This window comes from Rhizobium sp. CF080 (assembly GCF_000282095.2).
Lineage (GTDB): Bacteria > Pseudomonadota > Alphaproteobacteria > Rhizobiales > Rhizobiaceae > Neorhizobium.
Genome location: NZ_AKKC02000003.1, coordinates 57672 through 112938, shown reverse-complemented (window position 1 = coordinate 112938; position 55267 = coordinate 57672). Strand labels below are relative to the sequence as shown.

Sequence of the window (55267 nt, the reverse complement as noted above, 5' to 3'; positions counted from 1 at the left end):
CCGGACGCGGCTCGGAAGATCGGGGACGAGGCGGTTCAGCCGCGGATCGGTAAACAGCGGATCGACATCGGCATGGAAATGATGCTGCACGGCGAGGAACAGTGCGTAACGCTCGCGGCTGGCGAAGGGACCGGCTGCCATGATGCGCGTGTCGAGGCGCTCATGGGTGGCATCCGTGAGAGCCTTCAGGCGCTGGATCCGGGTCGGCGCGGCGGGGGTTTCGAGTTCGATCTGCATATGTCTTCCGTTTCGAATATTTTTAGAATTTGGCGGTCAACGAGGCCCGGATCGTCCGTCCCGGCGCAGGGTTCCAGCCATCGAGGGCATCAATGTAGAAACGATCGGTCAAGTTTTCGGCCTGGAGGTCGAATGTCAAGTTTTCCGTGATCTTATAGGTCGCGAAGGCATCGACGGTCGTATAGGGGACCCACATGCCGGTATACATGCGGGCCGACTGCGTGACCGGCGAAAGGCGCGCACCGGCCTGGGTGATGCGGATGCCGGCGGTCAGCTTGTCCTCAAAGAGCTTCGTGCCGATCGTCAGCCGCTTCATGATTTCGGGCGGCATATGGTTGGCGGCATAGTCCATATCGACTGTCGTGCCCGAGCAGGTGGAGAGCGTGCGGCAGAATTCATAGTCGGTGTAATAGGTCAGCGATCCCTCGGCAAAGAGAAAGCCGAGATCGTAGGAGGCGGAAACCTCCACGCCCGAGAAACGCGCTTTTTTCAGGTTGTCGAACGTGAAGGCCGGCGTACCGGGAGGTACCGGCGACGGGACAACGAGAGGCACGCGGGAGATATAATCGGTGTAGTTATTATTGAAGTAGGAGAACTTCAGCCGCGCCGAGTCGTCTGCGGTGATCAGCCCTTCCTTGCTCAAATTTATGCCGACTTCCCAGTTCTTCGCAACTTCTGGCTTGAGATAGGGATTGGGCCTGACGTTCCCGTCGTTTCCCATGGTCTCGCGCATGGTCGGCGGCCGCACGCCTTCCGCATAAAGCGCATAGAGCTGAAGGCCGTCGATCGGCTCGATCGTGGCGCTGATCGATGGATTGAGACGCCCGCCATCCTTTTCGCGAACGCCCGTGTCCGAGGTGGCGCCTTTGTCCTCAAGGCGGTAATAGTCGTAGCGCAGGCCCGCATTGAGCTTGAGCCAGTCGGTCGCCTCCCATTCGCCCTGGGTGAAGGCGCTGGCGATCGAACGGCTGCCGACGCTTGGCACCATCGACGCACCGATGGAACTCGCGGTGGTACGGCTCTGGTAGGGCCGGGAGTCGATGTCTTCGAACAGGTACGAGATGCCGTAGTTGAGGCTGGCATTGCCGTAGTCCGTATCGAACTTGCTCGTGTTCGAAATGTCGCCGCCATAGGTGTGGGTCATCGCATACCGCGGATCGTCACCCGGCGGCTGGTTGATTGGCGTGATGACCGGCGGAAGGTAGAAGGCAAGACCGGTCGACATGTCCATCTGGTCGACGATGCTCATCCATGCATTGACCTTGAGATCGACCATGTCGTCCGGATTATAGCGGTAGCGGCTGGTGAACGTATCCGTGGTCACGTTGGAGAGTGGCGCCTGACGGAATGTTCCGTCCTGCGTGAACAGCAGGGACGACATGGCCTCGCCGTATTCGGCTTCGTAGTGGACGTAACCGAGCTCGAGGCTCTGGTCGTCGTCCATATGGATCGTCCCCTTGGCAAGGAAGGAGGTCGATTCACTCGACGTATTCCAGACCTCCTCGCCCGGTTTGGTATAAGACAGGAGGTAGTCGCGATTGTTGAAATTGTAGGTCGTCGGGCCTTTCGAGCCGGCGAAATAATTGCCGCGATACCGGCGCGCCGCGGCGATCACCAGATCGAAATTGTCCTGCACAGTCGCCAGCGCGACGCTGCCGTTGCCGTTCGTGAAGTCGAAGAAATCGGCAGAATCGGTCTGCTGGACGATCGAGTTGATGGTAAAATCGGACGTCGTATTGTCCTGCGCCCCTATCTTGATGCGGCCGCCATATTGCTTGCCATCCTCGACGATATCCTTCGCGTTGATCGTGCGAATGCCGACGACGCCGCCGTTGACGCCGGCACCAGCAGCGCCGCCAGACGGGCCTTTGGAGATGCTGACGCCGCCGATCAGGTCCGGGTCGATATAGGTGCGGTCGTCGACGCCGGCGTAACCGCGCCAGGTCGTGGTCGTTTGCTGCGTTCCGTCGATCGCAACGCGGACGCGGTTCTGGCCCTGCAGGCCGCGGATATTGACGTTGACGGCACCACCATTGTGGTTGTTGGCGGAGATGACGCCGGGCGTGTTCTTGAAGATGTCACCGGCTGTCGAGCCGCGGAACCGTTCGATCTGCTCGGAGGAGATATAGCTGGTGGAACCCGCCGTCTCGTAAGGCGCGTCCGCCGGCCGGCCCTCGCCGCCGCGAAGCACGATCGGCTTGAGCGTCGTATCGCCTGTCGGGTCCGGCAGGCCCGCCGCCGACGAAGCTCCCGCCTCCAGCGTCACCGTATTGCCGCCGCTTGATCGGAAGGAAACGCCGGTGCCGGAAAGCAGTCGCGACAGGGCGGCCGACGGAGTCAGCGAACCGGTCACGCCGGCAGTTGTCTTGCCGGCGGTGATTTCGCTGCGATAGACGAGACGCAGGTCGGTCTGGCGGCCAAGCGCAAGAAGCGCGTTTTCCAGCGGCCCGGCCGGAATGGAAATGGCGACCTGCTGCGACTGGACGCCCTGCGCCGGCTGTTGCGCCATCGCCGGAGCGATACCGCCCAGCAAGGATACGCAGCCAAGCGCGATCCGGACATGCCGCGAAAGAAGCGGTCCCGTCAAACTCATTTCGACCCCCTGTACTCAAACGTCATGGCCGCTCTCGTCGCGGCCCCTGATGGCTATGAGTGAAAGAGGGCCCCACCTCCTGACGTCAGTTTTGGAAAAAAGATGATCATTATACTCAAATTTTCCGATCGGGCATGTCCTCAGCGGGAACGGACCAGGGTAACCCAGTCGGAAAGCCGGATGATGCGGATCGGCAGGCTCTCCTGCAGGGCCGCGAAAGTCTGATCGGCGTCATTGGCGGCAAAGACGCCGCTGACCCGCAGCTGCGCCGCCTGATCGTCGAGCACCATGATGCGGCCATGCTGGTAACGGCCGATCTGGTCGAGCACCTCGCCGAGCGGCCGGCCGGAGAAGACCAGCTTGCCGCTGCGCCAGCTGGTCAGATTGGCGACATCGCCGGTGCCGGTCATCAATTGGCCATCGGCATCGAGCTGCGCCGTGCCGCCGGCATCGAGCACCGCGCGCTGCGAGCCGGAGGTCACCGCCACATGCCCCTCCTCGACCATCACCTCGTCGCGATCGCCGACCCGCACCGCATAATGGGTGCCGAGCGCGATCGCCTGCGTTTCATCGCCGCTGACGACGAAAGGACGAGCCGGGTTCGGCGCTACGTCGAAGAAGGCCTCGCCGCGCAGAAGCACGATCCGGCGCTCCGTCTGGCCGTATCTTACCTGGATGGCGCTATCGGTATTGAGCGTCACCACCGACCCGTCGTCGAGGTCGATGCGCTTGATGACGCCAACCGGCGTGTAGAAATCCGAACGATACCAGGCGATGAGGCCGGTATCGCTGGCGATAATGCCAAGACAGCCCATCAGAAGCAGGGCGGCGATGCCGCCGCCGACCACCCGGCGCCGGCGTGGCGCGACCGTTTTCGGCACCGCGGCGAGATCGCCCCAGAGAGCACTCATCTCCTCGAAGGCCGCGGCATGCGCCGGATCCTGCATTTTCCAGAATTCGAAACGGCGGCGGTCCGCGTCCGTCGCGTCGCGGGATCCGAGACGCGCCACCCAGCCTGCCGCTTCTTCCGCAATGGCGTCTTCGCGCGCCTTATCCGAGACATTAGTCATGTGTGTTTCCCCCGGCCGGAGGCAATGCCGCAAGGCGAGCCTGACGGCAAGCCATGAGTGCACGGATGATGTGTTTTTCAACCATGTTCCGGGAGATTCCGAGCTTGGTCGCGATCTCTCCGTTGGAAAGCCCTTCGAGCCGGCTGAGCACGAAGACGACCCGGCATTTCGGCGGCAGGGCGGAAATCGTTTCGATCAGGAGCCCGAGCTGCTGGCGCGCCGCCACCACCCGTTCCGGGCTCGGCGCGTCGTCGGCGACCTGCGTCCCCTCCATCTCGTCCGCGAAGAGCGCGCTGTCGCGCATCAGCCGCGAGGTAATGCCATGGGCGACGGACCGGGCGACCTGGAAGAGATAGGCATGCGGATTGCGCAGATCCTCCTTCGGCGATGCCGTCAGCAGCCGCAGAAAAGTCTCCTGTGTCGCGTCCGCCGCATCCTCCCTGTTGCGCAGACGCCGAAGAAAGAACCGCTGCAGCTTCCCCTCCTCGGTCTGCTGCAACTGCTCGATAAGGCTGATGTCCAAGTCCGTAACCCCAAGGCCGGGACCTGCCCGACCAACCGGCCCGCGTTTAGCGCCGCCTAAAAAATGATTCAACATCAATGATTTGGAATGAATCCAAGGAGTATTAAAAAACATGATTATGATAATCATGTTTTTATGCAAAATCAGCACGTTGGACAGGCACCCGCCTTGCGGCGGCAGATGCTGAAATATTCGTAGATCCGGGCCATTTGTCGCGTTTCCGCAACAGTTCCCCAAGGTTCAGACGGAAATCGCCGGGACCTCGAAGACTTCGCCGGGCCGCATCGGCCGGAAACGGTCGCGGGAAATGCGGCGTGCATCGAGAGCGGCATGAAGCGCCGCCAGCGGCTGCTCGATCCCCTCGTCGGTCAGGTTGAAAGTACCCCAATGATGGCCGGCGACGAAAGCCGCGTCGCAGAGAAGCATGCCCTCGACCGCCTCGTCCGGGTTCTGGTGCTGCGCCTGCATGAACCAGCGCGGTTCATAGGCGCCGAACGGCAGGTTGGCGAGCCGGAAGGGCCCGTGCTTTTCCCGCGCGGCGCGATAATTGATGCCCCGGTGGAAGCCGGTATCGCCGATATGGTAGATCTTGCCAGCCGGAGTTTCGAACACGAAGGCGGCCCACAGAGCCATACGCCGGTCGCCAACTCCGCGCGCCGACCAGTGATGGCAGGGCTCGCAATGCAGGACGACGCCAGGGGCGATATTTGCGGCGATCTCCTCGCGGCCGCCCCAATCCATCACCGTGATCCTCGCATCCTTGACGCGTGAACGGATGAGCGCGTCGTTGCCGAGCGGCGTGATGAAGTGCGGCTTGTCGCGGCTCTGCAGAACCCGGAGGGTTTCAAGGTCCATATGGTCGTAATGGTTATGGGTGACGAGCACGACGTCGATCGGCGGCAGGTCGCCGATGCGCACGCCCGGTGGATTGACCCGCTTCGGTCCTGCGAAACGCACCGGGCTGGCGCGATCGTCCCAGACCGGATCGGTCAGGATGTTGAGGCCGGCGACCTGGATCAGCATCGCGGCATGGCCGACCATGGTGACGGTCAGCCGATCGCCCGAGACACGGGTTTCCGGCACCGCCTGCGGAAACGGGCTCGGAAAACTGTCGGGCCAGGCGATATTGTTGCCGGCAAGCTTCCAGCGCAGCAGGTCGAGACCGCCGCGCGGCTCCTCGCCACCCGGATTGAAGAAATACGTTCCGTCGAAATGATCGGAGACCGGACCGGAGTAATATTTGTTGGCAGCCATGGCTCCCCTTGCCGCGAACCCGCCCACGAGGGCGGCGATCGCACCGATACCGGACCATTTCAGGAATTTTCGACGGTTCATGATGGCTATCTAACAGCGTCAGGCTGCATCTGAAAACTCAAATCGAGACCCGGCGGACACGATCATGCGACCTCTATGTCCGTTTTGGAGAAATCGTTGCCCACGAAGAGGAGCGGTGACCGAAGCGTTCTTGCGGCGGCATAAGAGAAGCAATCGCCAAAGTTCAATTTTGCGGGATGGCCGACAAAGCGGCCATAAATTTTTGCAGCAGCCAGTGCCGAGTCATGAAGCCCAGATGGAAGCGCGACTTCGACAGCACCAATCTGTTGGAAGAAATCAGCGACAACCGCCTGCACCTCTTCGATCAGATATTTCGGCGTCGGTGCATGCTCGCCATAGGCGGCGACCTTTCTCTGACGGGCCAAAGCGATGACCGCCTCAAACACCACCATCGAGGAATAATAAACCGGGACTTCAGCACCTTTGATTTTGCCAAGCAAGGACGCCCCTACCGATTCTCCGCCTAAAATCGCGACGATCGCGGACGCATCGAGGAACATCAGATTTCCCACATCTCGTCCATGAAGGCCTTTTCATCGAAGTTCGGATCTTTTGGTCCGAGCGCCGCAATACGATCTTGCAACCGCCTGACACGCTCCTCCAGCGACAGCTCCTCGCCGGCCCGTTTCAGCTCGTTCTCCAGCGCCACGCGCACGGCTTCCGTCTTGGTTTTCGTGCCAAGCCGGCGCATGACCTCGTTTGCCAGTTCATCGACCTTGTCGTCACGGATATAGAGAGACACGGCTATCCACTCCCATGGAGCGCTGCAGGAATATTCAATATAGCCGAAATGAATATCCCCGCAAGCGCGCAGCACAGTGGACTTGCCAGCCTTGACTTTCCCGCCTGTTTCCTGTTTAAGCCCGCCCATCTGCTGACAAGTTACGACTTGGAGCCGCCGACCGGGGCCGACATAGTGAGCCCGGAGGTCAACACCCGACAGCGCGTTGCGCCCTCGGGTGCTTTTTGGCTTTGTCTCTTGTTTTCCGCAGACAAGAACCCGACGTTTCGGTGATCCCGAAACGCGAGAAGGAAGAAACGATGTTCGAAAGCCTCCAGGACCGTCTTGGCTCCATCTTGAGTGGACTGACCGGCCGTGGCGCATTGAGCGAAGCGGATGTGTCCGCCGCTCTGCGCGAGGTTCGCCGTGCGCTGCTCGAAGCGGACGTGGCGCTGGAAGTCGTGCGCTCCTTTACCGACAAGGTGCGTGAAAAGGCCGTCGGCGCCGAAGTCCTGAAGTCGATCAAGCCCGGCCAGATGGTCGTCAAGATCGTCCATGACGAGCTGATCGAAATGCTCGGCTCCGAAGGGGTTGGCATCGACCTGCATGCGGTTGCCCCGGTCGTGATCATGATGGTCGGCCTCCAAGGCTCCGGCAAAACGACAACGACGGGCAAGATCGCCAAGCGGCTGACCGAACGCGAGCGCAAGAAGGTGCTGATGGCATCGCTCGATACGCGCCGCCCGGCCGCCCAGGAACAGCTTCGTCAGCTCGGCGTCCAGACCGGCGTCGACACGCTGCCAATCATTGCCGGCCAGTCGCCGACCGAGATCGCCGCACGCGCCGTGCAGGCCGCCAAGCTCGGCGGCCATGACGTCGTCATCCTCGACACAGCCGGCCGCACCCATATCGACGAGCCGCTGATGGCGGAGATGGCGGAGATCAAGCGCCGCTCCAACCCGCATGAAATCCTGCTGGTCGCCGACTCGCTCACCGGCCAGGACGCCGTCAACCTCGCCCGCAATTTCGACGAGCGCGTCGGCATTACCGGCCTCGTGCTGACCCGCATGGACGGCGACGGACGCGGCGGTGCCGCCCTTTCGATGCGCGCCGTCACCGGCAAGCCGATCAAGCTGATCGGTACCGGCGAAAAGATGACGGAGATGGAGGAATTCCATCCCCGCCGCATCGCCGACCGCATTCTCGGCATGGGCGACATCGTCTCGCTGGTCGAGAAGGCTGCGGAAAATATCGACGCCGACAAGGCGCGCGCCATGGCCGAGAAGATGGCCAAGGGCAAGTTCGACCTGAACGACCTAGCCGAACAGCTGAAGCAGATGCAGTCGCTCGGCGGAATGGGCGGCATCATGGGTCTGATGCCCGGCATGAGCGGCATGAAGGACAAGCTCTCGGCTGCCGGCATGAGCGACAAGACATTCGCCCGCCATATCGCCATCATCCAGTCGATGACCAGGGCCGAGCGTGCCAACCCGGACATGCTGAAGCACAGCCGCAAGAAGCGCATCGCCGCCGGCTCGGGCACGGATGCCGCCGAAATCAACAAGCTTCTGAAAATGCACCGCCAGATGGCCGACATGATGAAAATGATGGGCGGCAAGGGCAAGGGCGGGATGATGAAGCAGATGATGGGCGGCCTTGCCTCGAAGATGGGTCTTGGTGGCATGGGCGGCGGAATGGGTGGAATGGGCGGCATGCCCGACCTCTCCAAGCTCGATCCGAAACAGCTCGAAGCGCTGCAGAAGCAGGCCGAGGCCGCGGGCATCAAGCCGGGCTCGATGCCCGGTCTTCCAGGGGGAGGCCTTCCGGGCGGTGGCATGCCGGGTCTCGGCGGGGCCAAGCTGCCCGGCCTCGGCGGCGGTTTCCCCGGCCTTCCGGGCCTGCCCAAGAAGAAGTAAGGGAGGACACGCCGATGGTTGACCCAGAGGTCAAAGCGAAACTTGCAAGCTACCGCCAATCGATCGACAACATCGACGCGGCGCTCGTGCATATGCTGGCGGAACGTTTCCGCTGCACCAAGGAAGTGGGCGTCCTGAAAGCCCAGTACGATTTGCCGCCGGCCGACCCGGCGCGCGAAGAATTCCAGATCGAGCGTCTTCGCCGCCTGGCGAAGGAAGCGCATCTGGACCCGGATTTCGCCGAGAAGTTCCTGAACTTCGTCATCAAGGAAGTCATCCGGCACCATGAAGCCATCGCCGCCGAACACGTCGGCATGAAATAGCCTGAACCAGCCCGCCTGATGGCGGCCTCAAGAAGAACCCCGGCCCGCCTGACGGCAGCCAGAAAAAACCTAGGAGTAATTGAAATGGCCCTGAAAATTCGTCTCGCCCGCGGCGGCTCCAAGAAGCGTCCGTACTACACCGTCGTCGTTGCCGACGCCCGTTCGCCCCGCGACGGCCGCTTCCTCGAAAAGCTCGGTTCCTGGAACCCGATGCTCGCCAAGGACGATGCCAAGCGCGTTGAACTGAACGCCGAGCGCATCCAGCATTGGATCGACAACGGCGCCCAGCCGACCGACCGCGTTCTGCGCTTCCTCGCTGAAGCCGGCATTGCCCAGCGCGAAGCCAAGAACAACCCGGGCAAGGGTCAGCCGGGCAAGAAGGCCCAGGAACGCGCCAAGGAACGCGCCCAGAAGGCTGAAGAAGCAGCTGCTGCCGCCGCCGAAGCATAAGCTTCGCGACCAGCCTTTCCCAAACGACGGGCGGCGCGGCAACGCGCTGCCCGTTTTGCTGTTTGCTTTTGATCGTGCAAAGCTTAAATGAGCGCACGACAACCGAGATGACGACCCTCATGACCAAGCTCGAAAATCCCATTCTGATGGCGACCATCGGCGCCGCCCAGGGTCTCCGGGGCGAGGTACGGGTGCGCACGTATACGGCCGATGCGACCGCGCTCGGCGATTACGGCAACCTGCACAGCGAAGACGGCCGGGTTTTCGAGATTCTCGAAATCCGCGAGGCCAAGAACGTCGCGATCGTCCGTTTCCGCGGCATCAACGACCGCAATGCGGCCGAGGCGCTGGCCGGGCTCGAACTGTTCATCGAGCGCGACAACCTGCCCGACGACGAGCTCGAGGAAGATGAGTTCTATTACGCCGATCTCGAAGGCCTCGAAGCGGTCGACGAAGAAGGCAAGAGCTACGGCACGGTGAGCGCGGTCTACGATTTCGGCGCCGGCGATCTGCTGGAGCTGAAAGGTCCCGGCCGCCGCCCTACCCTCATCCCCTTCTCCGAAGCTGCGGTACTGGAAATCGACCTCGAAGGAGGGAAGATCCTGATCGACCCGCAGGCGGCCGGCCTTGCCGAGAACCCGGAAGACGACGGTCCGGCACCGGGTTTCCCAAAAAAGGGCAAGTAGGCGCGATGACCTTTCGCGCCACCATCCTGACGCTCTACCCGGAGATGTTTCCGGGCCACCTGGCCGTTTCGCTCGCCGGCAAGGCGCTGGAGCGCGGACAATGGTCGCTCGACACGGTACAGATCCGCGATTTTGCGCAGGACAGGCATCGCACGGTCGACGACACGCCGGCCGGCGGAGGCGCCGGAATGGTGCTGAAGCCGGATATTCTCGCCAAGGCGATCGACAAAGTCTCCGAAGGCGACAACCGCCCTCGTCTGCTGATGAGCCCGCGCGGAAAGCCGCTGACCCAGGAGAAGGTGCGCGAGCTGGCGGCCGGCGACGGCGTGGTGATTGTCTGCGGCCGGTTCGAGGGTGTCGACCAGCGGGTGATCGATGCCCGCAATCTCGAAGAGGTGTCGATCGGCGACTATGTTCTGTCCGGCGGCGAGCCGGCGGCGCTGACCCTGCTCGACGCGGTGGTGCGCATCCTGCCGGGCGTGATGGGCAATGCGCTGTCCGGCACCCATGAAAGTTTCGAGAACGGGCTGCTCGAACATCCGCAATATACCAGGCCGCAAGTGTTCGAAGGTCTGGAAATCCCCGCCGTTCTGACCTCCGGCAACCATGCGGCGATCGAGAAATGGCGGTTGGAAGAGGCGCGGAAACTGACCGCGGAGCGCCGACCGGATTTGCTGCCGAACAAGGCGAAGTAACCCCCTCATCCGACCCTTCGGGCCACCTTCTCCCCGCTGGGGAGAAGAAGGGTATGCCGCGACGCCTCCATACCTCCTCTCCCCTCGGGGAGAGGGTGGCCGAGCGAAGCGGAGGCCGGGTGAGGGGGGCGCCACTCAGCCGGTCGCAAAATAGTCGCCACTCACCCCGTCACGAAATAATAGATCGTCAGAGCGAACCCGACGGCCACCACGCACCAGCGCAGCACCGCCTGCGGCACCCGCCGCGCCATCCACACGCCGGCATAACCGCCGAGCGCGCCGGCCGGGATCATCACGATCGCCTCCGGCCAGGCGATGACGCCGCCGCCGACGAAGACGATGATGGCAACGGCCGCGATCAGGATCGCCAGCATGTTCTTCAGCGCGTTGAGATGGTGGTAGCTGCCGCCGGTCGTCAACCCGAGGACGGCGAGCATCATGATCCCCATGCCGGCGCCGAAGAACCCGCCATAGATCGCCGTCAGGAACTGGGCGATGACGGAGCCGGGAGAATTGGCCGACCGCTCCGCAGACACCTTCGGTTTCAGCCACGGTCCCGCGGCAAACACCGCCGTCGCGGCTGCCAGCAGCCAGGGCACGAGGGCGCGAAAGGACGGATTGTCGAGCGACAGCAGCAGAAAGGCGCCGGCGAAAGCGCCGACGACCGAAACCAGCGCCAGCACCAGCGCGCTGCGCCAGCGGCTGGAAATCTCGTCCCAATAGGCGATCGTCGAAGTAACATAGCCCGGGAACTGCACGATCGAGGACGTGGCATTGGCCAGGATCGGCGGAACGCCGGCAAGCGTCATCGCCCCGAAGGTCAGAAAGGTCCCGCCGCCGGCGATCGCGTTGACCGCACCGGACAGGAAGCCCGCCACGGCGAGCAGGGCTATCATTGTGATTGTCATTGGTGTTTCCTCATCCTTGGCCTTCAGATAGCGGCTTGAGCGAAAGGCAGCAATAGCGGGCTTTTTCGTCACAAAATCGCAATCAACGGGATGACAAACCCCTGTCTTTCGTGTATTGGCGCACCCGGAAATGGGAAATATCCCGTCGACCAGCAACAAAGAATGGTGAATTCGCTCTGCCGAAAAGGCAAATCCCCGAGGCTTTGACCAAAGGGATATACTCGAGCGCTCTGGCTGTTTCAGAAGAACCAAAGGTTTGAGACGATGAATATCATCCAGGAATTGGAAGCCGAACAGGCCGCCAAGATTGCAGCCAAGCGCACGCTTCCGGAATTTTCCGCCGGCGACACGCTCCGCGTCAACGTGAAGGTTACCGAAGGCAACCGCACCCGCGTGCAGGCCTATGAAGGCGTCTGCATCGGCCGCTCCGGCGGTGGCATCAACGAGAGCTTCACTGTTCGCAAGATCTCCTACGGCGAAGGCGTCGAGCGCGTATTCCCGGTCTATTCGCCGATGGTCGAAAGCGTCGAAGTCGTTCGCCGCGGCAAGGTCCGTCGCGCCAAGCTCTACTACCTGCGCGATCGTCGCGGCAAGTCGGCTCGTATCGTTGAAGACACCGGCGTTCGCGCCCGCAAGCTGAACGACGCCGAGCGTCAGGCCGTTGCCGACGAAAAGGCACGGATCGAAGCCGAGAAGGTTGCAGCAGCACAGGCTCTCGCTGCCGAAGCAAAGGCCGCAGCAGAAGCTGCTGAAGCCGCAGAAGCCGCCAAGGCTGCTGAAGCTTCTGCCGAATAAGCTTCGGACATCGATTACGGAAAAGGCGGTCCTCGGGCCGCCTTTTTTCGTTTCAGACTGTCGGCGGGCAACGATGCGCCTTGCCATCCGCTTTGGACATGTGAGAATTTTCCGACCGACCGTTTGCTTGAGGAGTTTCCCGATGCCAGCCCGCCGCACCGTCCTCGCCGGCCTTGCCGCGCTTCTCCTCTCGCCGATGGCGGCGTTTGCCGCCGAGCTTCCCAATCTCAACGGAAGGACCGTCGTGGTGGTGACGGAAAACGCCTATCCGCCGCTGCAATTCGTCGATCCGAAGAGTGGCAAGGCGGTCGGCTGGGAATATGACGCGATGAACGAGATCGCCGGGCGGCTGAATTTCAAGCTCGAATACCAGAACACCAGCTGGGACGCGATGATCCAGGCGGTTTCCGATGGCCAGTACGACATCGGCATGACCGGCATCACCATCAAGAACGACCGCAAGGAGAAGGTCGACTTCTCCGATCCCTACATGCGCTCGCAGCAGCTGATGCTGGTGCGTGGCGACGAGAAGCGCTTTGCCGACGCCAGGAGTTTTGGCGCCCTGACGACCGGGCTGATCGGCGCGCAACCGGGGACGAGCCCGTTCTACACGGCGGTCTACGAGATCCTAGACGGCAACGAGCAGAACCCGCGGATCAAACTGTTCGAGACTTTTGGTGCGACCGTGCAGGCGCTGAAAGCGGGAGACGTTGATCTGGTCTTGACGGACAGCACCGCCGGCGACGGCTATGTGAAAGCCTCCGGCGGCTCCCTGAAGCTGATCGGTGAACCTCTTGGCACCGAGGATTTCGGCTTCATCTTCAAGAAGGGCTCCGATCTCGTCGCCCCGGTCAATGCGGCGATCGCGGCACTGAAGGCCGACGGCACGCTCGACAAGCTGAACAAGAAGTGGTTCCTCGACTACAAGATGGGCCAGTAAAGGCATGGCGCCTCAGCGCCGCAGGACATCGCAGCCGCAGGACTTTCCCTGGTGGCTGGTCGCCTTCGGGATCCTTTGTTTCGGCCTCGCGGCGGTCATCGCCCTCAACGGCCTCTATTCCCAGGTCTTCAATGTCGTCGCCAAGGGCATCGGCATCACCATCGGCGTGACGCTCACCGCCTTCCTCCTGGCAACGTTGCTCGGGCTCGGCATCGCGCTTGCGGGTCTGTCCGGCAGTGTGATGCTCCGGCAGGCGGCGCGTTTCTATATCGAGTTGATCCGCGGCATCCCGATCCTCGTGCTGCTCTTCTATATCGCTTTCGTCGGCGCGCCGGCCTTCGTGACCTTCTACAATTGGATGCTGGCGCCGCTGATCGAAAGCGGCTGGAGCCAGGCGCTTCTGGTACGCGACGTCTCGCTCCTGTGGCGGGCGATCATCGCCCTGACGATCGGTTATGCGGCCTTCATCGCCGAGATCTTTCGCGCCGGGTTCCAGGCCGTCGACATCGGCCAGATCGAGGCGGCGAAGGCGCTGGGCCTCAGTCGCTGGCAGCGTTTCCGGCTGATCGTCTTCCCGCAGGCGATGCGGGTCATCCTGCCGCCGCTGTCCAACGACTTCGTCTCGATGGTGAAGGATTCGTCGCTGGTCTCGGTACTCGGCGTCGCCGACATCACCCAGATGGCCAAGGTCTATGCCGCAGGCTCCTTTCGCTTCTTCGAGACCTATTCGATCGTCACCTATATCTATCTACTGCTGACGATCGGCCTGTCGCTGGCCCTGCGCGGTGTCGAGAGCCGGTTGCGCAGGCGGACGGAGCGGTGAGGGAAAAGGCGGTCAGCTGATCACCAGCCGGGATATCCGGTCGTCATCGAGCGTGAAGGCCATGTTGCCTTCGCCGTTGTACCCGTTGCCGCGAACCGAGATCCGGGCACGCCATGTGCCGCCGGCCTCCTCGACGCGCAGGATCGTCAGATGCGACTGCACGCCGATATTGTCGGTCTCGTCCCAGCGGGCGATCTCGGCCCTTCCGTTGAAATGCCGGCCCCAGTCGGTGAGCGAGCCGGTCTCGGTGAAGGCGGCGAGCAACGCCGCCCTGTCGCCTGAATTGGTTGCGTCGATGAAGCGCTGGATGGCCTGCGGAACAGCATTGGTCATGATCGTTCTCCTTCGGTCAGGGATTCAGCGAACCGGGCGCGGCAAACGGGCAACGAACCAGCCGAGATATTTCTGGATGTTCGGACCGACCACGAAAACGATCGACGAGACCATGATCGGCGCGATCACCAGCGTGCGCTGCCAGGTGGACCAGCCTTCGGTGAGCGGTGCCAGAGCATAAAGCAGCGCGGTGATGATCGGATAGACGGCGACGACCATCAAGACGGCGAGGCGGACCTTGGAAGGGTTCGGCTTGCGAACGGCCGGAGCGGAAACCGGAGCGGCGGTCTGAATGGCAACGGGAGCGAAAGTCTGGGTGGCTTGAAGAGCGGACATTGTGGGGACCTTTCCTTGTATCGGGCGGCTCGACCACCGGGCCGCCTCTGTCTGTGAGGACAGGTATAGGGGATGGACGGGATGAAGAAAAATTCATAAGATACAGACTAAGAATGACTGAAAGTCAGTCTCGATGAGTTTCGACAGCCGATTGCTGAGTGGGGTGGGGGTGCTGGCCGCCGTCGTGGAGGCCGGCAGTTTCGTGCGCGCCGGCGAGGCGCTGGGGATCACCCAGTCCGGTGTCAGCCGGGCGATCGCGAGACTCGAACAGCGGGTCGGCATCCGCATCTTCCACCGCACCGCCCGCTCGATCACGCTGACCGAGGAAGGCCGGCAGTTCTATGAGGAGGTGAGCCCGCACCTCTCCGGCATCGAGGACGCGGCGATCAAGGCCGGCGGCAGCACGGCGACGGTGCGCGGCAGGCTGCGGGTCAATGTCGATGCCGCCTTCGGCATCCATGTGCTGGCGCCGGCGATCGAGCCTTTCCTTGCCCGCTATCCGGATCTGCACGTCGAGCTCGCGGTGCGCGACCGGATGGGTGATCTGGTGGCGGAAGGGTTCGACGTGGCGATCCGTTTCGGTGAACCGGAACCGTCCTCGCTGATCGCCCGGCTGCTGCTGCGCACCCGTGTGCTGACCTGCGCCACGCCCACCTATTTGGCCCGGCACGGGACGCCGCAACGGCCGGAAGACCTGGAAGCCGGTCATCAATGCGTGCTGATGCGCGACCCGACCACCGGCCGCGGCTTTCTGTGGGAATTCCAGAAGGGCAAGGAGATCGTCTCGGTCACCGCCCATGGCAGCCTGATGGTCAACGAAACCGGCGCGCTGCTTGGCGCCTGCCTCGGCGGCCAGGGCATCGCCCAGCCCCTGGCGCTCTATGCGGAGGATTATCTGCGCGACGGACGGCTGGTGCAGGTCCTGCCAGACTGGGCAGACGAAACCTTCCCGCTCTACATTTACCATCGATCGCAGAACCTGATGTCCGCGCGGGTGCGTGCCTTCCTGGATTTCGTCATCGAACTGACGAAACGACGGGCATGAGAAAGGCGGCCCGAAGGCCGCCTCCCCGTTTCACGCCCTGCCGAGCGCCAGGCGCAGGGCGATCTCGACCGGCGAATAATCGCCGTCCTCCCGCTCCAGCCGGTATGGCTCGGCAAGCCCGAGCGGTGGCTGCGCCATGAAGCGCGGCTCCGTACCGCGATGCTTCTGAGCCGCGTGGATGAGCAGCGGGTGGCAGAGATAGACGGTGCCCGCCTCGCCCGTCGCCAGCGCCTCCTCGCAATCCGCCCCGACCGCCTCCAGCATCATCGGCCCCATGCCGGCCTCTCCCGCCGGTTCCAGCAGCCGCGCCATCTCCATGTGCGAGCCCGGGCGGATGCGGGTCGGTGCGTCGTTTTCGCCGACATCCGAGAACAGGAAGAGCATCAACAAGGCCCGATCCCGCGAGGTATAGTTGGCCCGCCAATTGGAGAAGTCGTACTGCTCGTTGGGATTGGACGACGGCCCGGGGAAACTGAGGTCCACGTGCCAGCCGTCGTCACCGGCGCTGTCGGGATGCGGGAAGCGGATCGGAAAGCTGCCGAGCCCGCTGCGCGGCAGCCAGCGGCCCTTGCCGACCAGCTGGTCGAAGGCCCTGTGCAGCGCCGGCATGTTGACGGCGGCCTCGAAAGGCCCGCCGCCATAACCCGGCAGGCGGATGACGGGCTGCGTCCAGGTGGTCGGGTCGTAGCGGTCGAAGGGAATGTCGCGCCACATAATGTCGCGGCCTTCTGCTGCGACTTGCCTGGGGAAGGCGTTGTCGATCCGCACGAACCCGTCGCGGATGAAAGCCTCGATTTCGGCAGGCTCAAGCGCCCGCGCTTCGGCAGGATGATGATCGGTCATAGGGAAATCTCTCGTTCGCTCTCCACCGGACGGCACGCATGCGCTCGGGCTATGGGCGCTCGGGGCGGAGTGTTTCGGCCATGAGCCATCGTCAGCCGCAGGGGCTGCGATCAGGGCTCGTTGTCTTCATTGCCGCTGGCAAATGCTCAGGCGGTTATGAAGAAGACCGAAGCGATATTGAGAGTGTTCATCATCATGGCGGATCCAGGTTAGCGTCGGCGCCCCGCAGCGTCAACGACGGCGGGGCGCAGGGCATCAGTAGACTTCCGGAACATACATGTCCGCCGGCACCGGATGGCGGATATAGTCGTCGTGGCGGACGCGGCCGGGCAGGTCGATCGATTCCTTCGGCACGGTCTCGTAAGGCACCTGGGCAAGAAGATGCGCGATGCAGTTCAGCCGCGCCTTCTTCTTGTCGACGGCCTGCACCACCCACCACGGCGCTTCCGGAATGTGGGTGCGCTGGAGCATCTCTTCCTTGGCCTTGGTATATTCTTCCCAGTGGACACGGCTTTCGAGGTCCATCGGCGACAGCTTCCACTGCTTCAGCGGATCGTGGATGCGCATCTTGAAGCGGAATTCCTGCTCCTCGTCGGTAATCGAGAACCAGTATTTGACGAGGATGATGCCGGAGCGGACCAGCATGCGCTCGAATTCCGGCACCGAGCGGAAGAACTCTTCCAGCTCGTCCTTGGTGCAGAAGCCCATGACGCGCTCGACGCCGGCGCGGTTGTACCAGGAGCGGTCGAACAGTACCATTTCGCCGGCGGTCGGCAGATGCGGCACGTAGCGCTGGAAATACCACTGGCTGCGTTCGCGCTCGGTCGGCGCCGGAAGGGCGACGGTGCGGCAGACGCGCGGGTTGAGCCGCTGGGTGACGCGCTTGATGGCGCCGCCCTTGCCGGCCGAGTCGCGGCCTTCGAACAACACGACCATCTTCAGCTTCTTGTACTGAACCCAGTCCTGCAGGCGCACCAACTCGTGCTGGAGGCGGAAGAGTTCGCGGAAATAGATTTTCCGGTCGATCGTCGGCTCGGCCGGCTCCGACATGCCCTCGGCGACCAGCTCGTCGAGCCGGTCCTCTTCCATCTGCATTTCCAGCTCTTCATCGAAGCTGTCGGCGATTTCATCCTTGATGCGGCTGAGCTGGTCTTGCATGGGTTCGGACATCGGGCATTCCTCCGTTCTGGAAACCGAGATCAACCACGTTTCCGCGAAAGCTTTATGACAATCATGCGACAGGTTTCCCACGAAGCAATTTGATTGCCGATTTCTCCGGAAACTGCTATTGCAGCCGCCATGGGATCGAAATTTGGATGCCTCGCGAACCATATCGTCGTGCTGCAGGACCACAAGCGTCTGCCGGCACGCTTTTTCGCGCGGGTATCCGGGGCGCTTTGCGACCGACTTAGCTGACCTTCCTCAGCTTGAGGCAGCCCCGTGCTGCCGGATACCCATTTCCTGTTTCAGTCAGCTTTACGGATAGCAGCCATGAGCGCACCCCGCACCCTTTACGACAAGATCTGGGACGACCACGTCGTTTCCGAGGATGAAAACCACACCTGTCTTCTCTACATCGACCGTCACCTCGTTCACGAAGTGACGTCGCCGCAGGCGTTCGAAGGCCTGCGCATCGCCGGCCGCAAGGTCCGCGCGCCGGAAAAGACGCTCGCCGTCGTCGACCACAACGTGCCGACCACCGCCGACCGCCACGAAGGCATCAAGAACGAGGAAAGCCGCATCCAGGTGGAGGCGCTTGCCCAGAACGCCCATGACTTCGGCGTCGAATATTATTCGGAGAAGGACGTCCGCCAGGGGATCGTCCATATCGTCGGTCCGGAACAGGGTTTTACCCTGCCGGGCATGACCATCGTCTGTGGTGACAGCCACACCTCGACGCACGGCGCCTTCGGCGCCCTGGCGCACGGTATCGGCACGTCAGAAGTCGAGCACGTGCTCGCCACCCAGACGCTGGTGCAGAAGAAGGCGAAGAACATGCTGGTGCGCGTCGACGGCCAGCTGCCGCCGGGCGTCACCGCCAAGGACATCATCCTTGCCATCATCGGCGAAATCGGCACCGCCGGGGGCACCGGCCACGTCATCGAATTCGCCGGCGAAGCGATCCGGGCACTCTCCATGGAAGGCCGCATGACGGTCTGCAACATGACGATCGAAGGCGGCGCCCGCGCCGGCCTGATCGCGCCGGACGAAAAGACCTTCGAATACATCAAGGGCAAGCCCCGCGCCCCGCAGGGCAAGGCCTGGGACATGGCGCTCGACTACTGGAAGACGCTGCAGAGCGACGAAGGCGCGCATTTCGACAAGGTCGTCGTGCTCGATGCCGCCAACCTGCCGCCGATCGTCTCCTGGGGTTCCTCGCCGGAAGACGTGATCTCGGTTGAAGGCTCCGTTCCGAACCCCGACGACATTCCGGACGAAACCAAGCGCACCTCCAAGTGGCGTGCGCTGGACTATATGGGTCTGAAGCCGGGCACCAAGATCACCGACATCGCGATCGACCGCGTCTTCATCGGTTCCTGCACCAACGGCCGCATCGAGGACCTGCGCGCCGCCGCCAAGGTGGTCGAAGGCCGCACCGTCGCGTCGACCGTGTCCGCCATGGTCGTCCCGGGCTCCGGCATCGTCAAGGAACAGGCCGAAGCCGAAGGCCTCGACAAGATCTTCAAGGACGCAGGTTTCGAATGGCGTGAACCGGGCTGCTCGATGTGCCTGGCGATGAACGACGACCGCCTGAAGCCGGGCGAGCGCTGCGCCTCCACCTCGAACCGCAATTTCGAGGGCCGCCAGGGCTACAAGGGCCGCACCCACCTCGTCTCGCCGGCCATGGCAGCGGCTGCCGCGATCGCCGGACATTTCGTCGATATCCGCGAGTGGAAGTAAGCGTCTTTCAGCTTTGAATTCGAGATGCCCGGCCTTCACGCCGGGCATTTTTGTTTCGGGCGGCCTTAGCCCAGCACCCTCACCACCGTTCCCTTGCGCATGAAGCGGATGAGCCGTTTCATGTCGGCAAGGCTGACGGCAACGCATCCCGCAGTCGGCTGGTACCCTGGCTTGATGAGGTGGAAAAAGATCGCCGAACCGCGGTTGCGGGCGCGCGACGTGATGTTCCAGTCGAGCACCAGGCAGATGTCGTAAAGCCCATCGGCCCGCATCATCTCCTCATGGCTTGGCCGAAACGGCGCCTTCACCGGGCGATTGTACGACGGATGCTCCGGCTGGTCGCACCACAACAAGTCTTTGCCGATGCGCGTGATCGGAAGCGCCGTCGGGGGCAGGCGCGCGTGGTCCCCACGTACATAGCCATGAAGAAGACGCATCGCCGCAATCGGCGTTGCGCCGTCCCCTTCCCGCTTGAAGGGAGTGGTGCCGGAACGCCCGAGCGCTGCCGGTACGGTGATGCCGGCGAAGGAGACGATCGCCCGGCGCCGGTCACGTGGCGCGGTCCGGACCGTGACGACAGCCGTCTTTTTGTGATTTCCCTCGCGAAAACGTTGCATTTCTCTCACAAGGTTTTGCTTTGAATATGATTTCGTTTGAATTCATAGCACGTTGGGATTTAGATCGAGGAGCCCTAAATGCGCTTCGATTGACTGGCAATGACAGTCAGGACGCAACGGTGAGACGAAAGGCAAGAACGCATGGCAGCGCGCACGATACTCCTGGTGGACGACGACGACGATCTGCGTGAAACGCTCGTCGAGCAGTTGTCGTTTTACGAAGAGTTCGCAATTCTGCAGGAGGCGAATGCCGCCAAGGCGTTGCAGACCGCCAAGAATGCCCAGATCGATCTCCTGATCATGGACGTCGGCCTGCCGGACATGGACGGCCGCGAGGCGGTGAAACTGCTGCGCAAGAACGGCTTCAAGGCGCCGATCATCATGCTGACCGGCCACGACACCGATTCCGATACCATTCTCGGCCTCGAAGCCGGCGCCAACGACTATGTCACGAAGCCCTTCCGCTTCGCCGTGCTGCTCGCCCGCATCCGCGCCCAGCTTCGCCAGTACGAGCAGAGTGAGGACGCCACCTTCACGGTCGGTCCCTATCTCTTCAAGCCGAGCCAGAAGCTGCTGACCACCGAAGACGGCAAGAAGATCCGTCTGACCGAAAAGGAAGCGGCGATCATCCGCTACCTCTATCGCGCCGGCCAGAAGGTAGTGACCCGCGACGTCCTCCTGGAGGAAGTCTGGGGCTATAATTCCGGCGTCACAACGCATACGCTGGAAACCCATGTCTACCGTCTTCGCCAGAAGATCGAGCGCGATCCGTCGAGCGCCGAAATCCTGGTCACTGAAAACGGCGGCTACAAGATCGTACCGTAAAGAGCCCCGATGTCGCTGACCGAAGATATCCGCCTGCTGTCGCAGGTCCCGCTGTTCCGGGACATGAACGAAGACCAGCTGCGCCTCGTCGCCTTCGGCGCCGAGCGGCGGCAGGTGACGACCGGCCAGCAGCTTTTTCGGGAAAGATCCCCGGCCGAATCGGCCTTCATCGTCGCAAGGGGCCGCTTCGAGCTGTTGATGGCGGACCGCAACGGCGAGCTGAAGGTCGAAGCGACCGTAGGCCCCGGCACCCTGCTGTCGGAACTGGCGCTCGTCACCATGGTCGAGCGCAAGTTCACCGCCATTGCGATCGAAGACTCCGAAGCCCTGAAGATCAGCCGCTCACTGTTCCACCGCTTGCTGGAGGAATATCCGCAGGTCGGCCGGGTGATCGAAAGCCGCATCCGCGACAATATCGCCAGCCTCGCCAAGGCGGCGGCAGCGATGCAGGACCGGTTCGCCTGAGGCTTCGAAGGAGCTTCGCCCTCGATCGTCGAGCCTCGTATCTGGATCCTCGGGTCAAGCGCAAGGATGACGAAGGCATAGGGCGTGCCTTGCCGTCAGATCCGTTTGAAGAGCATCAAGGTCGTCATCCTCGGGCTTGACCCGAGGATCCAGACGCAACCTCCGACGTCACCTCAGAACTTGAACACCGCCGTCACCGGCACGTGGTCCGAAGGCTGGTTCCAGCCGCGGGCTTCCTTGAGCACGTCGATGCGATCGAGGAACGGGCCGAGGTCGGGCGAGGACCAGATATGGTCGAGACGGCGGCCCTTGTTCGCCGCTTCCCAGTCCTTGGCGCGGTAGCTCCACCACGTATAGATCTTCTCCGGCTCCGGCGTGTGCTGGCGCATCAGGTCGAGCCAGCCGCCGCGGGCGATGATCTCCTTCATGCCCTCGGTCTCGACAGGCGTGTGGCTGACGATCTTCAGGAGCTGCTTGTGCGACCAGACGTCGTGTTCCAGCGGCGCGATATTGAGGTCGCCGACGAGGATCGAGGAAATGCCAGGCATGGCATCCGCCTTCAGCGCCTTCATCTCCTCGATGAAATCGAGCTTGTGGCCGAATTTCGGATTGATCGTCCGGTCCGGCTCGTCGCCGCCGGCGGGCACGTAGAAATTATGCAGGCGGATGCGCCGCGAGCCGCGCTCGAAGAGCGCCGAAATATGCCGGGCATCGCCGACATCGCAGTAGTTCTGGCGATGGTCTTCGAGAAGCGGCACTTTCGAGGCGATGGCGACGCCGTGATAGCCCTTCTGGCCGTGGATGATGATGTGCTGGTAGCCGAGATCCTTCAGCGGCTGCAGCGGAAACTCCGGCTCCTGGCACTTGATTTCCTGCAGGCAGAGAATGTCCGGCTTGTGGCGGACGAGGAACTGCTGGACGATGGGCATGCGCAGCCGCACGGAGTTGATATTCCAGGTCGTGATCGAAAATGTCATGATATCCCTCGGGCTCTGCCGCGAGCTTTAGGAAATTTTGGGGTCGCTGAGAAGCAAAAAGGGCCGCGCAATCAAGCGCAGCCCTTCATTGATTTCAGGCCCAGCAGAGATCAACCCTTGCGGACGTCCTCATAGGGGATGGTGAAGACCTTTTCGTCGAGATTGACGCCGTTCTGGACGTTGTAGATCATCACCGACGTATCCTTGTTCTGAGCATCGGTGATCGTCCACTGGCGCAGGTCGTAGGTCTTGGAATCGAACATCATGGTGATGGTCGAATCGCCGAAGACGGTCTTGTTGCCAAGCACGATCGTGGTGAGGTCGGACTCCTGCTTGACGTCGCGGACCATCTGGTTGCCGAGGTCGATGCGGCTGGCGAGCAGCAGGCTGAGCGGCGTCTTTGAGAGCGGGTAGATATCCCAGGTCTTGAGCTTCATATTGCCGATGACGACGTTGTTGCCGTCGGCGATGACGCGGATCGGCGACGGATCCTCGAAGTTGAAGCGCAGCTTGCCCGGGCGCTCGATGAAGAATTTTCCGCCAGTCTGCTCGCCGCGCGGGCCGAACTGCACGAATTCGCCCATCATGGTTTTGACCGAGGAGAAATGGTCGGCGATCTTCTGGGCTGCCGCACTGCTGGCGCTCTGGGCAAAGCCGAGATTCGGCGCAAACACCGCCGCCGCCAGACCCGCAAGCCCGAGCGAAAACTGCCGGCGGCCGAGCGCGCCAGCACTAATGTTTGAAAGGATAGTCTTTTCTTGTCTCATTCTGGTCTCCTTTCGTTACTCCTCCGCACCAAAGGCGGCGGCTTGATGGCCGTCCCCTGGCGATCACGAAAGCCTTACCGTTCGAGAATGTCGCCCTCGGTCGGCACCAGGATCTCGCGTTTGCCGGCATGGTTGGCCGGCCCGATCAACCCCTCCTGCTCCATCCGCTCGATGAGCGAAGCGGCACGGTTGTAGCCGATGCCGAGACGGCGCTGGACATAGGACGTCGACGCCTTGCCGTCTCGCAGCACGATCGCCACCGCCTGATCATAGGGGTCGTCCGACTCTGCGAGATTGGACATGCCGGCGGGGCCGGCACCATCACCATCCTCGTCGTCATCGGCCGTGATCGCATCGAGATATTGGGGTTGGCCCTGAGTTTTCAAGTAGGCGACGATGTCTTCCACTTCGGTATCGGAGACGAACGGCCCGTGGACGCGTTGGATGCGTCCGCCGCCGGCCATGTAGAGCATGTCGCCCATGCCGAGCAGCTGTTCGGCGCCCTGCTCGCCGAGAATGGTGCGGCTGTCGATCTTCGAGGTGACCTGGAAGGAAATGCGGGTCGGGAAGTTGGCCTTGATCGTGCCGGTGATAACGTCGACCGAGGGGCGCTGCGTCGCCATGATCACGTGGATGCCGGCGGCACGCGCCATCTGCGCCAGCCGCTGCACGGCGCCTTCGATGTCCTTGCCGGCGACCATCATCAGGTCGGCCATTTCGTCGATGATCACGACGATATAGGGGATCGGCGCGAGGTCGAATTCCTCCGTCTCGTACATGGCCTCGCCGGTGTGGCGGTCGAAACCGGTCTGCACGGTGCGGGTCAGCACCTCGCCCTTTTCCATCGCCTGCTCGACGCGGCTGTTGAAACCGTCAATATTGCGCACGCCGATCTTCGACATCTTCTTGTAGCGCTCTTCCATCTCGCGGACGGTCCACTTGAGCGCGACGACCGCCTTTTTCGGATCGGTCACCACGGGCGACAGAAGATGCGGGATGCCGTCATAGACGGAAAGTTCCAGCATTTTCGGGTCGATCATGATCAGGCGGCACTTCTCCGGCGTGTAGCGATAGAGAAGCGACAGGATCATGGTGTTGATGGCGACCGACTTACCCGAGCCGGTGGTACCGGCGACGAGCAGGTGCGGCATCTTGGCAAGGTCGGCGACGACAGGTTCGCCGCCGATCGTCTTGCCGAGCGCCATGGCGAGCTTCGCCTTGCTGCCCTCGAAATCCTTCGACCCGATCATTTCGCGCAGATAGACGGTCTCGCGGGTCCGGTTCGGCAGTTCGATGCCGATCGCGTTGCGGCCGGGAACGACGGCGACGCGGGCGGCGATCGCGCTCATCGAACGGGCAATATCATCCGCAAGGCCGATGACGCGCGACGACTTGATGCCCGGCGCGGGCTCGAGTTCGTAGAGCGTGACGACCGGGCCGGGGCGGACATGGATGATCTCGCCCTTGACGCCGAAATCCTCGAGCACGCCTTCGAGCAGCCGCGCATTCTGCTCCAGCGCATCGGCGGACAGCGAGGCGTCACGGGCGACGGCCTTCGGCTCGTTCAGGAGATGCACGGAGGGAAGCTGGAAACCATCAGGCGCGATGAACGATCCCTGGGCTTCGCGGGCAACACGGGCGCTCGGCTTCGGCGGCGCAGCCGACGGGGCGACACGCTGCTGGACGCGGACGCCGTTGACGTTCTGCGGCGCGCGCGAGGCGACGAACGGTGCGTCGTCATCATCGTCGTCATCGGCCAGGATGCCGGCCGGGCGGGGCGGCAGGCCGTCGCGGTCGAACGGCGGATCGTAGTCGTCGTCTTCGTCATGGCTGGAAATCGGCGGCGCTGCCACCACCCGACGCGGCGACGTGACCCGTTCGGCGGGGCCGTCAAGCGAGGGCTCCGTACGGCGGCCGGGAGCTGCTGGGGCCGAGCGCGCGCGGACCGGTTCGTTCAGCGTGCCGAACTCGTCCTCGTTGAAATCGTAGGGCTGATCGAACTCCATCCGCCGGCGCGGCTTGATGCCGGCAAGACGGCGCAACCGTGCCTGGGCAATATACCAGTAGTGAGCGAGCGCGCCGAAGGCCAGGAAACCGGCAAACCGGTCCTCGTCGTCCTCCTCCTCGACCTCCTCGCGCTTGGAGCGGGCCTTGACCGCTGCAACCGGCTGGTCGTCATCCTCGGCATCCTCCTCGAACGCTTCACCGACGAGGCCCGAGGCAAACAGCATCAGCCAGGCGCAGGGGATGGTGAAGATGCAGCCGAGCACCATCGCCACGGTGCCGGTCGGATAGGCGCCGACGAACAGCGCCGGGAACCGCAGGATCATGTCGCCGATGACGCCGCCGATACCGTTCGGGATCGGCCAGGTGAGCGGTGCGGGAAAGCAGCCCAGCGTCGCGGAGGCCAGCAGCGTGCCGCCGCCCCAGGCCGCAAGACGCGCCGGGACACGGTCGTATTTGCGGCCCGCGATCAGCGCCAGGGCAAAGGCGAGCACCGGCAGCAGGGCGACGAGGCTTGCTAGCCCGAGGAACTGCATCATCAGGTCGGCGAAGGCAGCCCCCGGAAAGCCGAGGATATTGGTCGGCGCATTGTCGGTCGCGTAAGAGAAGCTCGGGTCGGCGACATTCCAGGTAGCGAGTGCCGCAACCGCCAGCGCCAAGGCGAGGAAGATGCCGAAACCGACGAGCGCCAGCGCCTGCCGCCACACGAAGGCGGTGAGCACCAGGCGGGTGGACCGGTTTGCCATAGCCGCTGAACTGCTTCTGCCCATCGTGTCTGCCCGCCGTCCTTGAAACGCAACTACAAGCGCGAATCGGCAAGGTGAGAGCTGATTCACGCAATTCCAAAAGAGAATAGCGCGACGGTGGTTAATGTCCCTTTAACCACGACGGGCCGCAGGAAGGCTGAAAACATGCATAAAAAAGCCCGGGCCGAGGCCCGGGCGAATGCAGCGTCCAAAAGCTGCGGCGTAGTCTGCTGCGGCGACGGTTACCCGCCGCCGCAAGCCGTCGATCAGGAGTGGTAAGCGGCTTCGCCGTGGGTGGCGAGGTCGAGACCTTCGCGCTCGGCTTCGACTGTGACGCGCAGGCCGACGATCAGGTCGACGATCTTGTAGAGGATCGCGGAACCGATGCCGGACCACAGGAGAGTGACGACCACGCCCTTCAACTGAGCCCAGACCTGCGTTGCCGTGCCGGCATAGCTGGCAGCGAAGTCAGCCGTCGAATAGTCGACGATGCCTGCGCCGCCGAGAGCCGGGTTGACGAAGACGCCGGTGAGGATGGCACCGATGATGCCGCCGATGCCGTGTACGCCGAAGACGTCAGCCGTATCGTCGTAACCGAACTTGTTCTTCACCGTCGAGACGAAGAAGTAGCAGACCGGCGAGACGATCAGACCCATGATGACAGCCCCCATCGGGCCGACGAAACCGGCAGCCGGGGTGATCACGACGAGGCCTGCAACGGCACCCGAAGCAGCACCCAGCATGGAAGCCTTGCCACGAGCGAAGGTTTCAACGAGAGCCCAGGCGACGATGGCGGCAGCGGTGGCAACGAAGGTGTTGATCATTGCAAGGGCTGCATAGGCATTGGCTTCGAGGTTCGAACCGGCGTTGAAGCCGAACCAACCAACCCACAGAAGCGCAGCACCAACCATGGTGAGCGTCATCGAGTGCGGAGCCATCATGTCCTTGCCAAAGCCGGTGCGCTTGCCGACCATGATGGCGCCGACGAGACCCGCGATACCAGCATTGATGTGGACGACGGTGCCGCCTGCGAAATCGATCGCGCCGAAGCCGAAGATCAGGCCGGTCGGGCCGGAATAGGCGCTCGGGCCGCCCCAGAACCAGACCATGTGGGCCATCGGGAAGTAGATGAAGGTGAGCCACAGGATGGTGAACAGGATGACTGCGGAGAACTTGATGCGTTCGGCGAATGCACCGATGATCAGCGCAGGGGTGATGGCTGCGAAGGTCATCTGGAAGCAAACGAAGGCGAGTTCCGGAATGGCAGCGCCCTTGGTGAAGCTTTCCGACATCGTCGTCGTGTCGACGCCTGCAAGGAACATCTTGGAGAAGCCGCCGACGAAGCTGTTGATCGAGCCGCCGTCGGTGAAGGCAAGCGAATAACCGTAAGTGACCCAGACAATCATCGCCACGGCGGCGATCATCATGACCTGCATGAGAACCGAAAGCATGTTCTTGGTGCGAACGAGACCGCCGTAGAACAGTGCGAGACCAGGCACGATCATCAGAAGGACGAGAATGGAAGAAATCAGCATCCAGGTCGTATCGCCCTTGTCGACCGTCATGGCCGGAGCTGCGGCTGCAGCTTCAGCCGCCGGTGCGGCAGCCGTCTGCGCAAAAGCGACGGCCGGAGCGAGAAGCGCCGCGCTAGCGGCACCCAAGCGTCCGAGAGTGGAAATCTTGTTAAATTGCATAGCTAAAAAACTCCCCTGTCAAGCCGTGCTTAAAGCGCTTCTGTGTTGGTTTCGCCGGTACGGATGCGCACGGCCTGCTCGATCGAATAGACGAAGATCTTGCCATCGCCGATCTGGCCGGTCTTGGCGGCCGAAGCGATCGCATCCACGGCCTTTTCGACGAGGTCGGAGGGGACTGCGATTTCGATCTTCAGTTTTGGCAGAAAACTTACGGCATATTCGGTACCGCGATAGATTTCGGTGTGTCCCTTTTGGCGTCCGTAACCTTTGACTTCGGTCACGGTCAGGCCCTGGATACCGACAGCCGTGAGGGCTTCGCGCACCTCATCCAGCTTGAACGGCTTGATAATGGCCATCACGATTTTCATCTGGCTTTCCCATCCTTTGGTTGTCTTCGGCCGGGGCCGACTCTCCTCATCGTCGTCAGATCATGACAGCGACTGGCGAGATACATTCAAGGGCCGTGCCAGTTTCCATCGTCCATATAAGTTATTGAAATGTAAAGGTTTACAAAGCTCGCCCTAAGAAACGGGCAATTGGATGGCCGAAAGGCGACCAAAACTTGTGCAATTTTTAAAAATTGCACAACTATTAATCATTTGCCTTTTTCCGAATCAATCCTTCCTGGGCAACCGAAGCGATCAGTGTGCCAGAACGGGTATAAATGCTACCGCGGGTCATTCCGCGGGCACCGGAGGCGCTGGGACTGTCCTGGGTATAGAGGAGCCAGTCGTCATATGTGACAGGCCTGTGAAACCACATGGCATGGTCGAGGCTCGCCGCCTGGAGCGCCGGAGCGAAGATCGATGTCCCGTGCGGATAGAGCGAGGTGTCGAGCAGCGTCATGTCGGAGAGATAGGCGAGCACCGCCGCCTGGTAATGGCGGTCGGAGGGCACCTCGCCGACCGTACGGACCCAGATGTCCTGCCGCGGATCGAGCTTGTCCTTGGTGAGATAGTGCACGAGCGAAGTCGGACGCACTTCGATCGGCCGCTCGCGCGACCAGTAGTGACGCACATTCGCCGGCGCATTTTTGAGGAAGAGTTCCTTGAACTCCTTCTCGCCCATCAGATCTTCCGGCTGGGTGACGGAGGGCATGTCGATCTGGTGCTCATAACCGCCCTCCTCGACCTGGAACGAGGCAGACATGGCGAATATCGCCTTGCCATGCTGCACCGCCGTGAGCCTGCGGGTGGTGAAGCTTGACCCGTCGCGAATGCGCTCCACCTGATAGAGGATCGGCACCGAAGGGTCGCCGGGGCGCATGAAATAGGCATGCAGCGAATGCACGAAACGATCCGCATCGACGGTGCGCTGCGCGGCCATCAGGGCCTGGGCGATCACCTGGCCGCCAAACACCCGCTGCCAGCCGACATCCGGGCTGGTGCCGCGATAGATGTTCTCCTCGAGCTTTTCGAGGTCGAGCGTCGAGATCAACTGTTCCATGGCGGAGGGGGATTCGGTCTGGCGCGACATTATGACGAACTCCGGTGATAGGAAGCAGCTGCGGGATGATCTATATCCAGGATACGATATTCTCAAGTCTCACGGGAGTTTAGGCAAATGCTGGACATGCTGGTTGTAGGAGGCGGTTATGTGGGTCTCGCCGCCGCCGTCGCGGTCAAGCAGGCGGCGCCGCATCTCAAGGTCGAGGTGATCGAGGCGGCGCCAGTCGGCGTCTGGGAAAAGGACGAGCGGGCCTCGGCCCTCATCGCCGCCGCGACCCGCATGCTGGACGTCATCGGCGTCTGGAACGAGATCGCGGTCGACGCCCAGCCGATCAACCGGATGATCGTCACCGACAGCCGCACCTCCGATCCGGTACGGCCGGTCTTCCTGACCTTCGACGGCGAAATCGAGGAGGGCCGGCCCTTTGCCCATATGGTGCCGAACGTCGCGATGGTGAGGGCTCTGCGCGGTGCGGCCGAACGCCTCGGCATCACCATCCGCCACGGGCTTTCCGCCACCGGCTTTCAGTCCGGCAGCACCCGCTGCACAGTGTCGCTCTCCGACGGTTCGACGGTCGAGACCCGCCTTCTGGTCGCCTGCGACGGCGTGCGCTCCAGGCTGCGCGACATGGCCGGCATCAAGACCGTCACCTGGGACTACGGCCAGTCGGGCATCGTCGCGACCGTTGCGCACGAGCGGCCGCATGAAGGTGTCGCCGAAGAACATTTCCTGCCGTCCGGCCCGTTTGCCATCCTGCCGCTCACCAACAACCGCTCCTCGCTCGTCTGGACCGAGCGGACGGCGGAGGCCAACCGGCTGGTTGCCGCGGACGACCTGGTGTTCGAGGAAGAGCTGCAGCGCCGTTTCGGCCACAAGCTCGGCGAACTGACGGTGGTCGGTGACAAACGCGCGTTCCCGCTCGGCCTGACGCTCGCCCGCGCCTTCGTGGCGCCGCGCATCGCCCTTGCCGGCGATGCCGCCCACGGCATCCACCCGATCTCCGGCCAGGGCCTCAATCTCGGCTTCAAGGATGTCGCAGCGCTGGCGGAAACGGTCGTGGAAGCCGATCGTCTCGGTCTCGACATCGGTGCGCTCAACGTGCTGGAGCGCTACCAGTCCTGGCGGCGTTTCGACACGTTCCGCATGGGGGTTACGACCGACGTTCTGAACCGGCTGTTTTCCAACGACATCACCCCGATCCGCATCGCCCGCGGCTTCGGGCTCGGTATCGTCGAACGGCTGCCGAAGCTGAAGAGCTTCTTCATCGACCAGGCGGCGGGGAAGAGCGGCGAGGATGGCCCGAAGCTACTGACGGGCGAGGCTATCTGAAGAACCGCCAACCGCTGCAGCCTTATCGGGCGGTCCGGGCGATTGCCTCGACAATCGTCCCATAAAGGGCAGGCGGCAGATCGTGCCCCATGCCCTCCACCAGCATGAATTCTGCGTCGGGGATAGAGGCAGCCGTATCCATGCCGCAGGCCGGGAGGATCAACGGATCGTCTGCGCCATGAACGACGAGCGCCGGCACGTCGATTGCCGCCAGCCTCGATCGACGGTCACCGGCCACGGCCATCGCGGCGATCTGTCTGGCGGTGCCATGCGGATCGTACGCCCGCCGCACCTCTTCCAGAACGAGACCACGGTGCGCGTCCTCGTCGAGCCCAAACTTCGTGCCCGCGATACGCCGGGCGAAGGCAAGACTGTGTGCCAGGAAGCCTTCCTGGTCGGAAACAGGATCGGGCGCAGGACGCATCATCATTGCCATGACATCGGGCGCGGCCTGCGGAAGGGCCGGGTTGCCGGTGCTCGACATGATGGAGGTAAGCGACAGGACCCGATCGGGATGTTCACTGGCGATGATCTGAGCGATCATGCCGCCCATTGACCGACCCGCCACATGCGCGCGGTCGATCGATAGCGCATCGAGCAGGCCGATCGCATCGGCTGCCATGTCATGGAGGCTGTAGGGGATGTCAGGCCGCCGCCCGGCCATGAGCGCCGCGACCAGCGCGCCGAACTCCGGAGGCGCTAGATCGGAAAAATGCGTCGACCATCCGGCATCCCGGTTATCGAACCGGATCACGCGATAGCCTCGCGCCGCCAGTTCCTCGCAGAACGAAGACGTCCAGCGGATCATTTGCGTTCCGAGCCCGGCGATCAGCAGAACCGGTTCATCCTCCTGCCGGCCGAAAATATCGTAGGCAAGCTGTACGCCATTCGCATTAACGGAGTTCATGATGGGCTCCCGCGCGGGAAAGGCATAATCCGGGCACCGCGCTGGATTTCGGAATTGCTGTCAGCGCAGCCGGACGTTAGCTACCAAACGCTTCTGCGGAAGTCGATGGGCAGAATGTGGATCGGGCACGCATAATCAGTCCTCGATCTTGCGGGCCTCGGAGATCAGCATGATGGGGATGCCGTCGCGGATCGGGTAGGCGAGCTGCGCCTTCTCGGAGATGAGCTCGTTGGTCTCCCGGTTGAGGGACAGCCGGCTCTTGGAGAGCGGGCAGACGAGCAGGTCGAGCAGTTTCGGATCGACCTTGCTGAGTTTCTCGTCCATGGACCTGGGGCCTTACTGAAGCATAGTGTCGGAATCGCCGAAATCCCGCGCCAGCAGGATTTCCGTGATGGCGATCAGCGTTTCGGCACGGGTCCGAAGGTCCGGCGCCTCGAGAAGAGCCTGTTTCTCGGCCGGTCCGAAGGGCGACATCATCGACAGCGAGTTGACCAGCGTGCGGTTGCCGGCGCGCTCCACGCTTTCCCAGTCCGCCTCCAGCTTGTTGGCGTCGAGATAGGCGCGGAAGACGCGCAGCAGCTCTGCGCGGTCGACCGTGCTCTCGTCGTCCTCGGTGGAGAGGTCGGTCATCATCGGCGCGATCTTGAAGGTGCGATAGGGATGGCCCTGGCCCACCTCTTCGATGAGCCGGAAGCGGCAGATGCCGCTGATCGAGGTGATGTAACGGCCATCGCCCGTTTCGGCAAATGAGGTGATGCGGCCGATACAGCCGACAGTCGAGAGCGGAGCGCGCGGACCTTCGGCCGCCTCGCCCGATTCGAGCAGCGACGGCTGCACGATGCCGATCAGCCGGTCGCCGGCGAGCGCCGCATCGAACATGGCGAGATAGCGCGGCTCGAAGATATTCAGCGGCAGCTGTCCGCCCGGCAGAAGCAGTGCGCCGGTGAGAGGAAAGACTGGAATCGTCTCCGGCAGATCCTCGCGCTTCAGATATCTTGCGTTTCCCACATGCATGGGTCCGACACCTCCCAGAGGATCACTGGCCAGACGATCGCCGGCCAAGACCAAAGATTCGCCGCATCGAATAATGTGGGGCGCCTACCCGAGAACGCAAGGCCAATCCTTTGGGATTGGCCCCAGCTTACGAAAACAGGCTCGGGTTCACGAAAACAGGATCGAGGACAGGCGGCGGCGGGCGGCGATCGTCGCCGGATCCTTCGGTCCCCAGACTTCGAAGAATGCCAGAAGCTGGCGGCGGGCGCCGTCGTCGTCGAAGGTGCGGTCCTTGCGCATGATGGTCAGCAGGTGCTCGGCGGCCTTGTCGCGTTCGCCCTGGACGTTGAGGATCTTGGCAAGCTTGAGGCGGGCGTCGTGATCTTCCGGATCGGCTTCGAGCTGGCGCTCCAGCGCTACGGGATCGCCGAGCTTGCGGGCTTCCTCGATCTGCTCGAGCTTCTTGGCGACCGCCTGGATCGCCGGTTCCTTGGCAAGCTCTTCCGGGAGGGAGGCGAGCATCTGGCTGGCGCGGGCCGTCTCGCCCATGGCGATCAGGCACTGCATCATGCCGGCGGCAGCCTTGGCATTCTCCGGATCGGCCTGAAGCACGGCGCCGTAAAGCTGGGCGGCCTGCTGGATCTCGCCGCCGGCGAGCAGGGTTTCCGCCTCGCCAAGGGCCGCTTCGATCTCGGCAGCCTGGTCGGCGCCGGGAGGCCCGGCGAGCTTGTCGATGAACTGGCGAACCTGGCTTTCCGGCACCGCACCCATGAAACCGTCGACCGGACGGCCATCGACAAAGGCGATGACCGCCGGGATCGACTGGATGCCGAGCTGGCCCGGGATCGACGGGTGATCGTCAATGTTCATCTTGACGAGCTTGACCCGGCCCTGGCCTTCGTTGACGACCTTTTCGAGCACCGGTGTCAGCTGCTTGCACGGCCCGCACCATGGCGCCCAGAAATCCACAAGCACCGGCTGGCGGCGCGATTCTTCGAGAACGTCCTTGGTGAAGCCGGCCGTGCTCGTATCCGACACGTATCCTCCTGCAGGAGCCGATGCAGCGGGTGCTGCGCCAAAACTCGCCGAGGCGGTCATCTGTCCGCCGTAAGAACCACCATAGGGGTTATTGCTGCCGCTCATGAATGTTCTCCCGGGAACGCTTCGCATCTTCGCCATCTAGGCTGCAAAGATCGTATGTCAGTCTGTTACTTTCAAGACAAGCGGTGCATGGCCGGTCGCTTCCAGAAAGCGGATGAGATCATTGCTGGCGATCGATGTGGTGGCGTCGTTCGACAGCGGATGGCCGTTGATGATGTCGTGCTTCATCAGGTCTTCGTCGAGCACGAAGGTAACATTGCGCCCGGTATCGTTGAAAGCGCCGAATACCGTCACCGAACCGGGAACGACCCCGAGATAATCCAGGAGCATTTCCGGCCGTCCGAACGAGACGCGGCTCGAAGCACCGATCACCTTGTGCACGGTCTTCAGATCGACGGTGGCGCGCTCCTCGACCGTCAGGACGAAATACTGGTCCTTCTTGTCCTTCACGAACAGGTTCTTGGTATGACCGCCGGGGATTTCGTCCCGCAGGCTTTCGGACTCCGCCACGGTGAAAACCGGCGGATGGGTCTTGGTCGAATGCGGAATATCCAGGCTGTCGAGGAAACGGAAAAGATCCTCGGCGGTTTTTGGCTTTGTCTCGGTCATGCGGATGGAATTGGCTCTGTTGGTGGGCGGGGGGACTATAACCGCAATGTTCCGTGCGGCCAAGGCGAGCGCACACGATCTCGTGAGGCGCTTGATCTTGTCTGATGGTCGACCATTTAATTCATCTGAGGAGAACCGGATTTCACTCGGGTATCCAGCTGATAAGTAATAACTATTCTTATTTTCTCAAGTTTGTTTCGGCGCGAATTTCCGCGCTCCCGGTTACCGGCCCCGGCCGATAGCAGCCGCTCCATCTCTCATGCCGGCGCAGCGCTCGGCTCTCACCTGAAAGGTCTGCCTCATGGTCACCTTCACGCTCAACGGACAGGAAAGAACGTTCGACGGCGATCCAGATACCCCGCTTCTGTGGGTCATCCGCGATTTCGAAAAGCTCACCGGCACCAAATACGGCTGCGGCGTCGCCCAGTGCGGCGCTTGCACGGTCCATCTCGACGGCATGCCGCGCCGCTCGTGCGTGACCACGATCGCCACGATCGAAGGCTCTGAAGTCGTCACCATCGAAGGCGTTTCCGGCACGGAAGCCGATGCGGTCAAGACCGCCTGGACCGGCCTCGACGTACCGCAATGCGGTTACTGTCAGTCGGGGCAGATCATGTCGGCCGTCGCGTTGCTGCAGATGGTGCCGAAGCCGACGGATGCCGATATCGACGGCGCGATGGCCGGGAACATCTGTCGATGCGCCACCTACCATCGCATCCGTGCGGCGATCCACAATGCCGCCAGTGCGATGGAGGGCTGAGCCATGACCATCCAGGACATCAACACCACCCGCCGCGGCTTTATCGCTGGCTCCGGCCTCGTCATCGGCGTTGCGATCGCGCCCAAAATGCTTTCCGCAGCACCGACCGGCGTCCATGCCGGCGGCGATCCGGCGCTGGCCCCGATGAACGCCTTCGTCAAGATCGGCACCGACGACACGGTAACCGTGCTCTCCAAGCACATCGAATTCGGCCAGGGACCGTTCACCGGCCTTGCGACGCTGGTCGCCGAGGAACTTGATGCCGACTGGAGCCAGATGCGCGCCGTCCATTCGCCGACCGACAACAAGGTCTATGCCAACCTGATGTTCGGCCTGCAGGGCACCGGCGGTTCGAGCTCCATCGCCAACGCCTATGAGCAGATGCGCAAGGCCGGCGCCACTGCGCGGGCCATGCTTGTCGTTGCCGCGGCCAACGAATGGAAAGTGCCGGCCTCCCAGATCACCGTCCAGAAGGGCCGCATCAAACACGCCGCCTCCGGCAAGGAGAGCGGCTTCGGCGCCTTCGCCGAAAAGGCGGCCCGCCTGACACCGCCCGCAGAGCCGAAACTCAAGGACCCCAAGGATTTCGTGCTGATCGGCACCGACCTGCCTAAACTCGATACCCACGGCAAGACCAACGGCACGGCGATCTTCACGCTCGACATCACGCCGAACAACCTGTTGATCGCCGTCGTCGCCCATCCGGAGCATTTTGGCGCGACGGTGAAGAGCTTCAACGATGCCGAAGCCCGCAAGGTGCAGGGCGTGGTCGACGTCAAGCAGGTGCCGTCGGGCATCGCCGTTTATGCGGACAACACGTTCGCGGCGCTCAAGGGCCGCGATGCGCTGAGCATCGAATGGGATCTCTCCAAGGCCGAGACCCGCTCCTCGGAGGAGCTTTCCGCCGACTACAGAAAGCTCTTTGGCGAAAAGGGGCTGGAGGCGACCAACAACGGTAATGTCGACAACGCCTTCAAGGCACCAGGCCTGCAGACGGTGGAAGCCGAGATCGTCTTCCCCTTCCTGGCGCATGCGCCGATGGAGCCGCTCGACGCCGTCTTCATCAAGGCGGATGACGGATCGGTCGATATCTATAACGGCGCGCAGTTCCCGGGCATGGACCAGGAGGTCGCCGCCAAGATCCTCGGGCTCGACCAATCGAAGGTGCGGGTGAACACCCAGCTCGCCGGCGGCAGCTTCGGCCGCAAGGCACAGTTCGGTTCGCCCTACATACAGGAAGCGGCAGCCGTCTACGCCGCAACCGATCGCAGCCGTCCCCTGAAGCACATGTGGACCCGCGAGGACGACATCCGCGGCGGCTATTACCGCCCGATGTATGCCCACAGGATGCGCGGCGCGATCAACGCGCAAGGCCAGATCACCGCCTGGGAACAGGTGATCGTCGGCCAGTCGATCATGGGCAAGGCCGATCTCGATCCGACCTCCGTCGAAGGTGCATCCAACCTGCCCTACACGATCCCCAACCTGAAGGTCAGCGCCCACAACGTCCAGCTCGCCATCCCGCCGCTCTGGTGGCGGTCGGTCGGCCATACCCATACCGGCTTTGCCGTCGAGACCTTCGTGGACGAGCTCTTCCAGAAGATCGGCAAGGATCCGGTGGAAGGACGCCTTGCGTTGCTCGGCGAAAAACCGCGTCACGCGGGCGTGCTGAAAAAGGCCGCCGAGATGGCGAACTGGGGCTCGCCGGTACCGGAAGGCCGGGCCCGCGGCGTCGCGGTCGTCGAAAGCTTCGGCACCTTCGTCGGACAGGTGGTCGAGGTCTCGGTCGGGCCGGAAGGCGCACCGCGCGTCCACAAGGTGTGGGTGGCGGTCGATTGCGGCGTGGCGGTCAACCCGAACGTCATCAAGGCGCAGATGGAAGGCGGCGTCGGTTATGGCCTCGGCGCGGTCCTCTTCGATGCGGTGACGCTGGCCAAGGGCGGCAAGATCGTGCAGTCGAACTTCCACGACTACCGTTCGATCCGCATCAACGAGATGCCGGATGTCGCGGTGGAAATCATCAAGTCGAGCGAAAAGCCGAGCGGCGTCGGGGAACCCGGCGTGCCGCCCGTCGGCCCGGCGGTTGCCAATGCGTGGCGTCACCTCACCGGAGCGCCGGTTCGGCAGCTGCCCATCGTCAACATCGTTTCGGCCTGAGGATTAAAGCCCGATGAATTGGAAACTCGCAATCACCGGCCTCGCTGCCGTCTGTCTTTTCGTGGGCGTCGGCACCGTGCTGTCGCCCGCCTCGGTCGCCCAGGACGCCAAGGCCGACGCCAAAACGCTCAAACCGGCCGCCTCCTTCCAGTCGATCGCCGATGAGCGGGAACGCTCCCTGGCGCTCTTCCAGGAGGCGGGCAAGGTCATCCAGCACCCGCGCTGCGTCAACTGTCACCCGGCGACCGACCGGCCGCTGCAGGGCGCCAACATGCATCCGCACCAGCCGCCGGTCTTCCGCGGCGACGGTGGCATGGGCCTGCCGGGCATGCAGTGCACCACCTGCCATAGCGCGGAAAACACGCCCGTTATCGGCCAGGCCGACACGATCAAGAGCATTCCGGGCAATCCCGCCTGGCATCTCGCGCCGGTCGAAATGGCCTGGGTCGGCAAATCGCTCGGGCAGATCTGTCAGCAGATCAAGGACCCGGCCCGCAACGGCGGCAAGACCATGGACGAGATCGTCGAACACATGGCGCATGACGAACTGGTCGGCTGGGGCTGGAACCCCGGCGCCGGCCGCCAACCGGTGCCGGGCACGCAGGCCGAATTCGGCGAGCTCATCAACGCGTGGGTGAAGTCCGGAGCAGCCTGCCCCGCCTCCTGAAAATAACGCGACCGCCGGTTCCGACACGGAACCGGCGGTTTGCAGGGGCTTTGACGGGATCGCAATTTTTCTTGGCACCAATCGTCATTTCCCTGTTGCATTTGAAAAAGGACTGGGCCATATAGCGCCCGTCGCCGGCAACGAGCCGCGGCACCACGGTCTAGCTTACTACCACGGACCGGTGGATTGATGAGCGGGTGTAGCTCAGTGGTAGAGCACAACCTTGCCAAGGTTGGGGTCGAGGGTTCGAATCCCTTCGCCCGCTCCAAATCTTCTGAAAATTTGGCATGTCTTGGATCGACGATCTGATCGTTCGCGAGGCTCGGCGGCTCTGCCGATGCCAAGGCAGCCTGCCTTTCATGACCTTCCCACATAAATCTAATGATTTACGCATTCACCAAATGCGAGAGATGGAATAGTAATTGCAACCGTACTCGCAATGCCGGGCCGGTGATTCGGCGGTTGAATTGGAGATGTGCGGTTATGGAATCTCGCCCACACCAACGGAAACTGAGTCAGAAAACCGCCGTTGAAATCATGCAGCGGCTTGAGGGCATCGTTGCCTCGGCAATGGACGGCATCATCACCATCGACGACGAGCAGCGGGTCATCCTGTTCAATCCGGCCGCCGAACGCATGTTCGGCCTGCCGGCCACCGAGGCACTCGGCCAGCACATCTCCCGTTTCATGCCGGAACGCTATCGTCCGACCCACGCGGCGCACATTCACCGCTTTACCGAGACCGGGGTGACCACAAGACAGATGGGCTCGCTTGGCGCAATCAGCGGTTTGCGGGCGGACGGCAAGGAATTTCCGATTGAGGCCTCGATCTCGCAGGTCGAGGTCGGGGGCGAGCGCCTCGCCACCGTCATCCTGCGCGATATCACTGAGCGCAAGGCCGCCGAGGATGCTCTGCTGGAAAGCCGGCGGCGGATGGAGGGGATCGTGGAATCGGCGATGGACGCGCTGATCACCGTCGATGAAGGCCAGCGGATCGTGCTGTTCAACCCGGCCGCCGAGCGCATGTTCGGCGTTGCAGGCGAAGATGCGATCGGCTCGCCGATCGAACGCTTCATCCCCGAGCGGTATAGGCACGGACATGCCGAACATATCCGCTTCTTCAAGGAGACCGGGGTCACCAACCGTCGGATGGGCGCCTTGGGGGCCATCAGCGGCCTGCGCGCCAATGGCGAGGAATTCCCGGTCGAGGCTTCGATCTCGCAGGTCGAGATCGGTGGAGGAAAACTTGCCACGGTCATCCTGCGCGATATTACCGAACGCAAGGCCAACGAGGATTCCCGCCAGCTGTTGGCCCGGGAAGTCGATCACCGGGCCAAGAATGCCCTGGCGGTCGTGCAGGCCCTGGTCTCCCTGACACGCGCCGAAACCAAGGAGGAATTCATCGTCGCGGTTCGGGGCCGCGTTTCGACGCTGAGCCGCGCCCATTCCCTGCTCGCCCAGAACCGGTGGCAGGGGGGAGACCTCGCAGCCGTCCTCACCGAGGAAACCCGGGCCTATCAGAGCGTCAACCAGTTGATGATCGGCGGCCCTGCCGTCACCCTCACTCCCAATGCCGTACAGCCGGTCAGCCTCCTCATCCATGAACTTGCCACCAATGCCGTCAAATACGGGGCATTGTCGGTCGCGGAGGGGCGGGTTGATGTCTCGTGGCGCATCCTGCCGTCGTTCGAACTGGAGCTTCGCTGGATCGAGACCGGCGGCCCGCTGGTGCAGAAGCCCGTATCCAGGGGTTTCGGCTCCACTCTGGTGACCGAAGTCGCCACCCGCCAACTGGCGGGCAAGCTCGACATCAGCTGGCCTCCAACCGGCATGTGCCTTGTCGCGATGCTGCCGCAGTCCGTCTACCGCCCCGACATTTCAGCCAACTCGGTTCCCGGCCAGGAGGCCGCGCCCAAATCGTCGGATACCGGTTCGGCAGGACGGATACTCGTCGTCGAGGACGAGACCCTTATTGCCATGGAACTCTGCAACGAGCTCGAATCGCGCGGCTGGGAAGTCGTCGGGCCGGCGGCAACAGCCGACGAAGCCATGCGCCTGGTCGGCGGCTCGCAGCTCCCCGACGTCGCTGTTCTCGACGTCAATCTGGGCGGAAAGCCGGTCTATCCTTTTGCGGAATGGCTGCAGACCCGCGGCGTGCCCTTCCTGTTCTGCACCGGATACGAGCAGATCGATGATCGCCAGGGATTCGGTAACCGGACGACCATTCGAAAACCCGTGAACATGGCGTTGCTGGAAGGCGAGCTGCGCCGCATGCTCCAGCCGATATGACCGGAAAACGCCGCCGGCTTTGGGCCGACGGCGTCGTCAATCTCGAAAAAGCCCGGTCAGGCTGCGCGCGAGCGATAACCGCCCGAAGCATATCCCTGCGAGGGTGCGCCGGCATTCGTCTTGAAGCGGGCCACCATGTCGGCGAGGCTGTCTGTTTCCTGCGTCAGGCTCTGGGCGGCAGCGGTGGTTTCTTCGACCATTGCGGCGTTCTGCTGGGTCACCTTGTCCATCTGGTCGGCAGAAGCCGCCACTTCGCGAAGGCTGGTCGCCTGCTCGCTGGTGCTTGATGTGATCGTGTTGACGAAGGTGCTCATCTGCGCGACTTCGCTGACGATGTCGTCGAGCGATTTGCCGGAGGCGGTGACGAGTTCGACGCCCTGCTTGACCTGGGCCGACGAGGTGGAGATCAGCGCCTTGATCTCCTTGGCGGCATCGGCAGAGCGCTGGGCGAGCCCGCGGACTTCCTGCGCAACGACCGCGAAGCCACGGCCGGCTTCGCCTGCGCGGGCGGCTTCGACACCTGCATTGAGAGCCAGCAGGTTGGTCTGGAAGGCGATGTCGTCGATCACGCCGATGATGCGGTTGATCTGCTCCGCCGAGCCTTCGATGGCAGCCATGGCAGCGACCGCATTGGCAACGATTTCGCCCCCGCGCTGCGCCTTCTGCTGCGCAAGCGATGCAACGCCCTGGGCGCGGCTGGCGCCGCTGGCGCTGTCATTGACGGCCGAGGTCACCTGGCCGAGGGCCGCCACCGTTTCCTCAAGGCTCGCGGCCTGCTGTTCGGTGCGCTTGGCAAGATCGTTGGAGGCGATCGAGATTTCCTGGAGACCGGCGCGGATCATGCCGACGGCTCCGACGACCGAGCCGATCGCTTCTTCGAGATTGCCGACCGAACTGTTGAACTTGGCGCGGATCGGCTCGAATTCCTCGGCGACGGCACGATCCATGCGGACCGTCAGGTCGCCGCCGGCGAGGCGGTTGAAGCCTTCCTCGATCGCTTGCACGAAGGCGCGCAGATCCTCGCCCTTGGCATTGTCGATCGCGGACTGGCGCTGGCGCTGGTGTTCCTGCGACTCGCGGGCCTCCGACGCCTGCTGTTCCAGCCGCACATTCTCTTCCGCCGATGCCTTGAAGACCTGGACGGCGCGAGCCATGGCGCCGAGCTCGTCCTGGCGCTCCTGGCCATCCACCTCGGCGCCAAGATCGCCGGCGGCGAGCTTTGCCATCGTGGTGGTCAGGCGACGGACGGTGCCACCGAGCGACCGGGCGAAGATCAGGAAACCGATCAGCGACAGGATTGAAACGGCGACGGTGCCGAGTGCGGTCATCCAGAGCGCCGTCTCGCTGGCCTTGACCAGCGGCGTGATGTCCGAGGCGATTTCGAGAACGCCGACCTTGGTTCCGGAAAAATCGAGGAGCGGCACGGCTTCGACGGCGTACTGCTTGCCGCCGATATCGGCGTAGCGCCGCACGGCGCCCTTGTCATAGGCCTCCTGCAGCTCCGCTCCACTCAGGATCGGATTGCCGCCATAGGTGGAAGCCTGTTTGTCGAACTTGTCGGCACCCTTGGTGTAGAGCGTGACATAAGCGTTCACTTCCTTGGTCAGGCGGGAGAAATAGGAATCCACAAGCTTCAGCCCGACATCCACCGCGCCGACGACCTTGCCGTCGGTGACAACCGGGGCGGTCGCAAACAGGCTGACGGCGGTACGGCCGGTCTCGATGCCGACGACGAGCTTCTTGTCGCTGAGCGAGGTTGCCACCATCTTGCGGCGCGCCTTGATATTGTCGCCAAACACATCCGGATCGTGCACGCGGGCAACCACATCGGCCGTCGCGGTGCTGAAGGTGATCATTTCAAGCCCGCTCGCATCCTTGACGGTCTTCATGCTGGCATAGCGGGAGAGCAGGCTTTGCCGATCGTTGGCGAGAATGAGGGGCGAGGTTTCCGGTAGCGATGCGATCGTCAGCGCCAGCGCGGAAGCGGCACGCCCCTGGGCGGCCATGTCGTCCTGGATGACCGCGAGATCGCTATCGAGCTCGGTCTGCAGCGCCTGCTCGGTCATGCTCGACTGGCGTTCCCAGGCAAGCCCGCCAATCACCGCGCTCGCGAAAAGCACGGCTGCAAACCCGAAGAAGGTAAGCCGTCTCGACAATGGCTTCCTGATGCTGATCTCGTTCATATGTCCCTCGAATTGTGCTCCGCGAAAGCAGAGGGCCGCCGCCCGGCGGGCGGCAATGCCAATCTCGAAGAAAACTATCTCGAAATCAGTTGAAATTTAACTAATGTCAAAATCTCACGGCGTTCCACAATGTAAAACGGCGAATGATAACTTTGCTTCGGAAACCTTGCGCAGCGGTAGAATTACAACTGGAATCCACGGCTTACCTATTTTACATGGACCCCGAAGCAAGCCCCGTTTGAATGACAAGAGTTATTTGAATGTGTCGGCACAAGCTGGGTCCAGACGCGGCCCGCTGCGATCATTGTTTCGAAAAGACATAGTCCGTTTCCTGCCGCAACACCTCGCCCGGACGCAGCACCGCATTCGGGAAATTGGCGTGGTTGATGGCGTCCGGCCAGACCTGGGTCTCCATGCAGAACCCGGCAAAGGGCCCATAGCGGCGCCCGTCAAGGCCCGGCACGGAGAACTGCTGCAGCTTGAAGGCGGCATAGAGCTGCACGCCCGGCTCGGTGGTGCGAACTTCCATCGACACACCGGAATGGATGCTGCGCGCCAAGGCCACGGAACGCTTAGGCGTGCGCTCCGGCGACAGGCAGAAATTGTGATCGAACAGGACCTGTGCATCGCCATCGAAGCGCTTCATGGGCCCCATGTCACGCAGGTCGAAAGGCGTGCCGGCGACATCCATCAATTCGCCGGTCGGCACCTGCTTCTCGTCAAGGACAAGCACATGGTCGGCCGCGATCATGATGTCATGGCCGAGCGCATCCTCGCGGCCGTCGAGATTGAAATAGGTATGCTGGCAGATATTGGCGAGCGTCGGCTGATCGGTGGTGGATTCGTAGACGACGGAAAGAACACCATTGCTTTTGAGATGGTAGGTGGCCGTGATCGTGCAGTTGCCCGGATAACCGGCACGGCCGTCCGGATCGATGATCCGCAGCACCACCTTGTCCGCAGCATGTTCGACGATCGTCCAGTTGCTGCGGCCGATGCCGTCCGAGCCGCCATGGAGATGGGTGACGCCCCGTTCGTTCAATTCCAGCTGATACGGCTTGCCATCCAGCGTGAAACGGCCACCGCCGGTACGGTTGGACGAACGGCCGGGTGTCGCGCCGAAATAGGGAGAATGGTTCAGGTAGTCTTCAAACCGTTCGAAGCCGAGCACGAGCGGCGGCTGGTGGCCTTCGAGCCGAAGATCCTGGATCACCGCACCCCAGGTGATGACGCTGGCCGTCAGCCCGCCACCGGAGATCCGGACGCGATAGACGGTTTCGCCCTTTTCCGTGGTGCCGAAAACTTCGAAATTCTGGTCCGCCATGAGACTGCTCCTCCACCGATATGTTTTGCGGCAAACTGCGCGATTTGACGGCAGGCCGCAACGCCGGGGAACGATAAAGTTCACGGAAAGCAAAGTCAGCGGGTGAGCGTCCGCGTCGCCTGTTCCAATCCGCCAAGCGTCAGCGGAAACATCCGTTCGGCCATCAGCTGCCGCATCACGCCGATCGAGGTCGTATGGCTCCAATGGTCCTGCGGCAGCGGATTGAGCCAGACGCAACGATGGAAGTGATCGGTGACACGCCTGATCCAGGCCTCGCCCGGTTCCTGGTTCCAATGCTCCACCGAACCGCCCGTATGGGTGATCTCATAGGGGCTCATCGAGGCATCGCCGACGAAGATCACCTTGTAGTCTGCACCATAACTGCGGATGAGGTCGAGCGTCGGCGTCCGGTCGGAGCGGCGGCGGTTCTCCTTCCACACGCCTTCGTAGAGGCAATTGTGGAAGTAGAAATGCTCCATATGCCTGAATTCGGCACGGGCCGCCGAGAACAGTTCTTCGACGATACGGATATGATCGTCCATCGAACCGCCGACATCGAAGAACATCAGCAGCTTGACTGCATTGCGCCGCTCCGGCCGGGTCTGCACGTCGAGATAACCGTGCTCGGCGGTGGAGCGGATCGTGCCGGGCAGATCGAATTCCTCGACCGCCCCTTCCCTCACCCAGCGACGCAGCCGCTTCAGCGCCAGCTTGATGTTGCGGGTGCCGAGCTCGACCTTGTCGTCGAAATCGGCGAATTCGCGCTTGTCCCAGACCTTCACCGCCCGGCGGTGGCGAGACTGGTCCTGGCCGATCCGCACGCCTTCGGGATTGTAGCCGTAGGCGCCGAAAGGGGACGTACCGCCGGTGCCGATCCATTTCGAGCCGCCTTGATGCCGGCCCTTCTGCTCCTCCAGCCGCTGGCGCAACGTCTCCATCAGCTTCTCGAAACCGCCGAGCGACTCGACGAGCTTCTTCTCCTCGTCCGTCAGGTGCTTTTCGACGAGCTTGCGCAGCCATTCCTCGGGGATATTCGCGACGTCCATGCCCGGCTCGCCAGAGACGGCCTCGAGTCCGCGGAAATAGGAGGAAAACACCCGGTCGAATTTGTCGATATGCCGCTCGTCCTTCACCAGCGCGGTGCGGGCGAGGAAATAGAAGGCTTCAACATCGAAATCAACGATCCCTTCCTCCATGCCTTCGAGAAGGTCGAGGAATTCCCGGAGTGTCACCGGGATCTTCGCTTCTTTGAGGTGAAGGAAGAAGGGAATGAACATCGCCTCGAACCCTATTCGGTACCGATCTTCTCCGGATCATACGGCGTCGTCTGGTAGATCTCGTTGATCCAGTTGCCGAACAGAAGATGTGCATGGCTGCGCCAACGGTTCAAGGGCGTCAGCGTGTCGTCGTTATGCGGAAAATAGTTGTGCGGCATCTTGATCGGCACGCCGGCATTGACGTCCCGGAAATATTCGTCCGCCAGCGAGGTGGAGTCGTATTCCACATGGTTGAACATGTAGAGCCGCTTGCCCGCCTTCTCATGCACCAGGCAGATGCCCATTTCCTCGGATTCCATCAGGATTTCGAGATCCGGGTTCTTCTCGATGTCGGGACGGCGCACCTCAGTCCAGCGCGATACCGGCACCTGGAAATCGTCCGAAAATCCGTTGAGATAGATCGACGACGGCACGAGGTTGCGGTGACGATAGACGCCAAACGCCTTTTCCTTGAGCTCGTATTTCGGCACGCCGTGAAAATGATAGATCGCCGCCATCGCGCCCCAGCAGACATTCATGGTCGAATGCACGTTGGTCGCCGTCCAGTCGAGGATCTGTCTCATCTCGTCCCAATAGGTGACGTCCTCGAAGGCAAGCGTCTCGATCGGCGCACCGGTGATGATGAAGCCGTCGAACTTGCGGTGCTTCACCTCTTCCCAGGTCTCGTAGAACGACAGGAGATGATCTTCCGACGTGTTCTTCGCCTTGTGGCCGCCGACGCGGACCAGCGAGAACTCGACCTGCAGCGGCGAGGCGCCGACGAGGCGCGCCATCTGCAGCTCGGTCTTGATCTTGTTCGGCATGAGATTGAGAAGCCCGATCTGCAGCGGACGAATGTCCTGCCGCACCGCCATGGTTTCGGTCATCACCCGCACGCCTTCGGAAACGAGCGTGCTGAATGCGGGCAGCGTATCGGGAATCTTGATCGGCATGTCTTTACCCAGCGAAAATAAAAAACCGGCGACGACAAAAATCGCAACCGGTCCGTGGGAAGACATCTTCTCGCGGCCCTTTAGCGACTTTTTTAACGTGGCTGCAAGCCGGCCGGCCAAATCACCACGAATTCACAACGCTCAAATACGCCTTGCTACAGGCCTCGTCAATGGGAGCAAAATCTTGCTTCTATAGCTCGTCCTTGAGAACAAGCGGAAGCGCGTCCGCCATCCCCCCACCAAGCTGGCGTGCCGCCTCGTCCAACCGCATCCAGGAGAAGCTAAAACGAATGGGCTCGCCACCATCAAAGCGATGTTCCTCAAGGTGAATCCAGGTATCGGGGTAGTCTCCCGTCAAGCGGAGCAGGAAATAGTGCCGGCGATGGCAGATCTCGCCGCCATCCTTTGGAAAACGATAGTCGTGAACCACAAGCGGATGCAGCGGAACCACGACATCGAGACCCGTCTCCTCGTAAAATTCACGGGCGGCGGCGATATCCGGCGCTTCGCCCGGCTCGATCGTACCGCCCGGCACCTGCAGCCACTGATCGGGAAAATCCGGCTCGTCGAAGACCAGGAGCCGATCCTGCCAGACGGCATAGATCAGCACCTTGAACGCATCGGGCGTCATCGCTCCCGCCGCGCCATGAAGGCCAGCCGCTCGAAGAGATGCACGTCCTGCTCGTTCTTGAGCAGCGCGCCATGCAGCTTCGGCAACGCGTTCCTGACGTCGCCGCGCAGGTCCGACGGATCGACGTCGTCGGAGACCAGCAGCCGGATCCAGTCGAGCGCCTCGGAGGTCGAGGGCTTTTTCTTCAGGCCCGGCATCTCGCGGATTTCGTAAAATTGCGTCAACGCATTGCGCACCAGCGTCTGCTTGATGCCGGGGTAGTGAACCTCGACGATCCGGGCGAGCGTATCGACATCCGGAAAGCGGATATAATGGAAGAAACAGCGGCGCAGGAAGGCGTCCGGCAGCTCCTTCTCGTTGTTGGAGGTAATGATGACGATCGGCCGGACCTTGGCACGCACCATCTCGCCGGTCTCGTAGACATGGAATTCCATGCGGTCGAGTTCCTGCAGCAGGTCGTTCGGGAATTCGATATCCGCTTTGTCGATCTCGTCGATCAACAGGACGAGCTTCTTGTCCGAGGCAAAGGCCTGCCACAGCTTGCCGCGGCGGATATAGTTGGCGACATCGTGGACGCGCTCGTCGCCGAGCTGGCTGTCGCGCAGCCGCGAGACGGCGTCGTATTCGTAAAGCCCCTGCTGCGCCTTGGTGGTAGACTTGATATTCCACTCGATGAGATCAAGCCCGAGGGCGGCGGCGACCTGCCGCGCCAGTTCGGTTTTGCCGGTGCCCGGCTCGCCTTTGACCAGCAGCGGACGTTCGAGCCGGATCGCGGCGTTGACCGCCACCATCAGATCCTTGTCGGCAATATAGTCCGCTGTACCCTGAAACTGCATCTCGGCTTCCTGATCAATTAAGCGCCGCAAACTAAAAGCTCATCCCCGGCGGTGCAACAGCTTTCCCTTTCGGCCGGCTTTGCGCTATGGGCAATGCGCATGAGCCATTCGACCTTCACCATTCTGCTCGGCGGCAATCTCACCGTCACCGACCGCCTGCGGGACACCGTTACCGGCAGCCGCTTCATTGCGGCCGATAGCGGCATGCGCCATGCGGCGGCGCTGGGCGTCACGCCGGAGCTCTGGGTCGGCGATTTCGACTCCTCCGATGCGGCGCTGATCGAACAATTCCCGCACGTGGAGCGGCAGACCTACCCGCCCGCCAAGACCGAGACCGACGGCGAGATCGCGACCCTGGAGGCAATCGAGCGCGGCGCCACTCGGCTGATCTTCGTCGGCGCCCTCGGCGGCGAGCGCAGCGACCATGCGCTGCAGCACTTCTTTCACGCCATGAGCCTTGCAGAACGCGGCCTCGACATCCTGCTGACCTCGGGCGACGAAGAGGCCCTGCCGCTGCTGCCGGGGACGAAAAACCTCGACCTGCCCAAGGGCTCGCTGTTTTCCGTCGTCGGCTTTTCGGGTCTGGAAGGGCTCGATATCGTCGGCGCCCGTTATCCGCTCGACAACTTTTCGCTTCCCTTCGGCTCCTCGCGCACCGTCTCGAACGTTGCGGAAGGCCAGGTGGATTTCCATTTGAGGGAGGGCAAGGCCATGATCCTCGCCCGCCCCTATGACATGACAGGAGCCTAAGCTATTGGCGCCCCCTATCCTGAAACTTGACGATATCTTCCTGAGCTTCGGCGGCGCGCCGCTGCTTGCCGGCGCCGGCCTGCAGGTGGAGCCGGGCGACCGCATCTGCCTCGTCGGCCGCAACGGTTCCGGCAAGTCGACGCTGATGAAGATCGCGGCCGGCATGGTCGAGCCGCAATCGGGCGAAGTGTTCCGCCATCCGTCCTCGACCATCCGCTATCTCGAACAGGCACCGGATTTCGCCGATTATTCGACCGTGCAGGCCTATGCGGAAGCTGGCCTCGGCCCCGGCGACGATCCCTATCGCGTCACCTACCTGCTCGAACATCTGGGCCTCACCGGCCAGGAACACCCGAACACGCTCTCCGGCGGCGAGTCCCGCCGTGCAGCACTTGCCCGCGTCATGGCACCAGAGCCCGATATCCTGATGCTCGACGAGCCGACCAACCACCTCGACCTGCCGACCATCGAATGGCTGGAAGACGAGTTGCGCAAAACCAGAAGCGCGCTGGTGGTGATCTCCCATGACCGTCGCTTCCTCGAAAAGGTCTCGAACGCCACGGTCTGGCTCGATCGCGGCACGTCACGACGCCTCAACCGCGGTTTCGGCGAGTTCGAAGCGTGGCGCGACGAGGTGCTGGAGGCGGAAGAGCTGGAGCAGCACAAGCTCGGCAAGGCGATCGAGCGCGAGGAACACTGGCTGCGCTATGGCGTGACGGCGCGCCGCAAGCGCAACATGCGCCGCCTCGGCGAGTTGCAGACGATGCGCAGCAATTACCGCGGCCACAAGGGACCGCAGGGCACGGTCCAGGCGAGCGTCAGCGAAGGCCGCGAATCCGGCAAGCTGGTCATCGAGGCCGAGTTCATCACCAAGAGCTATGACGAGCGGATCATCGTCGCGCCTTTCTCGATCCGCGTGCATCGCGGCGACTGTATCGGTCTCGTCGGCCCGAACGGCGCCGGCAAGACCACACTGCTGAAGATGCTGACCGGCCAGCTGGCGCCGGATACGGGCAAGGTGAAGCTCGGCACCAATCTGGAAATCGCAACGCTCGACCAGAAGCGCGAAGATCTGGATCCCGAGGACACCCTGTCCCATTATCTGACGGATGGGCGCGGTGAGACGCTGCTGGTCAATGGCGAGCAGCGGCATGTCGCGGGTTACATGAAGGACTTCCTGTTCCAACCTGAACAGATCAGGACACCGATCAAGAACCTGTCGGGCGGCGAGCGCGCGAGGCTGATGCTCGCCCGTATCATGGCCCGGCCTTCCAATCTGCTCATTCTCGACGAACCGACCAACGACCTCGATATCGAGACGCTGGACCTGCTGCAGGAAATCGTCGCGGGCTACACCGGCACGGTCATCCTCGTCAGCCACGACCGCGACTTCCTCGACCGCACCGTGACCTCGACCATCGCTCCCGCCAATCCGGACGCGCCGGACGGCCGTTGGATCGAATATGCCGGCGGCTACTCGGATATGCTGGCGCAGCGCAAGGGCGCGCAGGAAGAACGACGCCGCACGGAAAAGGCCGACAGGGCAAGAACCGAAGCTTCAGCACCGGCAGCCGACGTCCAGAAGGGAAAGGGCAAACTTTCCTACAAGCAGAAATTCGCGCTCGAAACCCTGCCGAAGGAAATGGCGAAAGCCGAGGCCGAGATCGCCGCCCGCGAGAAGAAGATGGCCGATCCCAACCTCTTCACCAAGGATCCCGCCGCCTTTAACAAGCTGGCCGCGGAAATGGAAAAGCTGCGGCAGAGCATCAGCAAGATGGAAGAAGAGTGGCTGGAGCTGGAAATACTGCGGGAGGAAATCGAAGGATAATTTTACTATTTGTTATGCTTAACAAATAGTTAGCCGGGAAAATATTTGTCGCGGACCGGAACATATATCGTCCCGGGACGTTCATTGGGTCAAGCACGGTCGAAATGTCTTGGGGACTCCTCGGCCACCACGGAACCGATCAACCGAGTAGGGACCTCCAATGCTGACAAATGTTACGCGTCGTCGGCTGGCCGCTGAAGCAATGAATCAACGTGTCATGATCGTCGAAGATGAGTTTCTGATCGCACTCGATGTGGCCGAAACAATCGAATCCATGGGCCTTGAGGTCGCCGGATTCGCCAACGCTCGCAAACACGCGCTGGCGCTCGCTGCCCATGCCGATATTGCCCTGGTCGATGTCAATCTCTCCGACGGCCGGACCGGGCCGGAGATCGGCCGCGAGCTTGCGCAACAATATGGTGTCACCGTCATCTTCATGACCGGAAATCCGGACGACGTCAAAGATGGCGTCGCGGGCTCGCTCGGCGTCCTGACCAAGCCCGTCATGCCTGACGTGGTCGAGAAGACCATCGACTACGCCATCGCCAACCGGCTCGGCGCCATGGCGATCGTGCCGCGCGAACTGAAGGTGTTTTCTCAGAACCATTGAGAAATCCTGGCTCCTGCCGGATACGCCCGGAGCCGGTCATAGACCACCCCTTGCCAGACAATCCCCGCACCGCTAAATCTGATCCCGCTCTAACGGGGTGCCGTGTCTTTTCGCACGGCTGAGAGGCCTTTGGCCAACCCGCGGAACCTGATCCGGTTAAGACCGGCGGAGGGATTAGACGGCTCTTCATCAGCGCCTATTCCCCTTGTAACGCAAGCAGAGGAGGCGCTGATGCGCAGAACCGTTCTTTCGATATTGGCGGCCGCAGCCGCCCTTTCCCTGTCCGCGCCGGCCGAGGCGCAGGAAAAGACGCTGACCGTCTACACCTATGAGAGCTTCATTTCCGACTGGGGTCCCGGCCCCAAGGTGAAGGAGGCATTCGAGAAGACCTGCGCCTGCAAGCTGAATTTCGTCGGCGTTGCCGATGGCGTAGCACTTCTCACCCGCCTGAAGCTGGAGGGTCCGGGCACCGACGCGGATATCGCGCTCGGCCTCGACACCAACCTGATCTCCGAGGCGAAGGCGACCGGCCTGTTCGAGCCGCATGGGCTCGACGCCTCCGCCGCCAAGGTGCCGGGCAATTATAGCGACGACACGTTCATTCCCTACGATTACGGCCATTTCGCCGTCGTCTACGATACCCAGGCGATCAAGAACCCGCCGAAGAGCCTGAAGGAACTGGTGGAAGGCGATCCGGCGCAGAAGATCGCCATCGAGGATCCCCGCACCTCGACACCGGGCCTCGGCCTGCTGCTGTGGGTGAAATCGGTCTATGGCGACAAGGCGCCGGAGGCCTGGGCAAAACTCAGGAAACGCGTGCTGACCGTCACGCCGGGCTGGTCGGAAGCCTATGGTCTTTTCACCAAGGGTGAGGTGCCGATGGTGTTTTCCTACACGACTTCTCCCGCCTATCATATGGTTGAGGAAAAGATCGACCGCTATCAGGCTGCATCCTTTTCGGAGGGCCACTATATCCAGATCGAGGTTGCCGGCATGCTGAAGGGCACGGGAGACAAGGATCTGGCGAAACAGTTCCTGAAATTCATGGTGTCGCCGGCCTTCCAGGACATCATCCCGACCACCAACTGGATGATGCCGGTCGCCAAGACCTCCGCGCCGCTTCCGGACGCCTTCAACAAGCTCGTGCAGCCGGCCAAGACGTTCCTGATGGGGTCGGACGAGGTCGCCAGGAATCGGCAAGCCTGGATCGATCAATGGCTGACCGCCATGAGCATGAACTGATCCCATGCTGACACGGACTGAACGGAGACGGGGGATAGGCTGGGGGCTTCTCAGCCTTACCGGCATCGCCCTCTTCGTTGGCGTCGCTATCGTTGCCCTTCTGTCCTGGGATGCGGGCAACGCCCAAAGCCGGCTGTTTACCCTCTACACCTGGCAAATCCTGCGCTTCACCCTGCTGCAGGCGGTTCTTTCGACGCTGCTGTCGGTCGTCTTCGCGCTTCCCGTGGCTCTAGCGCTTGCACGCCGCCCAAGCTTTCCGGGCCGTCTCTGGATCATCCGGCTGATGGCATTGCCCATGGGCCTGCCGGTGCTGATCGGCGCGCTCGGGCTGATCGGCATCTGGGGCCGGCAAGGGGCGATGAACAGCCTGCTGTTGAAGCTCGGCCTGGAGCAACCGGTCAGCATTTACGGGCTTTCCGGCATCCTGCTTGCACATGTGTTCTTCAACCTGCCGCTCGCGGCAAGGCTGCTGCTCGCGGCGCTGGAACGGTTGCCGGCGGAATATTGGCTGCTCTCCTCCAGTCTTGGGATGAAGCCCTTTTCCGTCTTCCGTTTCATCGAATGGCCCGCGGCGCGGCGCGTCATCCCCGGCATCGCCGGCCTGATCTTCATGCTCTGCGCCACGAGTTTCACGCTCGTCCTGGTGCTCGGTGGCGGGCCGGCCGCGACGACGCTCGAGGTCGCGATCTACCAGTCGCTCCGTTTCGACTTCGATCCGCCTCGCGCCATCGCGCTGTCGCTGCTGCAGATCGGCATGACGGCGCTGATCCTGATCGCGATCTCGCTTTTCCTAGTGCCGGACGATAGCGGCATCACGGCAGGCCGGGCCACCCGCCGCTTCGATGGCCGGACGGTGCCGGCACACCTTTGGGACACGCTCGCCATCCTGCTGGCGACCGCCTTCCTGGTACTGCCGCTCGCCTCGATCGTCGCGGCCGGCGTTCAGGCCAATCTCTGGAACCTCGTCACCAGCCCCGCCTTCCTGCGCGCCGCATGGACCAGTTTCGCGATCGCGCTTTCTGCCGGCCTGCTGGCCGTCCTGACGTCGCTGGCGATCATTGCCGGACGCGGGGCGGTCGCCGACATGAAGCGACCCGGCGGAACTGCCAGGGCATTTTCCCTGTCACTTGCCGGCATGTCCTCGCTGGTACTGCTCGTGCCGCCCGTCGTGCTCGGCACCGGCTGGTTCCTGATGCTGAGGCCATTCGGTGATGTCGCGCGTTTCGCCTCGGCGCTGGTCGCGATCATCAACATGCTGATGGCGCTTCCCTTCGTGATGCGCGTCCTGGCGCCGGCGGTGGAAACGCATCGGAAGCGGACCGCCAGGCTGTCGGCGAGCCTTGGCCTTTCAGGCTTTTCGCGGGTTTGGAGGATCGATCTGCCGGTTCTGGCAAAGCCGCTGCTGACAGCGCTCTCCTTCGCCATGGCGCTGTCGCTCGGCGATCTGGGAGCGGTTGCACTGTTCGGCTCGAGCGAGCTCACCACCCTGCCCTGGCTTGTCTATAGCCGGCTATCCAGCTATCGCACCAACGATGCCGACGGGCTGGCGCTCATCCTCGGCGTCATCTGCCTGGGGCTGACGATGATCGGCACGGCCGGCCAAAGGGAGATAAAGCGTGGCTGACGGGATCGTGCTGGAAAAGGTCGAGCTGAAGCTCGGCACGAAGGAATTCCGTTTCGATTGCCGGCTATCTGCCGGCGCCGTGACGGCGGTCACCGGCCCATCCGGCTCCGGCAAGTCGACCTTCCTCAACCTCGTTGCGGGCTTCGAAACACCCGATCGCGGCCGTATCCTGATCGCCAGCGAGGATGTGACGGAGAAACATCCCTCGGAGCGTCCCGTCTCCCTGGTCTTCCAGGACAACAACCTCTTCGCCCATCTGGACATCGCCACCAATATCGGGCTCGGCATCAACCCATCGCTCAAACTTTCCGACCCTGACCGGAAGGCGATCTCGCAAGCGCTGGAACGCGTGGACTTGAGCGGCTTCGAAACGCGGATGCCGGGAACGCTTTCCGGCGGCGAAAGGCAGCGTGCCGCCTTTGCCCGGGCTCTGGTGCGCAGGAAACCGGTCCTGCTGATGGACGAGCCGTTTGCAGCACTCGATCCCGGTCTTAGGTTCTCTATGGCCAATTTGCTCATCGACCTGCATCGCGAGACGGGCAATACGGTGCTGATCGTGACCCATGATCCCGATGAAGTCGGCCGATTGGCCGACCACGCGATCTTCATCGATCACGGCCAAATCCTGCTGCAAGCGCCGGTCGAGGAATTCCTCAGCCAGCGCGATATTCCGGCGCTCGCCGAATTTCTGTCCGGCTGATCAGGCCGCCTTTCCGCGGAACCAGGCGCCGGAGCGGATGGCGAGGAACAGTATCCCGCCGTAGGCGACCAGACCGGCCGCCAGCGCGAAGAACAATCCGTTCAGCGAACCGGTGAATTCCAGCGCCAGCCAGCCCCCGAGACCTGCAATGGCAAGTCTCAGGAAACCACAGGCGAGCGGCCAGAGCAGTTGACCCGCCCCTTGAGAGGCGAAATAGAGCGCCAGCCCCGCGCCGAAGAAACCATAGACCGGCCCGACGATCTGCAGATAGGCGACGCCCGCATCGATGGCGCCATGCTCCTCGCTGAACAGCGAGATCCAGGCGACCGGGAAGATCGCCGCGATCAGGCCGATCGTCTCGGTGATGACGAAGGCAATCGCGGCGCCGGTAAAGGCTATGCGGATTGCCCGATCCTTCTGGCCCGCGCCCATATTGGTGCCGACCAGCGCCACCATCGGGGCACCGATACCGAAGATCACCGGGATCAGCAGATATTCGAGCCGGGCGCCGGTGCCGAAACCGGCAACCGCCGAGACACCAGCCTTGGTCGCCACCAGGGCCGTGGCAATACCGATGGTCACATTGGTGAGAACCGAATTGATCGCCGCGGCAGCCCCGAGACGGACGATATCCCGAAACATCGCCCAGCGAAGCGGGCCGACGCCGAAACGAACGAGATTGTGGCCGGAGAGGATGTACCAGGCAAGAACCGCGGTGCCACAGAAGCTGTAGAGCACCAGGGCCAGGCCGCCGCCGGCAATGCCGAGCCCCTGGATAGGGCCGAAGCCGAAGATCAGCAGCGGCGACACCGGCACAAGGAGTGCCGCCCCCACGCAGGTGACCAGCGCCGGAAACAGCATGTTGCCTGTGCCGCGCACCACGCTTGCAAGGCCGTTCATCAGCCAGACGAAGACCATGCCGCCGAACACCACGTTCGAATAGACGAGTGCCGCCTCGAGTTCCGGGCCTTCGCCGCCGAGCGCCCGATAGATCGGTCGGCCGTAGGCGAGCATGATCGCCGAGAACAACAGCCCCAGCGCAACATTGACCACGACGGCATGCCAGGCAAGCAGGTCGGCATCGTCACGCCGGCCGCTGCCGAGCGCACGGGCGATGGCAGACGAGATCGCCCCGCCGAACCCGCCGGCCGACATCATCTGCATCAGCATGACGGCCGGGAAAACCAGCGCCATGCCGGCGAGCGCCGCGGTGCCCATGTGCGAAACCCACCAGGTTTCGATCAGGCCCGTCGAGGCCTGGGCCAGCATGATCAGGATATTCGGCCATGCGAGCCGGATCAGCATGGGCAGGATGGGATCCTGCAGTAGCTGCAGGGTTCGCGGATTGATCGCCGCCGCCTCGTCACTGGTTATCGCGCTCATCGATCAGTCCCCCTGCCCCTGCTGACTTGCCTCAGCTGGAATTCTGTCATCGCCGGATAGCGGCGGCGGATGCGTTCGTTTGCGGCCGGCCCTGCCGCATTGGTGAAGACCGGATCGC

General features: G+C 62.6%; 55 protein-coding genes, 1 tRNA gene and 2 riboswitches (2 of these 58 only partly in view). Of the genes, 24 read left to right on the top strand and 32 right to left on the bottom strand.

The window, feature by feature from the left end:
* From PMI07_RS07020 to PMI07_RS06990, 7 genes are all read right to left on the bottom strand, one after another.
* Positions 1-237, bottom strand: the 5' end (the start) of a protein-coding gene (locus PMI07_RS07020) for a biliverdin-producing heme oxygenase (RefSeq protein ID WP_007770936.1). 354 nt of this gene lie to the left of the window's left edge; 237 of the gene's 591 nt are visible here — the first part of the coding sequence; the start codon lies at positions 235-237; its stop codon lies beyond the left edge, outside the window.
* A gap of 22 nt (positions 238-259) precedes the next feature.
* Complete coding sequence (locus PMI07_RS07015) at positions 260-2830, bottom strand: TonB-dependent receptor (RefSeq protein ID WP_024163641.1); 2571 nt, start codon at positions 2828-2830, stop codon at positions 260-262.
* A 140-nt stretch (positions 2831-2970) separates the two neighbouring features.
* Complete coding sequence (locus PMI07_RS07010) at positions 2971-3900, bottom strand: FecR family protein (protein WP_007765443.1); 930 nt, start codon at positions 3898-3900, stop codon at positions 2971-2973.
* Positions 3893-4423: a sigma-70 family RNA polymerase sigma factor gene (locus PMI07_RS07005; protein WP_155956403.1), complete on the bottom strand. Its 531-nt coding sequence runs from the start codon at positions 4421-4423 to the stop codon at positions 3893-3895. The genes PMI07_RS07010 and PMI07_RS07005 overlap by 8 nt, the downstream gene beginning before the upstream one ends.
* A gap of 240 nt (positions 4424-4663) precedes the next feature.
* Positions 4664-5758, bottom strand: coding sequence for an MBL fold metallo-hydrolase (locus PMI07_RS07000; protein ID WP_007765448.1), 1095 nt, complete (start codon positions 5756-5758; stop codon positions 4664-4666).
* A gap of 62 nt (positions 5759-5820) precedes the next feature.
* Entirely contained in the window at positions 5821-6258 is a 438-nt protein-coding gene (locus PMI07_RS06995) for a type II toxin-antitoxin system VapC family toxin (protein WP_007765450.1), read from the bottom strand.
* A complete protein-coding gene (locus tag PMI07_RS06990; RefSeq protein WP_007765451.1) occupies positions 6258-6500 on the bottom strand; it encodes a type II toxin-antitoxin system VapB family antitoxin in 243 nt (80 codons plus the stop codon). The genes PMI07_RS06995 and PMI07_RS06990 overlap by 1 nt, the downstream gene beginning before the upstream one ends.
* A 299-nt stretch (positions 6501-6799) precedes the next feature.
* On the opposite strand from PMI07_RS06990, the gene ffh reads away from it, so the two are divergent.
* From ffh to trmD, 5 genes are all read left to right on the top strand, one after another.
* Complete coding sequence (gene ffh / locus PMI07_RS06980) at positions 6800-8395, top strand: signal recognition particle protein (protein WP_007765452.1); 1596 nt, start codon at positions 6800-6802, stop codon at positions 8393-8395.
* 14 nt (positions 8396-8409) lie between these two features.
* Positions 8410-8718 (top strand): chorismate mutase, encoded by a 309-nt coding sequence (locus tag PMI07_RS06975; RefSeq protein WP_007765453.1) that lies wholly within the window; start codon positions 8410-8412, stop codon positions 8716-8718.
* A gap of 84 nt (positions 8719-8802) precedes the next feature.
* Positions 8803-9168 carry a 30S ribosomal protein S16 gene (gene rpsP, locus PMI07_RS06970; protein ID WP_007765454.1) on the top strand — a complete coding sequence of 122 codons (366 nt, stop codon included), beginning with the start codon at positions 8803-8805 and terminating at the stop codon, positions 9166-9168.
* Positions 9169-9287: 119 nt separating this feature from the next.
* A complete protein-coding gene (rimM, locus tag PMI07_RS06965; protein WP_007765455.1) occupies positions 9288-9854 on the top strand; it encodes a ribosome maturation factor RimM in 567 nt (188 codons plus the stop codon).
* Between the two features lie 5 nt (positions 9855-9859).
* A complete protein-coding gene (trmD, locus tag PMI07_RS06960) occupies positions 9860-10549 on the top strand; it encodes a tRNA (guanosine(37)-N1)-methyltransferase TrmD (protein ID WP_007765456.1) in 690 nt (229 codons plus the stop codon).
* A 161-nt stretch (positions 10550-10710) separates the two neighbouring features.
* Here the strand turns inward: trmD and PMI07_RS06955 are convergent, their stop codons facing one another.
* Positions 10711-11457, bottom strand: a complete 747-nt coding sequence (locus PMI07_RS06955) for a sulfite exporter TauE/SafE family protein (RefSeq protein WP_007765460.1) — start codon at positions 11455-11457, stop codon at positions 10711-10713.
* Between the two features lie 264 nt (positions 11458-11721).
* Between PMI07_RS06955 and rplS the strand changes: the two genes are divergently transcribed.
* From rplS to PMI07_RS06940, 3 genes are all read left to right on the top strand, one after another.
* Positions 11722-12252 carry a 50S ribosomal protein L19 gene (gene rplS / locus PMI07_RS06950; protein ID WP_007765463.1) on the top strand — a complete coding sequence of 177 codons (531 nt, stop codon included), beginning with the start codon at positions 11722-11724 and terminating at the stop codon, positions 12250-12252.
* 142 nt (positions 12253-12394) lie between these two features.
* Positions 12395-13192, top strand: a complete 798-nt coding sequence (locus PMI07_RS06945) for a transporter substrate-binding domain-containing protein (protein WP_007765465.1) — start codon at positions 12395-12397, stop codon at positions 13190-13192.
* A 4-nt stretch (positions 13193-13196) separates the two neighbouring features.
* Positions 13197-14015: an amino acid ABC transporter permease gene (locus PMI07_RS06940; protein WP_007765467.1), complete on the top strand. Its 819-nt coding sequence runs from the start codon at positions 13197-13199 to the stop codon at positions 14013-14015.
* 12 nt (positions 14016-14027) lie between these two features.
* Here PMI07_RS06940 and PMI07_RS06935 read toward each other — a convergent pair whose 3' ends face one another.
* Complete coding sequence (locus tag PMI07_RS06935) at positions 14028-14348, bottom strand: nuclear transport factor 2 family protein (RefSeq protein WP_007765469.1); 321 nt, start codon at positions 14346-14348, stop codon at positions 14028-14030.
* 24 nt (positions 14349-14372) lie between these two features.
* Positions 14373-14684: a hypothetical protein gene (locus PMI07_RS35580; protein ID WP_007765471.1), complete on the bottom strand. Its 312-nt coding sequence runs from the start codon at positions 14682-14684 to the stop codon at positions 14373-14375.
* 133 nt (positions 14685-14817) lie between these two features.
* Here PMI07_RS35580 and PMI07_RS06925 point away from each other — a divergent pair, with 133 nt between their 5' ends.
* Complete coding sequence (locus PMI07_RS06925) at positions 14818-15729, top strand: LysR family transcriptional regulator (protein ID WP_007765473.1); 912 nt, start codon at positions 14818-14820, stop codon at positions 15727-15729.
* A 30-nt stretch (positions 15730-15759) separates the two neighbouring features.
* On the opposite strand, the gene PMI07_RS06920 is transcribed toward PMI07_RS06925, so the two are convergent.
* Together PMI07_RS06920 and ppk2 are read right to left on the bottom strand one after the other, a co-directional pair.
* Positions 15760-16572 (bottom strand): phytanoyl-CoA dioxygenase family protein, encoded by an 813-nt coding sequence (locus tag PMI07_RS06920; protein ID WP_024163640.1) that lies wholly within the window; start codon positions 16570-16572, stop codon positions 15760-15762.
* Between the two features lie 255 nt (positions 16573-16827).
* A complete protein-coding gene (ppk2, locus tag PMI07_RS06915; RefSeq protein WP_007767905.1) occupies positions 16828-17742 on the bottom strand; it encodes a polyphosphate kinase 2 in 915 nt (304 codons plus the stop codon).
* 321 nt (positions 17743-18063) lie between these two features.
* Here ppk2 and leuC point away from each other — a divergent pair, with 321 nt between their 5' ends.
* Positions 18064-19473 carry a 3-isopropylmalate dehydratase large subunit gene (gene leuC, locus PMI07_RS06910; protein ID WP_037085851.1) on the top strand — a complete coding sequence of 470 codons (1410 nt, stop codon included), beginning with the start codon at positions 18064-18066 and terminating at the stop codon, positions 19471-19473.
* A 65-nt stretch (positions 19474-19538) separates the two neighbouring features.
* On the opposite strand, the gene PMI07_RS06905 is transcribed toward leuC, so the two are convergent.
* Positions 19539-20090 carry a L,D-transpeptidase gene (locus PMI07_RS06905; protein WP_007754909.1) on the bottom strand — a complete coding sequence of 184 codons (552 nt, stop codon included), beginning with the start codon at positions 20088-20090 and terminating at the stop codon, positions 19539-19541.
* 141 nt (positions 20091-20231) lie between these two features.
* Here PMI07_RS06905 and PMI07_RS06900 point away from each other — a divergent pair, with 141 nt between their 5' ends.
* The gene (locus PMI07_RS06900; RefSeq protein ID WP_007754919.1) at positions 20232-20915 is read left to right on the top strand and encodes a response regulator transcription factor; all 684 of its coding nucleotides are present in this window, start codon (positions 20232-20234) and stop codon (positions 20913-20915) included.
* Positions 20916-20924: 9 nt separating this feature from the next.
* Positions 20925-21380, top strand: a complete 456-nt coding sequence (locus PMI07_RS06895; protein ID WP_007754922.1) for a cyclic nucleotide-binding domain-containing protein — start codon at positions 20925-20927, stop codon at positions 21378-21380.
* A 173-nt stretch (positions 21381-21553) separates the two neighbouring features.
* Here the strand turns inward: PMI07_RS06895 and PMI07_RS06890 are convergent, their stop codons facing one another.
* The 6 genes from PMI07_RS06890 to tesB all read right to left on the bottom strand — a co-directional run bounded on the left by PMI07_RS06890 (position 21554) and on the right by tesB (position 29044).
* Complete coding sequence (locus PMI07_RS06890) at positions 21554-22357, bottom strand: exodeoxyribonuclease III (protein ID WP_007754926.1); 804 nt, start codon at positions 22355-22357, stop codon at positions 21554-21556.
* A 110-nt stretch (positions 22358-22467) separates the two neighbouring features.
* Positions 22468-23124, bottom strand: a complete 657-nt coding sequence (locus tag PMI07_RS06885) for an outer membrane lipoprotein carrier protein LolA (RefSeq protein ID WP_007754927.1) — start codon at positions 23122-23124, stop codon at positions 22468-22470.
* 74 nt (positions 23125-23198) lie between these two features.
* The gene (locus PMI07_RS06880; protein WP_037085847.1) at positions 23199-25898 is read right to left on the bottom strand and encodes a DNA translocase FtsK; all 2700 of its coding nucleotides are present in this window, start codon (positions 25896-25898) and stop codon (positions 23199-23201) included.
* A gap of 242 nt (positions 25899-26140) precedes the next feature.
* Complete coding sequence (locus PMI07_RS06875) at positions 26141-27568, bottom strand: ammonium transporter (RefSeq protein WP_024163637.1); 1428 nt, start codon at positions 27566-27568, stop codon at positions 26141-26143.
* Positions 27569-27597: 29 nt separating this feature from the next.
* Positions 27598-27936 carry a P-II family nitrogen regulator gene (locus tag PMI07_RS06870; protein ID WP_007773854.1) on the bottom strand — a complete coding sequence of 113 codons (339 nt, stop codon included), beginning with the start codon at positions 27934-27936 and terminating at the stop codon, positions 27598-27600.
* Between the two features lie 223 nt (positions 27937-28159).
* Entirely contained in the window at positions 28160-29044 is an 885-nt protein-coding gene (gene tesB / locus PMI07_RS06865; RefSeq protein WP_007773852.1) for an acyl-CoA thioesterase II, read from the bottom strand.
* An 87-nt stretch (positions 29045-29131) separates the two neighbouring features.
* Between tesB and PMI07_RS06860 the strand changes: the two genes are divergently transcribed.
* The gene (locus PMI07_RS06860; RefSeq protein WP_007773850.1) at positions 29132-30346 is read left to right on the top strand and encodes a ubiquinone biosynthesis hydroxylase; all 1215 of its coding nucleotides are present in this window, start codon (positions 29132-29134) and stop codon (positions 30344-30346) included.
* A gap of 22 nt (positions 30347-30368) precedes the next feature.
* Here the strand turns inward: PMI07_RS06860 and PMI07_RS06855 are convergent, their stop codons facing one another.
* From PMI07_RS06855 to PMI07_RS06835, 5 genes are all read right to left on the bottom strand, one after another.
* Complete coding sequence (locus PMI07_RS06855; RefSeq protein ID WP_024163636.1) at positions 30369-31253, bottom strand: alpha/beta hydrolase; 885 nt, start codon at positions 31251-31253, stop codon at positions 30369-30371.
* A gap of 135 nt (positions 31254-31388) precedes the next feature.
* On the bottom strand, positions 31389-31577 hold the full coding sequence (locus PMI07_RS06850) for a Trm112 family protein (RefSeq protein ID WP_007766363.1): 189 nt from the start codon (positions 31575-31577) through the stop codon (positions 31389-31391).
* A gap of 12 nt (positions 31578-31589) precedes the next feature.
* The gene (locus PMI07_RS06845) at positions 31590-32267 is read right to left on the bottom strand and encodes an LON peptidase substrate-binding domain-containing protein (RefSeq protein ID WP_007766364.1); all 678 of its coding nucleotides are present in this window, start codon (positions 32265-32267) and stop codon (positions 31590-31592) included.
* A 147-nt stretch (positions 32268-32414) separates the two neighbouring features.
* The gene (trxA, locus tag PMI07_RS06840; protein WP_037085841.1) at positions 32415-33389 is read right to left on the bottom strand and encodes a thioredoxin; all 975 of its coding nucleotides are present in this window, start codon (positions 33387-33389) and stop codon (positions 32415-32417) included.
* A gap of 57 nt (positions 33390-33446) precedes the next feature.
* Positions 33447-33956, bottom strand: coding sequence for a prolyl-tRNA synthetase associated domain-containing protein (locus PMI07_RS06835; RefSeq protein WP_007766368.1), 510 nt, complete (start codon positions 33954-33956; stop codon positions 33447-33449).
* Between the two features lie 301 nt (positions 33957-34257).
* On the opposite strand from PMI07_RS06835, the gene PMI07_RS06830 reads away from it, so the two are divergent.
* From PMI07_RS06830 to PMI07_RS06810, 5 genes are all read left to right on the top strand, one after another.
* Positions 34258-34716, top strand: coding sequence for a (2Fe-2S)-binding protein (locus PMI07_RS06830; RefSeq protein ID WP_007766369.1), 459 nt, complete (start codon positions 34258-34260; stop codon positions 34714-34716).
* A 3-nt stretch (positions 34717-34719) separates the two neighbouring features.
* Complete coding sequence (locus PMI07_RS06825) at positions 34720-36873, top strand: xanthine dehydrogenase family protein molybdopterin-binding subunit (protein ID WP_007766370.1); 2154 nt, start codon at positions 34720-34722, stop codon at positions 36871-36873.
* A gap of 13 nt (positions 36874-36886) precedes the next feature.
* Positions 36887-37540 (top strand): hypothetical protein, encoded by a 654-nt coding sequence (locus PMI07_RS06820; RefSeq protein ID WP_007766371.1) that lies wholly within the window; start codon positions 36887-36889, stop codon positions 37538-37540.
* 193 nt (positions 37541-37733) lie between these two features.
* Positions 37734-37808 (top strand) — tRNA-Gly (locus PMI07_RS06815).
* A gap of 269 nt (positions 37809-38077) precedes the next feature.
* A complete protein-coding gene (locus tag PMI07_RS06810) occupies positions 38078-39829 on the top strand; it encodes a PAS domain S-box protein (RefSeq protein ID WP_197032470.1) in 1752 nt (583 codons plus the stop codon).
* A 56-nt stretch (positions 39830-39885) separates the two neighbouring features.
* Here the strand turns inward: PMI07_RS06810 and PMI07_RS33490 are convergent, their stop codons facing one another.
* The 6 genes from PMI07_RS33490 to PMI07_RS06780 all read right to left on the bottom strand — a co-directional run bounded on the left by PMI07_RS33490 (position 39886) and on the right by PMI07_RS06780 (position 47012).
* The gene (locus PMI07_RS33490; protein ID WP_007766383.1) at positions 39886-42012 is read right to left on the bottom strand and encodes a methyl-accepting chemotaxis protein; all 2127 of its coding nucleotides are present in this window, start codon (positions 42010-42012) and stop codon (positions 39886-39888) included.
* 301 nt (positions 42013-42313) lie between these two features.
* Positions 42314-43336: an aldose epimerase family protein gene (locus PMI07_RS06800; protein ID WP_024163635.1), complete on the bottom strand. Its 1023-nt coding sequence runs from the start codon at positions 43334-43336 to the stop codon at positions 42314-42316.
* Between the two features lie 95 nt (positions 43337-43431).
* Positions 43432-44613 carry a VWA domain-containing protein gene (locus PMI07_RS06795; RefSeq protein ID WP_007757543.1) on the bottom strand — a complete coding sequence of 394 codons (1182 nt, stop codon included), beginning with the start codon at positions 44611-44613 and terminating at the stop codon, positions 43432-43434.
* 11 nt (positions 44614-44624) lie between these two features.
* Positions 44625-45545, bottom strand: a complete 921-nt coding sequence (gene metA / locus PMI07_RS06790) for a homoserine O-succinyltransferase (protein ID WP_037085878.1) — start codon at positions 45543-45545, stop codon at positions 44625-44627.
* 60 nt (positions 45546-45605) lie between these two features.
* Positions 45606-45683: riboswitch (SAM riboswitch) on the bottom strand.
* Positions 45684-45735: 52 nt separating this feature from the next.
* A complete protein-coding gene (locus PMI07_RS06785; protein ID WP_007757545.1) occupies positions 45736-46176 on the bottom strand; it encodes an NUDIX domain-containing protein in 441 nt (146 codons plus the stop codon).
* Entirely contained in the window at positions 46173-47012 is an 840-nt protein-coding gene (locus PMI07_RS06780) for a MoxR family ATPase (protein ID WP_007757546.1), read from the bottom strand. The genes PMI07_RS06785 and PMI07_RS06780 overlap by 4 nt, the downstream gene beginning before the upstream one ends.
* Positions 47013-47105: 93 nt before the next feature.
* Between PMI07_RS06780 and PMI07_RS06775 the strand changes: the two genes are divergently transcribed.
* The 6 genes from PMI07_RS06775 to PMI07_RS06750 all read left to right on the top strand — a co-directional run bounded on the left by PMI07_RS06775 (position 47106) and on the right by PMI07_RS06750 (position 53766).
* Positions 47106-47762 carry a thiamine diphosphokinase gene (locus PMI07_RS06775; protein WP_024163634.1) on the top strand — a complete coding sequence of 219 codons (657 nt, stop codon included), beginning with the start codon at positions 47106-47108 and terminating at the stop codon, positions 47760-47762.
* A gap of 4 nt (positions 47763-47766) precedes the next feature.
* Positions 47767-49590, top strand: coding sequence for an ABC-F family ATP-binding cassette domain-containing protein (locus tag PMI07_RS06770; RefSeq protein ID WP_007770807.1), 1824 nt, complete (start codon positions 47767-47769; stop codon positions 49588-49590).
* 160 nt (positions 49591-49750) lie between these two features.
* Positions 49751-50200, top strand: a complete 450-nt coding sequence (locus PMI07_RS06765) for a response regulator (RefSeq protein ID WP_007770809.1) — start codon at positions 49751-49753, stop codon at positions 50198-50200.
* Between the two features lie 83 nt (positions 50201-50283).
* Positions 50284-50391: riboswitch (TPP riboswitch) on the top strand.
* Between the two features lie 40 nt (positions 50392-50431).
* Positions 50432-51442 carry a thiamine ABC transporter substrate binding subunit gene (gene thiB, locus PMI07_RS06760; protein ID WP_007770812.1) on the top strand — a complete coding sequence of 337 codons (1011 nt, stop codon included), beginning with the start codon at positions 50432-50434 and terminating at the stop codon, positions 51440-51442.
* A 4-nt stretch (positions 51443-51446) separates the two neighbouring features.
* Complete coding sequence (thiP, locus tag PMI07_RS06755; protein ID WP_024163633.1) at positions 51447-53066, top strand: thiamine/thiamine pyrophosphate ABC transporter permease ThiP; 1620 nt, start codon at positions 51447-51449, stop codon at positions 53064-53066.
* Positions 53059-53766: an ATP-binding cassette domain-containing protein gene (locus PMI07_RS06750; RefSeq protein WP_007767539.1), complete on the top strand. Its 708-nt coding sequence runs from the start codon at positions 53059-53061 to the stop codon at positions 53764-53766. The genes thiP and PMI07_RS06750 overlap by 8 nt, the downstream gene beginning before the upstream one ends.
* Here PMI07_RS06750 and PMI07_RS06745 read toward each other — a convergent pair whose 3' ends face one another.
* Together PMI07_RS06745 and PMI07_RS06740 are read right to left on the bottom strand one after the other, a co-directional pair.
* Entirely contained in the window at positions 53767-55149 is a 1383-nt protein-coding gene (locus PMI07_RS06745; RefSeq protein WP_007767542.1) for an MATE family efflux transporter, read from the bottom strand. It abuts the gene before it with no gap.
* A protein-coding gene (locus PMI07_RS06740; RefSeq protein ID WP_024163632.1) for a helix-turn-helix domain-containing protein crosses the window boundary here: on the bottom strand, positions 55146-55267 show its final stretch. Its footprint extends 406 nt past the window's final position; only the last 122 of its 528 coding nucleotides appear in the window; its start codon lies beyond the right edge, outside the window; it ends in the stop codon at positions 55146-55148. The genes PMI07_RS06745 and PMI07_RS06740 overlap by 4 nt, the downstream gene beginning before the upstream one ends.

What these genes read in the sequence shown, in the direction of transcription:
- PMI07_RS06880 (WP_037085847.1), bottom strand. Translation starts at nt 25,898, where the DNA reads ATGGGCAGAAGCAGTTCAGCGGCTATGGCAAACCGGTCCACCCGCCTG.
- PMI07_RS06845 (WP_007766364.1), bottom strand. Translation starts at nt 32,267, where the DNA reads ATGCATGTGGGAAACGCAAGATATCTGAAGCGCGAGGATCTGCCGGAG.
- PMI07_RS06765 (WP_007770809.1), top strand. Translation starts at nt 49,751, where the DNA reads ATGCTGACAAATGTTACGCGTCGTCGGCTGGCCGCTGAAGCAATGAAT.
- PMI07_RS33490 (WP_007766383.1), bottom strand. Translation starts at nt 42,012, where the DNA reads ATGAACGAGATCAGCATCAGGAAGCCATTGTCGAGACGGCTTACCTTC.
- PMI07_RS06830 (WP_007766369.1), top strand. Translation starts at nt 34,258, where the DNA reads ATGGTCACCTTCACGCTCAACGGACAGGAAAGAACGTTCGACGGCGAT.
- rplS (WP_007765463.1), top strand. Translation starts at nt 11,722, where the DNA reads ATGAATATCATCCAGGAATTGGAAGCCGAACAGGCCGCCAAGATTGCA.
- metA (WP_037085878.1), bottom strand. Translation starts at nt 45,545, where the DNA reads ATGCCGATCAAGATTCCCGATACGCTGCCCGCATTCAGCACGCTCGTT.
- PMI07_RS06935 (WP_007765469.1), bottom strand. Translation starts at nt 14,348, where the DNA reads ATGACCAATGCTGTTCCGCAGGCCATCCAGCGCTTCATCGACGCAACC.
- tesB (WP_007773852.1), bottom strand. Translation starts at nt 29,044, where the DNA reads ATGTCGCGCCAGACCGAATCCCCCTCCGCCATGGAACAGTTGATCTCG.
- rimM (WP_007765455.1), top strand. Translation starts at nt 9,288, where the DNA reads ATGACCAAGCTCGAAAATCCCATTCTGATGGCGACCATCGGCGCCGCC.
- ppk2 (WP_007767905.1), bottom strand. Translation starts at nt 17,742, where the DNA reads ATGTCCGAACCCATGCAAGACCAGCTCAGCCGCATCAAGGATGAAATC.
- rpsP (WP_007765454.1), top strand. Translation starts at nt 8,803, where the DNA reads ATGGCCCTGAAAATTCGTCTCGCCCGCGGCGGCTCCAAGAAGCGTCCG.
- PMI07_RS06955 (WP_007765460.1), bottom strand. Translation starts at nt 11,457, where the DNA reads ATGACAATCACAATGATAGCCCTGCTCGCCGTGGCGGGCTTCCTGTCC.
- PMI07_RS06820 (WP_007766371.1), top strand. Translation starts at nt 36,887, where the DNA reads ATGAATTGGAAACTCGCAATCACCGGCCTCGCTGCCGTCTGTCTTTTC.
- PMI07_RS06995 (WP_007765450.1), bottom strand. Translation starts at nt 6,258, where the DNA reads ATGTTCCTCGATGCGTCCGCGATCGTCGCGATTTTAGGCGGAGAATCG.
- PMI07_RS06895 (WP_007754922.1), top strand. Translation starts at nt 20,925, where the DNA reads ATGTCGCTGACCGAAGATATCCGCCTGCTGTCGCAGGTCCCGCTGTTC.
- PMI07_RS06945 (WP_007765465.1), top strand. Translation starts at nt 12,395, where the DNA reads ATGCCAGCCCGCCGCACCGTCCTCGCCGGCCTTGCCGCGCTTCTCCTC.
- leuC (WP_037085851.1), top strand. Translation starts at nt 18,064, where the DNA reads ATGAGCGCACCCCGCACCCTTTACGACAAGATCTGGGACGACCACGTC.
- PMI07_RS06835 (WP_007766368.1), bottom strand. Translation starts at nt 33,956, where the DNA reads ATGACCGAGACAAAGCCAAAAACCGCCGAGGATCTTTTCCGTTTCCTC.
- PMI07_RS06885 (WP_007754927.1), bottom strand. Translation starts at nt 23,124, where the DNA reads ATGAGACAAGAAAAGACTATCCTTTCAAACATTAGTGCTGGCGCGCTC.
- PMI07_RS35580 (WP_007765471.1), bottom strand. Translation starts at nt 14,684, where the DNA reads ATGTCCGCTCTTCAAGCCACCCAGACTTTCGCTCCCGTTGCCATTCAG.
- thiP (WP_024163633.1), top strand. Translation starts at nt 51,447, where the DNA reads ATGCTGACACGGACTGAACGGAGACGGGGGATAGGCTGGGGGCTTCTC.
- PMI07_RS06875 (WP_024163637.1), bottom strand. Translation starts at nt 27,568, where the DNA reads ATGCAATTTAACAAGATTTCCACTCTCGGACGCTTGGGTGCCGCTAGC.
- PMI07_RS06855 (WP_024163636.1), bottom strand. Translation starts at nt 31,253, where the DNA reads ATGAACTCCGTTAATGCGAATGGCGTACAGCTTGCCTACGATATTTTC.
- PMI07_RS06745 (WP_007767542.1), bottom strand. Translation starts at nt 55,149, where the DNA reads ATGAGCGCGATAACCAGTGACGAGGCGGCGGCGATCAATCCGCGAACC.
- PMI07_RS06870 (WP_007773854.1), bottom strand. Translation starts at nt 27,936, where the DNA reads ATGAAAATCGTGATGGCCATTATCAAGCCGTTCAAGCTGGATGAGGTG.
- PMI07_RS07015 (WP_024163641.1), bottom strand. Translation starts at nt 2,830, where the DNA reads ATGAGTTTGACGGGACCGCTTCTTTCGCGGCATGTCCGGATCGCGCTT.
- PMI07_RS06825 (WP_007766370.1), top strand. Translation starts at nt 34,720, where the DNA reads ATGACCATCCAGGACATCAACACCACCCGCCGCGGCTTTATCGCTGGC.
- PMI07_RS06860 (WP_007773850.1), top strand. Translation starts at nt 29,132, where the DNA reads ATGCTGGACATGCTGGTTGTAGGAGGCGGTTATGTGGGTCTCGCCGCC.
- PMI07_RS06795 (WP_007757543.1), bottom strand. Translation starts at nt 44,613, where the DNA reads ATGTTCATTCCCTTCTTCCTTCACCTCAAAGAAGCGAAGATCCCGGTG.
- trmD (WP_007765456.1), top strand. Translation starts at nt 9,860, where the DNA reads ATGACCTTTCGCGCCACCATCCTGACGCTCTACCCGGAGATGTTTCCG.
- PMI07_RS06905 (WP_007754909.1), bottom strand. Translation starts at nt 20,090, where the DNA reads ATGCAACGTTTTCGCGAGGGAAATCACAAAAAGACGGCTGTCGTCACG.
- PMI07_RS06900 (WP_007754919.1), top strand. Translation starts at nt 20,232, where the DNA reads ATGGCAGCGCGCACGATACTCCTGGTGGACGACGACGACGATCTGCGT.
- PMI07_RS06780 (WP_007757546.1), bottom strand. Translation starts at nt 47,012, where the DNA reads ATGCAGTTTCAGGGTACAGCGGACTATATTGCCGACAAGGATCTGATG.
- PMI07_RS06890 (WP_007754926.1), bottom strand. Translation starts at nt 22,357, where the DNA reads ATGACATTTTCGATCACGACCTGGAATATCAACTCCGTGCGGCTGCGC.
- PMI07_RS06775 (WP_024163634.1), top strand. Translation starts at nt 47,106, where the DNA reads ATGCGCATGAGCCATTCGACCTTCACCATTCTGCTCGGCGGCAATCTC.
- trxA (WP_037085841.1), bottom strand. Translation starts at nt 33,389, where the DNA reads ATGAGCGGCAGCAATAACCCCTATGGTGGTTCTTACGGCGGACAGATG.
- PMI07_RS06850 (WP_007766363.1), bottom strand. Translation starts at nt 31,577, where the DNA reads ATGGACGAGAAACTCAGCAAGGTCGATCCGAAACTGCTCGACCTGCTC.
- PMI07_RS06785 (WP_007757545.1), bottom strand. Translation starts at nt 46,176, where the DNA reads ATGACGCCCGATGCGTTCAAGGTGCTGATCTATGCCGTCTGGCAGGAT.
- PMI07_RS06925 (WP_007765473.1), top strand. Translation starts at nt 14,818, where the DNA reads ATGAGTTTCGACAGCCGATTGCTGAGTGGGGTGGGGGTGCTGGCCGCC.
- PMI07_RS07000 (WP_007765448.1), bottom strand. Translation starts at nt 5,758, where the DNA reads ATGAACCGTCGAAAATTCCTGAAATGGTCCGGTATCGGTGCGATCGCC.
- PMI07_RS07010 (WP_007765443.1), bottom strand. Translation starts at nt 3,900, where the DNA reads ATGACTAATGTCTCGGATAAGGCGCGCGAAGACGCCATTGCGGAAGAA.
- PMI07_RS06975 (WP_007765453.1), top strand. Translation starts at nt 8,410, where the DNA reads ATGGTTGACCCAGAGGTCAAAGCGAAACTTGCAAGCTACCGCCAATCG.
- PMI07_RS06940 (WP_007765467.1), top strand. Translation starts at nt 13,197, where the DNA reads ATGGCGCCTCAGCGCCGCAGGACATCGCAGCCGCAGGACTTTCCCTGG.
- ffh (WP_007765452.1), top strand. Translation starts at nt 6,800, where the DNA reads ATGTTCGAAAGCCTCCAGGACCGTCTTGGCTCCATCTTGAGTGGACTG.
- PMI07_RS06800 (WP_024163635.1), bottom strand. Translation starts at nt 43,336, where the DNA reads ATGGCGGACCAGAATTTCGAAGTTTTCGGCACCACGGAAAAGGGCGAA.
- PMI07_RS06810 (WP_197032470.1), top strand. Translation starts at nt 38,078, where the DNA reads ATGCAGCGGCTTGAGGGCATCGTTGCCTCGGCAATGGACGGCATCATC.
- thiB (WP_007770812.1), top strand. Translation starts at nt 50,432, where the DNA reads ATGCGCAGAACCGTTCTTTCGATATTGGCGGCCGCAGCCGCCCTTTCC.
- PMI07_RS06920 (WP_024163640.1), bottom strand. Translation starts at nt 16,572, where the DNA reads ATGACCGATCATCATCCTGCCGAAGCGCGGGCGCTTGAGCCTGCCGAA.